Raw genomic sequence first — 57,671 nt, 5'->3', positions numbered from 1 at the left:
AAAGAGGATCTGCTGCGTGAATATGAGCGCTATTCTTTTATCTGTAACAGATTGAAGGAACGTCAAGTTAGAAAATACCAAAGAATGATAAATATTTTTGATAATGAAAAAGAGTCTTTACGCAATGTTAATGACGCCATTTCTTTTTTAGTCTCTTGTCTGGAAGACTATTACCAAAGAAAAGTAATGATCTTTATAGATGAGTATGACACCCCTTTTATTGAAGCACATATGAATGGCTTTTATAATACCTTACATGTAGATTTAGCATCCTTATTGAGGACTGTTCTAAAAGGGAACGATTCCTTACAGTATGGTTTTCTCACCGGTATTCAAAGAGTTGCTAAAGAAAATGTCTTTTCTGACTTAAATAATCTCAAGGTATTTACAATAAAAGACAAAGAGTATGCACAGTATTTTGGTTTCACAGTTGATGAAACAAAAGAATTATTAAGTTATTATCATTTAGAATATACGCATGCTGTAAAAGATATGTATAATGGCTATAACATCGGAGGTTTAGAAATCTTCAATCCCTGGTCTATAATAAATTATGCGGATGAAAAAGAACTCAAACCTTATTGGGTTAATACAGGCTCCAACATAATGATAAAAAAGGCAATGGAACACTCTGGAAATATTTTCAGGGAAGAATTTGAAGCTTTAATACAGGAGAATATGCTTGTCACTCAAATAACTATGGAGACAAGTTTCTATGAACAATCAAATACAAGCAGTCTTTGGGGATTGTTTGTGAATGCAGGATATTTAACAATAAATTCTGTTATTGATTTAGAAAATAATGAGTATTCTGTACGTATACCAAATAAGGAAGTAGAAAAAGAATTTAAAGATCTTACTGCATTTTATTTACATTTAGAAACAAATGAATTATCCAATTTATATAGAGCAATTAAAACATCCAATCCGAATCTTTTCCTAGAGTGTTATAAAAAATTACTTATGTCCCCTGTTAGCTATCATGACCTTATAAATGAAAACAGTTATCACATGTTCCTACTGGGTATCTGTCTATACATTAAAAATGATTATGAAATCATTAGTAATCGTGAAGAAGGAAATGGTAGATGTGACATTATCTTAAAAGCTAAAACGAAGGAATTACTTTCTTATGTCATTGAATTCAAATATATAAATAGAAAAGAATATGAAAAGCATCCTAATATCTTAAAAAGCCTAGCAATACAAGCTATACAGCAAATCGAAGAACATCAATACGATATCGAGTTAACAGATGAGATTATATACATTGGCTTAGCACATTGCAGGAAGCATGTAGAAATGTTTTGGAAACAAGGAGATAATACGTTGCCTGTTCTCGTATAACGCAATAAGTATAAGAGTTAAAATTATATATCGGTATGTATGAAATAACAACTCGCGTACAAAACAGTTGTTCATACTATTAAAAGCGGAGGCACCTGCTTCCCTTTTTATTATTCAATATTGTTAAGACTTTTAAACACCATCCTATATTTACATTTAATTTTCATAAATTGAAATTATTTTCAGAAATTTGTGTTTTTTTCTTGTAATTATGCATAAAGTATATTATCATATTGGTAATTGGAGTGATTTAACCATGATACAGAAAGCATACTTTTATTACTTTGAATAGTTCGTTATAAAGCCATTGGAAGATCATGGTTATTTTCACTTTATAACGATAACACAAAAGCATCTGCGATAAACACAGGATGCTTTTTTTTCATAAAAGGGAGGAAATTGTTATGAAATTACACGTTGATTTAAAGGAGAACGGTTACGATATTATTATGGAACACGGCATTTTGTATCGGTTGAATGATCATATTGATCTTAACCGCAAGGTTATGATCGTTACAGACAGCGGGGTTCCGGAGGCTTATGCGAATATTGTCCGGGAACAGTGCAAAAAAGGGTATATTCATGTGATTGAACAGGGCGAAGATTCTAAGGATCTTTCTATATTTAAAGAAATCAATGAAAATCTGCTCGCACATAAATTTTCAAGAAAGGATTGTGTTATCGCTCTTGGAGGCGGTGTTGTCGGCGATCTTGCAGGATATGTGGCAGCCTCCTATATGCGTGGTATTGATTTTATTCAGATACCAACAACAACACTATCTCAAATCGACTCCAGCATCGGCGGCAAGGTTGCAATCAATCTGGATGAGGTCAAGAACATCGTCGGAGCCTTTTATCAGCCGAAAATTGTTTTTATCGATCCGGAAACATTACAGACGCTTCCCAAAAGACATTATATTAACGGACTGATTGAAGCCTTAAAAGCCGGACTGATCTATGATGCCTCCCTGTTTGAATTATTTGAACAAGGGGATATCAATGAAGACTTAGATACTATTATAGTAAAGGCTTTAAAGGTCAAAAAGGATGTTGTGGAACAGGATGAGCGTGAGCAGGGACTGCGTAAGATTTTAAACTTTGGACATACAATCGGACATGCCATTGAAAGCTATTACCACCTCAGTGAGTATCTGCATGGTGAATGTGTGGCATTGGGGATGTTATATTTTATTGATAATGAACAGCTGAAACAGCGAGTATTGCATGTTTATAAGCGTCTTGGCATTCGCACACAGGTTGACTTTGATCCGGAAGCTGTATATCAGCTTTTATGCAGGGATAAGAAAGCAGACGGCGACTATGTAACGATTGTCCGTGTAAGAGAACTGGGAGCAGCAGAGCTGGTGGAAACACCGCTTAGTGAAGTACATGATATATTGAAAGGAACAGCAGTATGAAAAACACATTCGGACATAATTTTACAGTAACGATTTTTGGAGAAAGTCATGGAGAAGCTATTGGCTGTGTCATAGACGGTCTTGCGCCGGGAATCAAGCTTGATATGGATTTTATTTCCTCCGTCATGGAAAAGCGGAAAGCGAAGGGAAGAATTTCCACACAGCGAAAGGAAGCAGATGAATTGCATATCGTCAGCGGATATTTCAATGGCTGTACAACAGGTACACCTTTAACGATACTGATTGATAATACAAATACCAGAAGCAACGACTATGAAAAGACAAAATACCGCTTACGGCCATCCCATGCGGATTATACGGCAAATGAGAAATATATGGGCTACCAGGACTATCGTGGCGGCGGTCACTTCAGCGGCAGGATTACAGCTCCACTGGTTGCGGCAGGGGCAATCGCATTGCAGGTGTTAAAGGAAAAAGGTATCTTGATCGGAAGTCACATTCAGAAAAGCAGAACCATACAGGATATACCGTTTTCTGAAAATATAGAGGAATTGCAGAAACAGATTGAACGCGTTAACAGCATGGACTTTGCTGTGTTGGATGAAACAGCTGCTTCGGATATGAAAGCGATGATAGAGGAAGCTGCTTCTCAGGGAGACAGTGTGGGCGGCATCCTGGAAAGCTGCATATGGAATCTTCCTGCAGGACTTGGTGAACCGTTCTTTGATTCTCTGGAAAGTACACTCAGTCATCTATTATTCAGTGTCCCTGCGGTTAAGGGAGTTGAATTTGGCCTGGGCTTTGGCTTTGCGGATTTATATGGAAGTGAAGCAAATGATGCTATTCTTTATGATCACGGTTTCCGAACTGCGACAAATCATAACGGGGGTATTAACGGAGGCATTTCAAACGGTATGCCTATCCGACTGCGTACAGTAATCAAACCAACGCCTTCTATCTATAAGGAACAGGATACTGTGGATTTAAAAACACATGAGCCGGTGAAGCTACAGATACAGGGCCGTCATGATCCGGCAATCATTCATCGTGCAAGAATCGTTGTAGACAGCGTGCTTGCGATCGGTGTTCTTGATCAGCTAATGGAGCGCAAGGCTACACTGGCTATGAAACAAGAATAAAGAATACAAAGGAAATTAAGAAAGCGGAGGGAACAGATATGATTATCACAATGAAAAAGAGTGCAACAAAAGCAGATATAGAGCATGTAATGAAGCAGCTGAAGGATAAGGGATTACAGATTCATGAAAGTATCGGAGAGAATCTAAATGTCTTTGGTGTTGTTGGTGATACCTCACAGGTTGATCCAAAGCGTATTGAGGCAAACAAGCATGTGGAAAGCGTAGTCCGCGTATCTTCCCCATATAAAAAAGCAAGCCGAATGTTTCATCCTGAGGATACCATCGTAGAGGTCAATGGCATTAAAATCGGCGGTAAGGAAAAAATCGTTGTAATTGGCGGTCCTTGCTCCGTTGAAGGAAAGGATATGATATGTCATCTGGCTCATGAGGTAAAGGGAGCCGGAGGTGAAATGCTGCGCGGAGGAGCCTATAAACCAAGAACCAGTCCATATGCATTCCAGGGTATGGGCACAGAAGGAATCCTTGCTCTGGCTGAAGCACGGAAGCAGACCGGACTGCCTGTTGTAACAGAACTCATGAGTACAGACAAGCTGGATGAATTTGTTGAGCATGTCGATGTTATTCAAATCGGTGCTAGAAATATGCAAAACTTTGATCTGTTAAAGGCAGTGGGAAAAACAAATAAGCCGGTATTACTGAAACGCGGTCTTGCCAATACGATAGAAGAATGGATCATGTCCGCAGAATACATTCTTTCAGAAGGAAACACCAATGTTATGCTGTGTGAGCGTGGAATCCGTACCTTTGAGCCTTATACCAGAAATACCTTGGATCTGAGTGTAGTTCCTATTATCAAAAAGAAAACACATCTTCCTATCATCATTGATCCAAGTCATGCGACCGGTGACTGGGAGCTGGTGGAGGCTGCTTCACTGGCCGCTATCGCCGCAGGTGCCGATGGTCTGATCGTTGAGGTGCATGATCATCCAGAATGTGCATGGAGTGACGGTGCACAGTCTTTAAAACCGGATAACTTCAGGGAACTGATTCGCAAAGGGAAAGCAATCGCCAGTGTGATCGGGAGGGCGATGTAATGAAGGCCCGCGTTGCACCCACAGCATGCAGTGGACATGTGGCAATACCTCCCAGCAAAAGCATGGCGCATCGTGCCATTATCTGTGCTGCACTAGCACAGGGAACAAGCGTCATAAAAAATGTCGCCTATTCACAGGATATCAAAACCACAATTGCCGGTATGCAGCAGCTGGGTGCCGATATCCGAATGGATGAGGATCAGGTGACAATTACCGGGATTCAGGATTTCTCAATCCAGAAGAAAGAGGTGTTCTGTTGTGAATCCGGTTCCACACTGCGCTTTTTCATACCGATCTTTTCACTCTGTAATCAGGAAATCACCTTTACCGGACAGGGTCGTCTGATGCAGCGTCCGCAAAAGGTGTATGAGGACTTATTTCATTCTCAATCGCTCTTTTTTGAACAGGATGCTTCCGGTATTACTATCCGGGAATGTCTGCGTCCGGGAGACATTACGCTGAAGGGCGATGTCAGCTCACAGTTTATCAGTGGTCTGCTGTTCACTCTTCCTATGCTAAAGGAGGATTCCACTATTCATATCCTTCCTCCATTTGAATCGAGAAGCTACGTTGATCTGACTCTGCAAATGCTGGAAACATTTGGTGTGCATGCATCGTTTACGGATGAGCTCACCATTCATATTCCGGGAAATCAGAAATATAAAGCAGCCGATTATTCAATTGAAGGTGATTATTCCCAGCTTGCCTTTTTTGCAGTGCTTGCGGCTATAAACAATGATCTCACAATCACCGGAGTACATCATAACTCGCGCCAGGGTGATAAGAAAATACTCAGCATTTTAAAAGACTTCGGTGTTCGTATGGAAGAAGTGGAAAACGGCTATCATATATATAAAAGCAGGCTTCACGGCAATGCTGTCGATCTTGCGGATTGTCCGGATCTCGGGCCAATTCTGACAGTGCTTGCCATGTATTCCCCGGGAAATACACATATTTATAATGCCGGACGTCTGCGTATAAAGGAAAGTGACCGTATTGAAGCAATGGAACAGGAATTGCGAAAATTTCATGTAGATATACATTCTACTGAAAATGAAATTTTCATATCCGGCGGTACTGATTATACGTGTGACACTGAACTATCTGCACACAACGATCATCGTATTGTCATGGCACTCAGTGTTGCGGCTTCCTGCAGCAATTCCATATGTACAATCGAAGGTGCACAGGCAATCAACAAAAGCTACCCAACATTTTTTGATGATTTAAAAGCTATTGGTGGAAAGGTGGAGCTGCTATGATACAGGAAAATACACGGTTTCTAATTGTTGGCCTTGGATTGATTGGCGGCAGCTATGCTATGGGCCTGAAAAAAAACGGCTATCATGTAGATGCAATAGAAATTAACCAGCTCAGCATTGATTATGCTTTAAAGCATGATATTATTGACCGGGGCTCTACATTTGATATTGACTATATAAAGGAAGCTGATATTATAATAAGTGGACTATATCCAAACATGACAGTAGACTGGATTACAACCTATCAGAAATATTTCAAACCGGGTGCTTTAATTACCGATGTGAGCTCTGTGAAAACAGGCGTGGTGAAGCCGATACAAAATATTATTCGCAAGGATGTGGAGTTTATCAGTTCCCATCCAATGGCAGGTAAAGAGGTCAGTGGCGTAAAGTTTGCGGATGACTCCATTTTCCACATTGCAAACTTTATCATCCTTCCAACAGATAACAATTCCCGGGAAGCGGTAGACACCATGCGTCAGTTTGCGGATATTCTTGGCTTTCGTAACATCTCTGAGCTTACGGTGGAACAGCATGACGAGATGGTTGGCTTTGTTTCCCATCTGACACATGCGATTGCGGTATCCCTTATGAATACGAATGATAATACACATCTTGTGGAATATACAGGTGACTCCTTTCGTGATCTGACGCGAATTGCAAAGATCAATGAGAATCTGTGGAGCGAGGTATTCTTTCTGAATAAAGAGAATCTGATTCGTGAAATTGATGATTTTATACAGGAGGTCAATCATTTAAAATCCAAGCTGGAGGAAAATGACAAGGACGGTCTGAAGGAATTGTTTATTCAATCTACTGCTCGAAGGAAGCTGTTCGACCGATAGGAGGTAGCTATATGGATCAAGAGCCTTATCTGGAAGAAGAATCAAAAGATGTGGCATGTAAAAAGGATTGCAAAAGCATTGCGGCTTCACTGCTAGTTTATAACCTGCTTCTGATAGCTGCCGGATTGATCATTGGTATGGTGAGTGGAGCCTTTATGATAAAGGGAGCCTCTGCAACAGATATAGAAATTATTATCAATATCCTCAGCATGATCTGCAGCAGCCTGATGATTTTGTTTACCGTAGGAATGTTCAAAAAAAGACTGAAGGTAAAGCTACCATTCACCATGAGCAATGATTGGAATTTTCTGACCATTCTGTATTATACAATCATCGGTATGGGATTATCCTGCGCAGCCGGGTTTGTAATACAGCTTGTGAACCAATTTCTAACGGATTTTGGTGTGACCATGACAACACCTGATTTCTCAATGACAACGGATTTTACATATAATCTGATTATCGTATTGTCTGCGTGTGTCATTGCCCCAATCTTTGAAGAGCTTCTGTTTCGCGGTTTGATTTTGCAGACATTAAAACGCCATGGGAATGTTTTCGCCATTGTTGTGACAAGTCTGTTATTCGCAATGATGCACGGGAATCTTCCTCAGGCTGTTCCCGTGTTTGCATTAAGCCTTGTTATCTCCTATGCAGTTATAAAAACAGGAAGTATTCTGCCGGGTATTGCAATCCATTTTCTGAATAATTCCTTTGCGATGATAGAAGGCTCCTTCCTGGTGGATGATCAGATATCCACTGTATTCATAATTATTGAAGTGCTGTGTATGCTGTATGCGTTCTTTATGCTGTACCAAAAACGAATTGCGATTCGCAATTATATCATACACAACAGAGGCTATAGGATACGTGTATTCTTTGGAAACTGGATGTCAATTCTCTTCCTCATATTCTGTATCGTAGCCATTATCAGCAGCTTTAAAATTCTGTAAGGATATAAAAAGGCTATATACAGCCGCCTCTTACAAAATTGTATCTGAAAAAAATGAAGGAAAGAAAGCTCCTAACCTCTTGTATTTATTACGCCTCACAGGAGCCTTCCTTCTTTTTTCGTTCTTAGTATCAAAAGCAGACAAGAACCATGACTTGCAAAGTTTCTCTTTTTCCTATTGCAGTTTCCGAGAAAGGTGTCCATACTAAAAGCAGGAGATGGTACCATGGAAAACCTTTTAAACGCCACAGCCTGGGAAATGACACAGCCACAGCCATATGGCACATTTCATATAATCATGCTGGTGATGGGCATACCGCTGACGATACTACTCGCCTGGAAACTGCGCAATGTATCGGAAACAATCTATCGCCGCATCCTGTTTGGTATTGCTGTATTTCTCATAATCTCTGAGCTGTACAAGCAACTGTTTCATTATTACATCATGGATAACCATACCTATGACTGGTGGATCTTCCCGTTTCAGCTTTGCAGTCTTCCCATGTACGTGTGTGCAATACTTCCGTTTATGAAAAAAAGCAGATGGCTCATTCCATTGGAAACATTCCTGATGGATTTCAATCTGCTTGGTGCTTTCATGGCATTGCTTGTGCCGAATGGTCTTATGCACCCCTATGTCACAATGACAATACACGCCTTTCTCTGGCATTTTATTTTATTATTTGTTAGCTTTCTTATCGGTTTTTCCAAACATGGTGATACTTCAATACAAGGCTTTCTAAAAACATTCCCCATCCTTATCATAAGTGTACTGATAGCAACCGTTCTTAATATTTTATTTCATTCCTATGGAGATATCAATATGTTTTACATCAGTCCCTATGAAATTACAACACAGCCGGTTTTTTCACAAATTATGCGGCATACTAGCATACCGATTGGAAATTTAATATATGTTTCCGCAATGTCTCTGGGTGCGTTTCTTATTCACCTGCTGTTCGCAAGGCTTCGTCAGCGGATTTTGAAATGATGCGATAGCCTCCATCCTCACAAAGCTCCCATACCTCATTACTGTTCAAATACTTATTTAACACACGATGTACATTCGCCCGATCACTTGCTTCATAAAAGGCTTCTGCCCTTTGCCTGGATATACCGCCCATACTTTTTCTGGTAATCAGACGCTCCTTCAGAAATTCTTCCTTTGCCTGTAAAAAAACGCTGTAATCACAGTGATTTACGAGACTGCGATATGGTTCTTCATCCAAAAGCAGGTAATTTCCTTCCACGAGAAGGATTTTTTTATTCACCAGCAGCTGATGTTTCACCGGATCATGAAGCTTGCGATTATAAACGGGCCACCAGGTATCCTGTTGCCTTGTTTCAAGAAGCAGCTTATCCAAAGCCTCTACATCGAAGGTTTCCGGAGCACCTTTTATCTCTTTTAGTTTTCTTCCATTGAGCATATGGGTATTCAGCCATGCATTCGTATGGTGAAACCCATCCATACCAGCATATTGGATATGTGAATATCCCTGTTCCTGTGCCAGTTTACATAATGCCATGACAAGTGTACTTTTCCCTGTGGCAGGAGGAGCAGCCAGAAATACGATCAATCGTCTGTTTTTTTCTTTCTGAAGCTGAATGAGATGTTGAAGAAAGGGAACAAATATCTCACGGATATCCCTTTCCCGAAACACAGCCTGTAACTGATATCCGTTAACCTCCAGCTCGAGTATTCTATTTTTCATATTATCACCCTTTCTTAAATTATAAGATATTTAACAAGCTTTTTCTATCATGAAGTATACATATATAAAGCCAGTAATCACCAATCATATGGTATTCCTTCTTACGTCCTTTTACTGAATAGGAATTAGGTGTATTAAGCCTTTACAATGAAAAAAGAGATTAAGAAAAATTCAGACAAATACCTACTGTTTATCCTGCCTTTAACATAGCAATACTTTTCTTATATTTATTTCTTTTATATGAACAAGCACATGATATGAAACACCATTATCATAACCATGCAGTTTATTTTCATAAAGCGTATGTCTGTAACAGGTTCACATTATTGATTGATATAATAGCTTACTTTTATAATCAGTGGATATGATTTGTAAGCAACTTTCAAATCGTGTATAATAATGCAGTATGTGAAACGGAGGAATAACAATGGAAGTCATGAAGAAATTCATTAGCTATTATAAGCCATATAAGACCGTATTTTTTCTTGATATGTTCTGTGCACTGGTGATCAGTGCCGTGGATCTGGCATTTCCACAGATTCTGAACTATTTGAACAGTACGTTTTATATAAAACCAAAGGATATGATTATGGACAGTCTGCTTCTTCTGGGAGCCGGGCTGCTAGTCATGTATATCGTTCGTGCTTTATGCCGGTATTATGTTACCGCACAGGGACACATTATGGGAGCACGTATGGAAAGTGATATGCGTCAGGATCTGTTTGATCAGTTTGAGCGTTTATCCTTCTCCTACTATGACCGTAATAATACAGGAGAAATGATGAGCAAGCTGGTTTCTGATTTATTTGATATTTCTGAATTCGCGCATCATGGACCGGAAAATGTATTCATATCCCTGTTAAAAATTATTGGTTCATTTTTACTATTGCTGTATATCCATGTACCGCTGACTCTGATTCTGATTGCAGTTACCCTTATCATGCTTTTATTCAGTATGTTTCAGAATAAGAAAATGCAGGCTACCTTTATGGATAACCGTCGTAAAATTGCAGGAGTAAATGCAAGCCTGCAGGATTCTCTTGCCGGCATCCGTGTAGTGAAATCCTTTGCCAACGAAGACATTGAACGTGATAAATTCTCACATAGCAATCAGCTGTTTTTACAGTCGAAAACAAATAATTACTATCGTATGGGTTTGTTTCATGCAGGAAATAACTTCTTTCAGGGAATGCTCTATCTGACAATTCTGGTTGCGGGCGGTTATTTCATTGCGAACGGAACACTGGATCCTATTTCTCTTGCGACCTATGCGCTATATATCAACATCTTTGTGGCACCGATTGAGGTACTGGTCGAGTTTACGGAGATGTTTCAGAAAGGCTATTCCGGCTTTAAAAGATTTCTGGAGGTCATTGAAACGGAACCGGATATTCAGAATGCGGAAAATGCACAGGATTTGAAAAATGTAAAGGGTGTCATTGATTACGATCATGTTACCTTTTCCTATAACGATGAGGAACATGTTTTAGATGATGTTTCCATTCATATAGAAGCAGGTCGTTCCATTGCCTTGGTTGGCCCAAGCGGCGGCGGTAAAACCACCATCTGTTCTTTGCTGCCTAGATTTTATGATGTTAAGAGCGGTGCTGTTAAGGTTGACGGACAGGATATCCGTTCCCTGACTCTGGAGAGTCTGCGCAAGGCGATTGGTATCGTACAGCAGGATGTCTATTTGTTTACCGGAAGTGTAAAAGAAAATATCGCATACGGGAAGCCGGGATGCAGTGATGAGGAAATCATTGAAGCTGCAAAGAAGGCTAATATTCATGATTTCATTATGAGTCTGCCGGATGCCTATGATACATATGTCGGTGAGCGTGGTACACGTTTATCGGGAGGACAGAAACAGCGTATCAGTATTGCGCGTGTATTTTTGAAAGACCCAAAAATTCTGATTCTTGATGAAGCGACAAGTGCACTGGACAATGAGAGTGAGCGTCATATTCAGAAAAGTCTGGAAGAACTGGCAAAAAACAGAACCTGCATCACAATTGCACATCGACTTTCAACCATTCGCAATGCTGATGAAATCATTGTTATATCGGAAAACGGTATGGAAGAACGCGGAACACATGATGAGCTGCTTGCGAAGGGCGGTACATATGCAAAGTATTATCATATGCAGTTTGAAGGCTTGGATTTTGATGAACAGACAAGAGAAACACTGCATTCCAAGCAATAAAACGTTAAAAAGCACGGTTTGATTTACGTGCTTTTTTCATATAGCATATTCTAAATATTTATGGGCTGTTTCAGGGTAACCTTGAATAATGCACATGTATCAGCTTTTTCCCGGTCGGATAAGAACGATAGACTTGCGTCTCTCTCCCCTTATTTATAATATGTTCCCCACTATCACGCATAATTGCATATAGTGTCCAGTAAAAGCGCACAATCGTGATATCACCAAATTCCTGAATTTTCACAGCATCCTGCTGAAGCTTTCGTTTTTCATACTGTGCCATCGCCCCGTGGTAAAAGGAGTCGATGATTGCCTGTAAGCCCTCTATTTCACCCTTTGGGAATATCATGGAGCATATATCCTGTGCACTCCAGACCTCACGAATTAGTGCTTCCTCACATGTATTTACGGAAAGGATATAGTTTTCCAGCTCCTTCATAAGAACATCACCTCAGTATAATCATACATATACGGAATGTATTTACAAGTCCGATTATCAGAAATTCACGTTTTCTGTTCGGTATCAAACAGAAATTTTCGTATTTCTTCCAGACTGTTACAGCTTTTCAGCATTTATTATAATACTATCATTATTTTTATTTAACTCACATGACAATATGGGAATTTATTTTTTAATACAAAACTAAACAATAATTTCTACAATGTAAGCTGAACAATTTCTCCATCTGCCGTCTTTATATCAACAATCATGACTCCCTTGTATTCTTTACTGAAATGCTTCAAAAGTCTCATACTCTTTTCTAACAGCTCCTTATCCAGTATCCATTGGATATCCGTCTTATCCTGAATCAACCTCTCAATCAACATATGTGTAAACACATTGTAAAGCATACAATTCGGAATACGAAGATTCAAATGACACGACTTCGCATGAATTCGTATTTTCATTCAACGATCACTTCAACATGATCCCCATTTGCGGAATCAACCTCTACCAGCTTACCAATTACACCACTTTCAATCATACGCATAATCATTTGAAGGTCGATATTTTTCATAGCTGGATTATCTGTCATTTGCGGAATATCCAAGCCCATATCTCTTGCCATCTTGACCAGAGCCAGCGGCAGATTGACACGCACCCGGTCTCCATGCTCTGTATCCACATAAACTCTTAAAAACATCTGTTCAATGCTCTTCCTCTTATCCTCCGGTATCAGCTCTACCACCGGTTCCTTTTCCTTTAACAAATCATCCAATGAAACATGAAAGTAATCTGACAGCTCAATCAAAATCGGAAGATCTGGCATGGAGAGATCATTTTCCCATTTTGATACTGCCTGTGGAGATACACCCATTTTGACTGCGAGTTCATCCTGTGTCATGCTTCTTGCTTTCCTAAGCTCACTTATTTTGGTTCCTAAAGATTTCATATAGCTTTCCGCCTTTCTTTACACTTCTTATTATAGAAACAATGCATGCATAAAGTAAGATACTGTTCGTTGAATCGCTCAACCACATGTTTCGTTTTTATCAACTGTAAGTAGAATACCCGCTTTTCTGCCAGCTATCACCAATATCTGCTATGATCGAACAACGTTTTTAGAAGATATTCACCCTTTTATGTATAGGCTAATTTCTACCTTCTATGCAAGCATTGAATACCTACCGCTGTCATGAATTACAAATATGGTGACATTGCGTATAAGAAAAGGATACAGCTAAGCATTCGCCATATCCTCTTTATTCAGCTTCTGATTCTGTTCATCCTTTTCTGAAAGAATTACTTTACCGCTTTTTAAAGACTTCTGTACATCTATAATCCTTTGATTGCGGCTTCCCTTAAAAACAAGACGGTAATCCTTTAACTCATTCACAAACCTTCCGTCAACCAATACATCAATTTGCATTAACAGCTCTTTTTTAAGTTGATCTGCAAGCAGCTCCTCAAAGGTAAACCCACTGTATGCCCAGATATTCAGCTTTTTTTCCTTTGCCGCCTTTATGATTTCCAGCAGCGGCTCTACCTGCAGAAACGGTTCGCCTCCGGAAAGAGTCAGTCCGGTTTGCAAGTGCGAAGCAAGTATCTGCTTTTGCAGCTGCTCAACAGAATAAACACTTCCTCCCTGCATATCCCAGGTCTGCGGATTATGGCAGTTAAAGCAGTGATGTATACAGCCCTGAGTCCATAAAACCATGCGCACTCCAGGGCCATCCACAAAGCTGTCCTCCTGCATAGGAGAAGCAAGCCGTATGGTTGTATTATCCATGCTTTACACGATCCCGTTCTTCAGATGCCTTTGCATCATTGAAGCGGTCTACCGTTCCTACCAGATAACCGGTGATTCGCCGGATCTTTTCAAATTTATATTCTTCTTCGCGCTCATCTCTGCCGCATTTCGGGCAGATATGTCCTTCAATAACACCGCTGTATCCGCAGCAAGGATCGCGATCGACCGGATGATTGATGCTTCCATAACCAATACCTGCATCCTTCATACAGCGCACGATAGATTCAAATGCCTCCAGATTATTGGTAGGATCACCATCCACTTCCACATAGGAAATATGTCCGCCATTCGTAAATTCATGGTAAGGAGCTTCCTTCTGAATTTTTTTGAATGCTGTTATATGATAATATACCGGAATATGGAAAGAGTTTGTATAATAATCTCTATCTGTAACACCCGGAATAATTCCGTAAACCTTTTTATCAATTCGTGTAAATCTTCCGGACAGACCTTCTGCCGGAGTGGCGATCAGAGAAAAGTTCAGACCGTATTTTTCTGTTGCTTCATCGCAGACCTCACGCATATGGCCGATGATTTTCAAGCCGAGCTTCTGAGCAGCTTCACTTTCTCCGTGATGCTCTCCGATCAATGCCTTTAAGCATTCCGCAAGTCCGATGAATCCAATCGTCAGAGTTCCCTGCTTGATAATTTCCTCCAGCGTATCCTCCCAGCTCAGATTTTCACTGCCGATCCATACACCCTGTCCCATCAGGAATGGGAAGTTCTTAACCTTCTTTTTCCCCTGAATTTCCAGTCGCTCCAGCAGCTGCTGAATCACAATTTCCATCTTCTCATCCAGTTCATTGAAGAAGGCAGCTTCGTTAAATTCACCGTTTACGGCAACACCGTGCTTGATACCCAGACGCGGCAAATTGATTGAGGTAAAGGAATTATTTCCTCGTCCTGTCGCAATTTCCGGCCCGTTGATATTGCCCATAACACGGGTACGGCAGCCCATGTATGTCGTTTCTGTTTCCGGATGACCTTCTTTATAATACTGTTTATTGAAGGGAGCGTCCATAAAGCTGAAGTTTGGAAACAGACGCTTTGCAGATACGCGCATTGCCAGCTTAAACAAATCATAGTTTGGATCTTCCGGATTGTAATTGATGCCTTCCTTTACCTTGAAAATCAGAATTGGGAAAATCGGGGTTTCTCCGTTTCCAAGACCTGCTTCCTGTGCGAGCATCAGGTTTTCACTGATCAGTCTACCCTCCGGTGTCATGTCCGTACCAAAGTTGATACTGGAGAATGGTACCTGTGCCCCTGCACGGGAATGCATTGTATTCAGGTTGTGTACAAAGGCTTCCATTGCCTGATATGTTTTTCTTCTCGTTGCTACATTTGCTTCCTTGTATGCAAACTTATTGATCAATTCAATCTGATCCTCACCAAGTCCAAAGTTTTCCTTCAGCATATTGTTCAGACAATGCAGGAAGGTATCGTCCATGATCATTGCTGCTGTTTTTCCTGTTTCCTTTTCGACAGCCTTGAATGGCTCTCTTACATCGGCATCCAGATTGATAAACAGCTCCAGAGCTTTATTCAGATTGCTGATATATTCCTTACGGAATGTCTTTGCAACACCCTTTGCAAGATAGAAGTCAAATGCTGGAATACTCTGTCCGCCGTGCTGGTCATTCTGGTTACTCTGAATAGCGATTGCTGCAAGAGCTGCATAGCTTGTGATATCCTGAGGCTCACGCAAATGTCCGTGTCCGGTAGAAAAACCACCGGTAAACAGCTTTTCCAGATCAATCTGACAGCAGGTCAGCGTACCCATGTTCATGAAATCCATATCATGGATGTGAATATCCCCGTTTTCGTGTAAAGCCGCATGCTGTGGATTCATCAGCTGACTCATACAGAATTCCTTGGATACCGCACTACCGTACTGCAGCATAGTTCCCATAGCTGTATTACCGTCGATATTGGCATTCTCACGTTTGATATCCGCATCATTGCTGTCCGCAAATGTGATTTCCTCAATGGATTTCATCAGTCTTGTTTTCATACTGCGGATTCTTGTACGTTCTGCACGATACAGAATATATGCCTCACTCGTTTTGGCATGACCTGTTTCAATCAGTACCTTGATAACTGCATCCTGTACGTTTTCCACGGTTGGTGTTGTACCCTGGTATGTATTATTCAGAAGATTTACGACTTTCTCCGTCAGTATTTCCGCTGTTTCATAATCTGCCTTGCTGCCTTCCTCCTGTGCCACTCTGCTTGCTGCCAGGAAAATAGCTCTTGTGATTTTTTCCGGAGAGAAATGTATTTCACGTCCGTCCCTTTTCTTAATGCTAGTGATCATAGAATCCTCCTTAACCTAGAACAATGACAATAGAAAATACACGCGGTATTTACGTGTATTCAAATTGTTTATGTTATAGATGAACCTTCATCTCTATTTGCTCTGCCATTTATTATACCTCAATTTCAGCGTTTGTGGGACTGTAAATGCTTTTTTTTATTTACATGAAAATGTGTAAGCTTTTTTCTTGTGATTTTTCTTTTATTTAAACTGGGTTAAATAGAAATATCTGTGATTTTCAGACTATCTTTAACCGCTATTTTCATAATAGTAAGATGCTAAACACAGCTATTTTGTTTCTTCTATATACTCCCTTTCCTAAAAAATCTAAGGGCATGTAAAATCGTATGACTCGCTAAAGATTGTTATTTAAAAAATAAATACAGTCTCATGATAAGCTGTGAAATAGTATTTGCATAAAAAGAACGTTTATTTGTTTGTTTCCTGCATTGTGAATCGTGAACAGGAGCACATCCCACTATATTTTTCCTTTTTTACGTTACCAAAAAATATTATTGACAACGTTTTCATCGGGTGCTAAGATATAGATGCAAATAAAAATATTGGATTGTAACTCTTCGGGAGGCATTACCTTAAACAGAATCAAATCTGTTTTTTTGTGTAAGCTGCTGAGGAGTTTTTTTATTTGTCAGAAAGGAGGGTATCCTATGTTTGGTGTATTTAAAAAGAAAGAAAATATCACATTATATGCTCCGGTTACAGGAAAAACAATTGCCATCACACAGGTTCCTGATAAAGTGTTCGCTGAAAAGATGATGGGTGATGGCATTGGCTTCCAATTTGAAGATTCAGTCGTTTATGCGCCTTGTGATGGCATCATCGCACTGGTTGCACACACCTCCCATGCAGTGGGGATTACAGCGAAAAACGGTGCGGAAATACTTATTCATATTGGGCTGGATACAGTGAATCTGAATGGTCAGGGACTGCATGCATTAGTTCAAACAGGGGACAAGGTAAAAAAAGGAACACCGTTGATAGAAATTGATCGAGCATTTATGAAAGAACAAGGCATTGATCTAACAACACCAATGGTTGTAACGAATACCAGTGAATACAAAATGACTATCGAAGACGCTGGAGGTCATGTTATAATGGGGGAGGATAAAGTTATTTCATTTGATTAGGAGCAGAAGGGAGAAATATTCATGAAGGTCATTAAGAAAATCAATAACAATGTAGCAGTTTGTATCGATAATGATGGACATGAATTGATCGCTTTTGGAAAAGGAATCGGATTTCCTAAAATCCCATATGAGCTTACAGATTTGAATAAAATCTGGAGGACCTATTATGGCATCAATCCAAGCTATTTAGGATTATTGAATGAGATTTCAGAAGATGTATTTGCATTAAGCATAAAAATTATAGATCAGGCAAAAATGCGAATTATGAATGAAATAAATTCAAATATTGTATTTACACTTGCGGATCATATCAATTTCGCGATTGACCGATATAAAAAAAATATGGATATTAAAATGCCATTTGTATATGATATCCAGTATTTATATGAAAATGAAATGTATATCGGCGAGTTCGCTGTTAGACTTATCAATAAAGAAATGAATGTTCATTTATCAAAAGATGAGGCTGTCAGTATTGCTTTGCATTTCATCAATGCTGAGAATATGCAGAGAAATGAAACAGATGAAGTTAATGAAAAGCAGATTATAAACGATCTTACCAATATGATTGAAGAGAACTTTGCTATTCATATTGATAAGGAGGGCTTTAATTACTCCAGATTCGTATCACATTTACAGTATTTGCTAAAGCGCAGAGAACAGGATACAGCGATAGCAAGTGAGAATAAAAAAATGTACGATTATATGAAAGAAACATATGAAAACACATTTCATTGTGTCCTTCATATCAGGGAATATTTGATAGAAGCATTGGCTTGGACTCTTAGTGAAGAAGAGTTATTATATCTGATGTTACATATCAATCGCTTATGTAGTAGAGAGGATTGTAACCATTAAGTTGGGCATTACCTCAACATAAGAGCACAGTATTTTTATGTGTTTTTGTGTTGAGGTTTTATTTTAGGCAAATTCAGTGTATTATCGCGCGAAATACATTGTTTGCATATATATATTCATAAAAAAATAAAAGGAGAAAGATTTATGGCGAAGAAAGAAAAATACGAAGATTTAGCAAATAGTGTTATTGATCTGGTCGGTGGAAAAGAAAATATAACATTTTTCACGCATTGCATTACACGTTTACGTTTTAATGTGAAGGATAAAAGCTTAGTGGAAAAAGAAGCTATAGAGCAAGTACAGGGGGTTATGGGTTGTCAGTGGTCTGGTGAGCAATTACAAATCATCATTGGTCAAGCTGTAGGTGATGCTTATCAGCTGATTTGTAAAAAAACAGGGCTTGCACAGCAGGACGCCGTTAATGAAAATCTGGATAGTGAGAAAAAGAAATTCAGCTTTGCGGCAATATTAGAAGGTATCACAGGTTCCATCATACCTTTGATTCCGATTTTCATGGCAACGGGATTGATTAAGGTTTTAATGGTTCTGGCGAATCTTGTAGGTATTCTTCCGGCAGAATCCTCCACCTATCTTGTTTTAGGATATGCAAGTGATGCTCCATTGTATTTTATGCCGATTTTTGTAGCGTATACAGCTGCTAAAAAGTTTAAGACTGATCCCAGCTTGGCGATGGGCTTATGCTGTTTATTAGTATTTCCTTCTCTAATGAATTCATTTACAGAAGGCACATCTGTTACACTGTTTGGATTGCCTATTTATGCAGCTACATATACAAATATGATATTCCCATCTATTATGGTTGTATTTGTAATGAGTTATGTGGAACGGTTCTTTAAAAAAGTGATGCCGGAAATCATTAGAATTATGATGGTTCCTCTGTGTACTGTTATTGTTATGCTGCCTCTTACGCTTTGCCTGATAGCTCCTGCAGGAATTGTTTTAGGCGATGGAATCACATGGATCGTGGAAGAAATCTATAACAATGTTGGATTTTTAGGTGTAGGTATTTTATCAGGAATATATCCTATTCTAATCGTAACAGGAATGCATTCTACATTGGCTCCGGTCTGCATGTCATTCTTTACTAAATTTGGCTATGATCCATTGATAATTCCAGCTTGTTATATTGCGAACTTTACACAATCTGCTGCAGCGTTTGCGGTAACCGTTAAATCCAAAAACAGGAATACAAAAGGTGTTGCCAGTTCAGCATCCTTAACTGCCTTTCTGGCCGGTGTTACAGAGCCTGCACTTTTCGGGGTCAATTTCAGATTTAAAACACCACTTATCGCATCTGTTATCGGCGGCTTTGTTGGTGGCTGTTATGCAGGAATTATGGGTTCAAAATTAGTCGCAATGAGTGGTTTGGGTGTATTTGCCTTAGCTGGATTCATGTCAACAGATATTATGAACTTTGTAAATTATATAATCGGTGTTGTGATTGCTATGGTTGTAACATTCGTTTTAACCTTGCTTTTATTTAAAGAAAAAGAAAACTAGTAGTTAGGAGATAGAGAACATGAGAAAAAACTTTTTATGGGGTGGTTCTACTGCCGCTAATCAATTTGAAGGAGGATGGAATGAAGGAGGAAAAGGTCCAAGTATCTGTGATATGATGACGAATGGCTCGTTGAAGGAGCCTAGATATATCACGAAAACGATCGATGAAAATTTGTTCTATCCAAATCATAAAGCAAGTGACTTCTATCATCATTATAAGGAAGATATTGCATTGATGAAGGAGATGGGGTTCAAGGCGTTTCGTATGAGCATCTCATGGAGCAGAATATTTCCAAAGGGAATCGAAGAAACTCCAAATGAAGAAGGCTTACAGTTTTATGACAACGTATTCGATGAACTGCTTGCGGCTTCCATAGAGCCAATCGTGACCATATCACATTATGAAAATCCGTTTTATTTAACAGAAACGTATAATGGATGGGCAGATAGAAGATTAGTTGATTTATATATTAAGTTTTGTGATACTATATTTAAAAGATATCAGCATAAAGTTAAATTTTGGCTGACATTTAATGAAATCAATGCGGGAGTATATTCCTTTGGTGGATATCTGGGATTAGGTATTCTTAATGAAGGAACAACCTCTAATTATGATCAGGTAGACATTCCACAGCAGAGGTTTCAGGCTTTACATCATCAATTTATCGCATCAGCAAAAGCTGTTCAATTAGGACATAAAATCAATCCAGACTTTAAGATTGGATGTATGGTTGCTTTAACAGCGAATTATGCTTATTCATGTAATCCTGAAGATCAATTAGCAAATCAAAAATCATGGGAATACTGCAATTATTATTGTGGGGATGTACAGGTAAAGGGTGAATATCCTTATTTTGCAAAACGAATATGGCAAGAACATAATATAGAAATCAAAATGGAGGAAGGAGATAACGAAATTTTAAAGGCTGGTACAGTAGATTTCTTTTCCTTCTCCTATTATATGAGTAACTGTATTTCAACGGATAATTCCCTTTTAAAAACAAAGGGAAATCTATTTGGCGGTGTTAAAAATCCTTATTTAAAGGCAAATGATTGGGGTTGGCAAATTGATCCTTTAGGGCTGCGTTATACACTAAATGAACTTTATGCAAGATATCAAATACCACTTATGATTGTGGAGAATGGTTTAGGTGCCATCGATGTAGTAGAGGATGGTAAAATTCATGACAGCTATCGTATAGAATATTTAAGAGAACATATCAAAGCGCTGAAGGATGCCGTTGATATTGACAATGTTGATTTAATTGGTTTTTGTCCATGGGGATGTATTGATCTTGTCAGTGCCGGTACAGGAGAAATGAAAAAGCGTTATGGTTTTGTTTATGTGGATGCTGATGATAAAGGAAACGGAACCTATAATCGCAGCAGAAAGGACTCCTTTTATTGGTATAAAAAAGTAATTGCGTCCAATGGTGAAGATTTAGATTAACAGAAGATGAAAATTAGAGGATACAGGGTGCTGCCTTTAGGCGTTGCCATTGTATTCTTTTTTTCTAAATAAGAAAGCGTACAATATTCATACGAATATCATACGCTTTTCTATATTATAATCTGTTACATATTTTTATTGTGATTTTCCATTACCATCAGACTTCGGAAACAGGATATCATTACAGTAAAAAGCTGCTATTTCATTATATCTGCTTCTTCAGTTTTGCAGTAAGGCAAAGAGAACCAGAAAATGCTTCCCTTTCCTTCCTCACTATGTACCCCATACGCTGCCTTATGCAGCTCCAGGACTGCCTTTACTATACTCAGACCAAGTCCACTGCCAACCTTGGAGCGTACATGTGTCTTATCCACCTTATAATAACGTTCCCAAATATACGGAAGCTTATCTTTTTCGATACCGGGACCATGGTCGATGATTTCAATACGTACGCTGTCCTCATGCAGCCGTTGCCGCACAATGACCTGATGATCCTCCCCGCTATAATTGATTGCGTTATTGATTAAATTATAAATAACCTGATCCAGCTTAATGATATCTCCCAGAACCGTAACATCCTCTGTATATTCAAAGCGGATATCATATTCATTCTGTTTCAATAAGGTTTCATACCGTTTGATAATGCTTTGTATTTCCTTTGTGAGATTCACCTGTACAGCATTCAGCTCCTGTACCCCTGCCTGCAGCTTGGAAAGATCCAGCATATCATTTACCAGATTGGTTAGCCGCTTAGTTTCATCTATGATAATCTGTACATTCTCCGGTGTATTTTCACCAGGAATATCACGCATTACCTCTCCATATCCGCTGATCATCGTCAATGGTGTGCGCAGATCATGGCTCATATTCGCAATCAGCTCACGCCGCAGATTTTCCACCTTGCTAAGCTCCTTTGCGGCATAATTTAAGGTATTGCTCAACTCCTCTATTTCCAGATATCCCTTGCCGTTAAATGCCACATCATATTGTCCTGTCGCAAGTGTCTTCGCACCGCTGTTAATAGAAATGATCGGACGTGCAATCTTTCTTGAAAGATAAAAGGCAAGAAGGAGCGCAACGATCGTCAATATTGCCGCAATGATGATAAACTGTGTTTTGATTGTTTCAATCGTCGCATTTACAGGCGTCAGCTGTGCATTGATTACACTGATTTTCATATGGGAATTACTTCCTCTGACTACACTGATGTAGGTCATGTTTTGTACTCCCTTGGAAATTTTCATATTTTCTTTATTGCGACCATCATTTTTTATATCTGATGTGATTCTTGTTGGAAAGGCTTCGGGACGCGGTATCATAAGACCTTCCTTTGTTAAAGAAAAACGAAAGGATTCAAAAGGAACCTCTACCTTGGCATTGTCTTCAATCAATTTAGAAGCAATGCCTGTATCCTTTGTCATCGCCTCCTGTTTCAGCTTCGTTATAACATCCGCATGAGCAGCATAGCTGGTTGACTTGCTGAGCATGCATTTACCATCCCCCTCATTTCCCATGATTGGATCCTTACTGGTATCCTCATCATAGACAATGACACAGAAATCACCATTACGCGCAATGCTGGAAATTTTCGTTTTATAGGTATCAGCATCCATGGTACCATCCAGCTTCTGTGTAATTACCTCATTTACCTCATTTGCTGCATTCTTTACAGAATTGGATTTGATAAACATATAGAATTTTTCCAGGAAGAAGACCTGAAAAAACCAGAGAACGGCGATGATAATGATAATAAAGAATACCAGTGTGACAAAAATTTTCCATTTGACGCTGATTGGCTTTTTAGCTTTTGGAAGAAAGTCTGGTTTCTGTTTATTTTTCTGTTTCAAACCGGTAACCTACACCGCGCAGGGTTACTATTAAGCGGCTGTAATCCTGCAGACTTTTTCTCAGCAGCTTAATATGCGTATCCAGCGTCCTGTCGTCACCATAAAAATCATAGCCCCAGACATCATGTATCAGCTGCTCTCTTGTCAAAGCTATTCCTTCATTACGTACCAGATAAAATAAAAGTACGTATTCCTTTGGTGACATTTCCTGTTCTTTATCATCAATAAAAACCTTACGCGCAGTAAAATCAATTTTCAATCCTTCATATGTATAGATATCCTTCTTTTTTGTATTCTGATCACCATGATAACGCTTCAATATCGCACTAACGCGCATCATCAGCTCCTTTGGTGAGAACGGCTTTACCACATAATCATCAATACCGATTTCAAAGCCATGAATCCTGTCATATTCCTCTCCTCTTGCGGACAGCATAATAACAGGTGTTGAAGCATCCTTCCTGATTTCCTTTACAGCAGAAAAGCCATCCAGATTCGGCATCATAATATCCATTATAATCAAATCATATGCTGCCTGCTTACACTTCTCGATAGCATCCATACCATCAACTGCTTCCTCAATTTCATGTCCCTCAAATTCGCCGTACTTGCGAATCATGCTTCTGATTCGTTCCTCATCATCTACTATTAACAGCCTGCTCATGTTATCACCTCTATCTGTATTATAACTTGAAATACATACCCTTGTGTGATGATTTTATGAATATTCAGGGAAAATACCAGTAGGTTAGCTTTTCATTTGTGATCATACCTGCTTTTCTTTGAAGCTGGATGCTGGCTGTATTATCAGATACAATTTCACCATAGGGTAATCTTCCCCGCTCCAGCTGCTTAGCTATCATCACCTGCTCCAAAGCGACTGCCAGTCCCTTTCTTCTCCAATTTGGATGCACCTCCAGCAAACCGATGCTTTCCTGATCGTGAACACCGATAAAGCCGCACAGCTCATCACCATGAAAAGCTCCATACATACCATCCTTCAGACATTCTCCGATATAGCTCTCATTCGCAAGAGATTCCATGGAATGACGATACAGTGAAATTATCATCTGCATATGTCTAGTATCCAGCCTTTGTATTGTAAAGCCATCCGGAAGCTGTATCTCAGGTGGTGCAGTCTTCGTATAGACACAATGTACACATTCCAGTTCACAGGTCAGATTACGCATAGTATTCAGCCAGGGCTCTGTATATTTATCATGAGCAACCAGTATATCAAAATGTACAGGAAGATGCTCGATGATCCTTTTGCCGGCTTCTAACGAACTGGCAGCACTATATAAAATTTTTGATACTCTCCCCTGTAATAGCAATGCATCCTCTGTTTCATATAAAACCGTTCCTCCTGACCTTTTGCACTGCAGCATATCAGCATACAGACAGACATCCTGTGTTATTTCCATATTCATCACCCTCTCTTTTGAAAAAGAGCCCTTTCCAGGCTCTTTCAGCATAATCCATGGTACTGCTTGTAAATCTCATTTTTACTGAGTCCGCGCTCTCTTGCCACCCGCTTAATTGCTTCATTGGTTGACAAGCCTTCCTTTATATAGGAATTGATTTGTTCATGCACCAGCGGCATGGCAGAATCCTCCCCCGGCTCCTTTGTTTCTCTGGAACCTTCCATGACGATGACCATTTCACCCTTCAGCTCATCTGCTGTTTCCAGAATTTCCTCAATCGTACCGCGGAGAAATTCCTCATGCTTTTTGGTAAGCTCCCGGGCCAGGCAGATTTGCCGGTTTCCTAAAACCTCCAGACAGGAAAAAAGCATCTTTTTTATGCGATGCGGCGCTTCATAGAAAACCATAGTGAACGGATAATATTTCAGCTCATACAGCTCCCGTATGCGTTCCTTCTCCCCCGATTTTAAAAATCCATAGAACAGAAAGTGTCTGGTATCCATACCGCTTGATACAAGTGCATTTAGCATGGCATTGCTTCCGGAAATCGGCACGACATTAAAGCCCTCTTCAATAACCTTTTGTGTCACCACACAGCCCGGATCACTGATCAGCGGATATCCTGCATCGCTCACAAGGGCAATATCCTGTCCCTGACGCAAAAGCTCCAGCAGTCCGTTTGCACTCTGTGCCTCGTTGTGCTGATGATGGGATATCAGTCTTGTATGTATACCGAAATGTGTCAGCAGCTTTAATGTGTTTCTGGTATCCTCTGCCGCTATTACATCTACAGACTCCAGTACCGTCAATGCTCTTGGTGTCATTTCCTGCAGATTTCCAATAGGAGTAGCCACCACATACAGTGTTGCTTTTTCATTTTCAAAACTTTTCTGACGATTCATTCTGTTCACCTACCGATCGGAGAAATCAATATCAGGCCACAATTCCTTAAAGGAAAGGAATTGTACATCCTCTTTATTTTCTATCTTAACCTGCTGAAGTAAAACGTTCATGCTGGTGATACGATAGCGGCTTCCCTTATATTCAATCTGGGAATTCATCTTCGGCAGTCCCTCACGCAGTCTCTTGTACTGGCTGTCCTCAAATTTCAGACAGCACATCAGCTTACCGCACTGTCCGCTCAGCTTTTGAATATTTAAAGCCAGCAGCTGGTTCTTTGCCATGTTGATGGATACCACGTCGAAATCATTCATGAAACGGGAACAGCAGGTTTCCATTCCACAGGTTCCCAATCCACCGATAATTTTTGATTTATTGCGCGGCCCTATCTGACGTAGCTCAATGCGGCATTTGAATATACTTGCCAGCTCCTTTAACAATTCACGGAAGTCTACACGTTCATCCGCCACATATACAAATATAATCTTACTGCAATCGAGCGTATATTCTGCTTCAATCAGATTCATATCCAGATTGAGCTTACGGATACATTCCGCGCAGATATCCATAGCCTTCTTTGCCTTTTCTGCATTTTCCTGTACCTGTTTTAAATCACGGGTGCTTGCTTTGCGGATAATCGGCTTTATTTCCATTCCATTTGATAGAAATGCTTCTGTTTCCTTTACGATTTTTCCAAGCTCCAGACCCCGTATTGTTTCCACGACAACATCATCGCCAACACGGTATTCATCAACATCTGTGCCAAAGGTATAGATTTTTTTTGAATCCTTAAAGGAAACAAATGCTATGTACTTATAAACACGGCCCTCCGGCTTATGTTCATTGTGATTCTGCTTTTTATGCTCCTGCTTCTGCATTGGACGCTGTTCCTGTTTCTGTTCCTTTTTCGTATCCGTGCGCACTTCCTTTGTCTCTGGCTTTACAGCAGGTCTGCCATCGTGTTTTGGATTGTGCTTCATATCTTTTTTCTGTTCGAAATTTCTGTCGTGATGCTTTCTTCTATCCTGCTTCTGATTCGTATTTCCTTTTCCATTTCCGTTTTTTTCTTCCGGCTGATTCTGTGTCATTTTGTCACCTCTTTCATTCTAAACAGCATTTGATCAACAAGCAGCTGCAGGTTGACCGAACGCAGCAATGTATCCTTGGTCTGCATGAGAATCTGCAGAATTGCAACCATATCCATGTTTTTTTTCTGATACTGCTCCAGCATATTCCGATACCAGGCATCTGGTTGTTTGCGGCTATTTCTCAGGCTGTCTTTAAAAAATATAGACAGCATATCAATCAGATACAGCATAGCCTGTTTTCCATATTTTTTCTGCTTTGCCGGAAATCCTTCCACCTGCAGAAAGAGCAGTGCATCATAGGGAGAAGAAAGATAACGCTCCAGCATCCCTTTCATTAAGAAACGGGCATGCTGGTAATCTTCACTTTCCGCAGCTTCCATAATCTCTGATTTCTGCCGGATCATATTACTGAGCAGATAGGCATCCATCGCTTCCAGCTCTTCCTGAACTGCTTCATAGCATTGCGCAGCACTCAGCGCTGTAAAGGGAATATTCTGACATCGCGATATAATTGTTGGCAGCACTCTGTCCAGCTGTTCCACAATCAAAATCGCGATCATATCACTGCCCGGCTCCTCCAGAAATTTCAAGAGTGAATTCAATGCATCGGGTGTTGCGTTTTCCGCATGATCCAATACATATATTTTCTTTCCCGTTTTCTCCAATCCAGTTTTCGCAAAGGTATGCTGAAGCTTTAAAATATCATCCTTTTTGATTGATACGCTTGTCCCATCCAGATAGATCATATCCGCATATTCGTTATGTATGATCCTTTCACAGGTATCGCAGGTTTCACAAGCAAAGCCCGGCTGTCCACATACCAGACTCTGCGCAAGAAGATATGCCGTTTCCTTTTTCGGTGTACCGCTCGGTCCACTAAACATATAGGCATGCGCCAGGCGGTCATTCTCCAGTGCATTGCGAAGGGTATGATATACAACCGGCTGCTGTTCTCTCAAAATATCTTTAAACATGGTTTTTTATAATCTCCATAATACAGGACACTGTGTTATTCAGAACTGTATCCACATCTGCATTGGCATCCACAATATGCATACGGTCTTTGAATTTCTCTTTAATGAGCTCATAGCCCTGTGCTACCAGTTTATGGAACTCCATACTTTCGTTATCCAGTCGGTCTTTGTTGCCGCGGCTTGTGACACGGGATAAGCCTGTTTCAAAATCAACAGACAGGAAGACGGTGGCATCCGGAAGATGACCTTCAATAGCAAACTGATTGATTGCATATACTTCTTCCATACCGATTCCTCTTGCAATACCCTGATATACAAGTGAGCTATCCACAAAACGATCACATAATACAATGCTTCCCTCGTTCAGTGCAGGCAGTACCTTTTCCACAAGATGCTGCCGCCGGCTAGCCGCATACAGCAATGCCTCACAGCGTTCATCCATTGCAGTGTTTGCAGGATCCAGAATGACCTTGCGTATCTGTTCCGCAATATCAATTCCTCCCGGTTCTCTTGTATATATGACAGGATATCCCATTTCCTTCAGTCTTTCATATGCAAGCTTGCTGATGGTGGTTTTCCCGCTTCCGTCATTTCCTTCAAATGTGATAAACAATCCCTTGTTCATAGCCCGACACTCCTTTAACTAGACCCTATCATTATAGCATATTCAGCTATTGCACTACAAAGAGATTTACCATGCTTCCTTTGTTTTCATTCACAGACGCCTGTATTCTTTTCTTATAAATAAATTTGATAAAGACTTTTTATCCCTGTTGTGTGATTCAGCAGGTCGTATGAGCATGCCCGTATGCCGGGTTATCCTGAATTTTATATATCATATGATATTTTGCATTATAAACAAAATTCCTGTATAAAATAGCAGGGTCTGCATAAGATAGTGATAGGGAAATTCATTCATTCCCTTCAACATACAGGCAGCATACCTGCCAGATCGGGGCTGTAGCAAATAGTCAAAGCATATTGACTATAAGAGCTACAGCTCCCTTTTCTATATCTGAATATGCAAGCAATGTTCACGTTTACTGCACTCACACGCAAAATCTGATCTGACGATATCACATAAACATATAAGAGATAATGAATTGCTTCATTATATATGTTCCCTTTAGATGTCGCATATCTGATATTAGAAGCAGACATTCCGTAATGTGTGAATTGCGGAAATCTTTTTTACTATTTTCATCCCTTAATGTATAAACGGTTTCATAGCTATAAGATATGCATTACTGTAACATGCTAATGGAAACTTGTATTCCTTTATACCGATAGTTTACTGGTATTCTTTTCACCGGTATTTTTTGAAAAATAGCATTATATGATTTTTTGAAAGCGTAAAGGCATGCGACATATTGATATTACTTCAAATTCAAATTTTATTCGATTGATACAAAATAGTGTTATAATAGGATACAGGTGATGCAATATGGATAAAAAGAAGCTTCAGGAAATACAAAAGAATCTGCCTGACAATGTTACATTGATTGCGGTAAGTAAAACACATACAAAGGAAGAAATTGACGAAGCCTATGCCTGTGGCTGCCGTGTATTTGGTGAAAACAAGGTACAGGAGCTAAAAGAAAAATACGATGCACGCTATCAGTGGCATATGATTGGTCATTTGCAGCGTAATAAGGTTAAAGATGTAGTTCCTCTGGCAGATATGATTCAAAGCCTGGACAGTTTGCGTCTTGCGGAAGAAATAGAAAAGCAATGTGCAAAGATCGATAAGATTATGCCTGTTCTGATTGAAGTAAATATTTCCAGAGAAGCAAATAAAACCGGCGTCTATATGGAGGAATGCTCTGCTTTTGTGAAGCAGTGTATGCAATTCAAGCATTTAGATGTACAGGGACTGATGTGTGTAGGGCCGCTGGATGCAGATGATGAACGTATTGAGGAATGCTTTGAACGAATGAATGTACTTTATCATAAGCTGCAAGGTGAATACGGTGCTGAGCAAATTCGTTATCTTTCCATGGGTATGAGCAGTGATTATCAGCTTGCTTTAAAACACGGCTCTAATACGATACGGCTGGGTACCGTTATATTCGGCAAACGAAATTACAATATATAACTTATATCAGCGGCAAAAAAGCCGTGTGAATAACGGCTTCATTTCGCTTTCGTAATATGAAAAATGATACAAGTTACCTTTTAGATTCTGATATGATCCCTCTAAAGTAGACAACAGAAATAAATAAAACGTTGTTTATGAAAGGAGGGATCTTTTCTTATGAACACAAGCATTTTTAGACTAATGCTATGCACTTTCCTGTTTCTTCTTCGCATTATATAATTTCAATGTACAGCGAATTAGAAATATAAGCTCAAATAACATAATGCCGGAAATAATTAAAAAGACAATAAGAAACCAAGGCTCTCTGTCAAACATACGGATTGCCTTCCACAGATTCGGCACCATAATTATTAGAAAAAAGACTGCACAAAACAGAGTAAGGTATATACTTCGTTTATAAATGGATGCACAGTATTCCTGCCGTGTTTCCCGATCGCTGAAGATTTCTGTATTGTTATCTTCTCCAGCTTCTTTCTTGCGGAAGTAGTAAAAGGAATTAAACATCATCACATATTCCCAGCCGCAATCCTTAAACAGCTGCAGATAGGAGTTTACATCCTCAACTTCATCACGATAATCCAGTTGATAGATCCATTTCTCAGGCGTGCATTTCTCAAAAATATATCCTTTTATAATACTATAGCTTTTCAGCTTCCAGCCCTTCTGATGCATCTCTTCCAGAAAATTCTGTTCTTCTCCGTATTCTGCAAGTGAAAAGAACTTAAATACCCTTTTCATTTCCATAATAGTATTCTCCTTTGCTGTTGATAAACAGTCTGTTGATTCGTTGCAGCTCCAGCTTCAGCACTTCTCTGCCCAGCTCAGTTATTTTATAATACTTTCTTTTTTCTTCTTCTCTTGTAAAGGTAATCAACTGATCCTTTTCCATTTTTGACAGACTTCCATACAAGGTTCCTGCACTGATGACAACCTCGTTATTCGTTAACCTTTTTACATACTGTATTACATGATAGCCGTGACATTCCTCCTGCAATGAAAACAATATATAAAAACCGGTCTCTGTCATTGGAACGTAGATTCTTTTTATTTTTTCATCCATGTCCATATCCTCTTTCTATATTGTAATGCTATATATCGTATCTCTATATATATTATATAGCACCTCGATATAGTTGTCAATGCTAACAAAGACTTGCATCCCCCTAGAGATGGATTACACATAAGCAATAAGAAAAGACCATGTACCACTACATGATCGTTTATTGATATCATTTACATACATTACAACAGCTTTTTGTATGTTCAGCTGTTTGATTTATATATGGAAGGAGAGTACATATTCTTTATATATTCACCCTCTTCATTTATAAAATTGAAAGAGATACTTACAGCTATACGTTCCCTGTCCATTCCTTTAATGCTTCCTTCACGCTTCTTGTCATTTCCTTACTGAAGGACGCACCGGTTTTTCGGGCATAAAATTGCTGTGCATAATTTTTGGCAGCATATTTATTCTGTGTCAGAAACTCCCTTTCCGCACGTTCTGCGAACATTTTTTCGTAATCGTCCTCTTGTAGCTGACGATACGTGTCTTCAAACACGATATACTTTCTATCGAAGCGTTTACTGAAAACCTTTTTATACTCCTGCTTATAATGTCCATAGCAAAGCATGGCAATCGGGAAGGTCTCCTTTGGCAGCTCTAACAATTCCTTTACTGTTTCATAATTTTCCAGAATATCACCAATGTAACAGGAACCGATTCCAATGGATTCCGCTGCAATGACACTGTTTTGTGCAGCCGCCATCGCATCCTCAACTGCCAGCATCAGATCACCCTCTGCAGGCGGTGTGAAATCCAGATTATGCTTTTGCGCAAATTTTTCAACACCATTCATTCGATAATAATCAAACCAGCGGTGATGATCAGCCACAAAGATAATTATAAAGGGTGCAGACTGGATAAACATCTGATAATCACACAGCTTACTCAATCTCTTTTTCTTTTCTGCATCACGGATAATAATCATGGAATACAGCATCTGATTCCCTGCTGTTGGTGCAAGCAGCGCACTCTCAATAATCGTATTTTCCTCATCCTCAGTAAGAGGAGCAGAATCGTATGCACGTAAGGAGGTTCGGTTTCTAATAAGCTTCAGGGTTTCATTTTCCATGTTTTTCTCCTTTCTCCAGTAGGATTCGCATCGCATAGGAAGCTGCTGCAAGTCCTGCGGCGGATGGAACAAAAGGAGAACTTGCCGGCGGCATTTTCTGTTTTCTGGTAACACCGTTTTCATTGACGATTTTTGTCTGAATCGTTGGCTGTTCCCTGGAAAAAACAACCTGTATCTTCCCTTTTATATGATGTTTTCTTACCAGATTGCGCATGATTTTTGCGACTGGATCATAGCTTGTTTTCATAAGATCACAGCACTCCACCTGTGTCGGATCAAGGCGGTTTGCCATTCCCATACTACTGATAAACGGAATCCTATTTTCTATACAGTAACGTATCAGAGACAGCTTACTGCTCATAGTATCAATTGCATCAATGACGAAATCCACCGATGTATCAAACAGCTCTGCATTGTTTTCTTCCTTATAGAACATATCCTTACGTATCACTGTACAATCCTCACGATAGCTTTCAATACGTTCCTTCATGACCTCTGTCTTTGATCTGCCAATAGTTGCATATACCGCATGTATCTGACGATTAAGATTGCTGGGGGCAACTGTATCTCCATCAACCAGAATCAGTGTTCCGATACCACTTCGTGCCAGCGCCTCCGCAGCATAAGAGCCAACGCCCCCGACACCGACAATCATAACAGAGGAATGCTTCAGCTGTTCCAGCTTCTGTTCGCCAATGAGAAGCTCCATTCTTTGTAAAGGTGTTTCCATATCAGCTCTCCATCCATGCTTTTACATCGTTTAAAATTTGCTCTTTATAATTTTCTGCTTCCACATCATACCAGTGTACCTGCATCTGGTTACGGAACCATGTATATTGGCGCTTCGCAAAATTACGTGAATTTTTCTTAATACTCTCCACACAGGTATTAACATCATCACTACCTTGAAAATAATTTTTCCATTCCTTGTAGCCAATTCCCTGGAAGCTTTGAAGCTCCCATACATCCGCATACCGGTTATGCAGCTGTTCGATTTCCTGCAGCAGACCCTGTTTCATCATTTGATCCACTCTTGCATTGATTCTTTCATATAAGCGCTGACGATCCATAGTCAAACCGATAATATAAGCATCATATACCGGCTGATGCTCCTGCGCCTCAACAATCTCACTTTTCTTTTCTCCCGCATGTGCCATAGCTAACGCACGTACGATTCTCTGGCGGTTATGCGGGTGCAGATTTTCACATGCTTTTGGATCAATCACCGACAGCATTCCCCAAAGCTCGTCCTCACTTCGCTCTGTTAGAAATTTCATAAAATCACTGTCTTCCTTCTGATCCACAAACTTATAGTCATACAAACAGGATTTAATATATAAGCCGGTTCCTCCGCAAATAATGGGAAGCTTCCCAGATTTTGTTATTTTCTGAATATACTCTCTCGCCTTTTCCTGAAATATTTTGACATTATATTCTTCTGTAAAGGAGCACAGATCAATCAGATAATGCGGGATATCCTGCATTTCCTCTTTTGTTATCTTCGCTGTTCCGATACTCATTTCCTTATATACCTGCATGGAATCACCACTGATAACTTCTCCCTTGCAGGCTTTTGCCAGCTCCACACTGAGGCTTGTTTTACCTACTCCTGTCGGCCCTGCAATAACCAATACTTTTTCCATATCTTATCCTCGCTCAAATTCCTTTATCAATGATTTATCTTCCATACAGATCATCGTCGGTCTGCCATGCGGACAATGAAACGGCTGCTCACAACGTCCTAAATCATCAACGACTCTTTTCATTTCCTCCAGTGTCAGACTGCGGTTAAATCGTATAGAGCTGTGACATGCCATGGTCGCGATTGCGTGCTTCCTCAGCTTATCAAGACTGATTTCCTTATCCTTTTCCCATATATCTATCATATCGCAGAGGAATGCTTCTTCCTCCACATCCTTCATCCATAACGGCAGCTGGCGGCACACAAAGGTATGATCACCAAAAACCTCAAGATGTATCCCTATCTGTTCCAGCAGTCCATTCAGCTCCTCAGCCTGGGATACTGCAGAAATTGTGGATTCTATAGTGATTGGCAAAAGAAGCGGCTGTGTATCCGTATTGCCGGATAAGATCTGGTTTCTTATAATCTCATAATGATAACGTTCCTGAGCCGCGTGCTGGTCTATGATATATAACCCTTTTTCTCCTTCTGCCAGAATATAGCAGTTATGAAACTGCCCGATCACACGCAGCTGTGGGAGGCTAGGATTTAATGGTTGATGAGGCTTTTGTACTGTTTTCTCATATTGCAGCTCCTGTGTCTGTTTGATTTCCTTAAATGCAATTTCTGTATTTTCAGCAGAGACCTTCTCTATTTCCTCTGTTAAATATTCTTCATCCTGCCTGGCATCGAAATGGGATATTGGGGCTTCTGTTGTTTTCTCCAGACCGGAATCTAAAGAATTTATTGGTGAATCTACTGTTTTTTCCTCAATAGATACTTTCTTGTCTGCCGCTATCTGCGATAAGGAAATTTCTTCTTCCGCAGGATAAGGCTTTGTCTCCTCCTGAACTTCTGAAACAATTTCCCTGGTTATAGGCTGAACCGGAATATTAACCTCTTTTTTCTGCGTTATGTCTATCTCGATTTGTTTTCGTAATTCTTCCATATCAAGTGCAGGCTTTTCTATTTTTTCTGGATGCGTAAAGCTGTTATTTACTTCCTCATGCAGCTTTTTTATATTATCATCACGTTCATAGGTGAATTGTAATTCCTGCTCCTCGACCTTTTCCTTAACAGTCTCCTTTGCAATATTTACACTGGGAACCTCCAACTGTTCCTGCAGAGCTTTGCGAATGGTTTCATACAACAGCTTTTCTAACTGTTTTTCCTTGGAAAGGCGAATTTCCCACTTGGATGGATGTACATTGACATCTACCAGTTGTGCATCCATAATCAGATCAATCACAACGATCGGATAGCGTTCCTTTGGCATATAGGGAGAATAGGCATCCAGAATAGCCTTTTGCAAATGATAATTGCGAATCATTCTGCCATTGATATACAATAGCATGTAATATTTTGTTGCACGGTTAAACTGCGGCTGCATGATATAGCCTTTGATTTTATAATCCTGATCACTTCCATCCAGTGCGATTGCGCTTTTCGCACTGTCCCGTCCGTAAATCTGCATCAATACCTCCAGCAGATTACCGCTTCCTTTTGTCTTGAAAACGGTTCTGCCGTCATGTGACAGACAGAAGCCTATATCAGGATGTGATAAAGCGAATTTCTGAACAACATCGGAAATCAATGAAAATTCATACTGCGGACTCTTTAAATGCTTAAAGCGTGCCGGTGTTTTCTGGAACAGATTCTGAATTTCAATCATCGTACCCTTAGGTGTTCCGCATGGTCTTGCACTTACCAGTTTACCATAGCTGATTTCTACTTCAGTGGATGTATTCCCGTCATTTGTCCGCAGTAGGACATGGGATACAGAGGCGATGGAAGGCAATGCCTCTCCACGAAATCCCATTGTATGAATATTCCACAAATCATTTACTTCCTTTAATTTACTTGTCGCATGACGTTCAAATGCCAGGGTGGCATCCTCTGCATCCATTCCATCACCATCATCAATAATGGTGATCGATGCAATCCCCCCCTGTGAAATCTGTATTTCAACAGTTTCAGCATGGGCGTCAATGCAGTTTTCTACAAGCTCCTTTACAATTCCCTGCGGCCGTTCTACTACCTCTCCAGCCGCTATCATATTGCTGAGATGCTCATCCAGCCGGTTAATTCTTCCCATTTGTACACCTTCTTTCTTTATAAAACAGAAAACCTGTAATCATAAAATACTCCCCGTATACAGGTGAAGATAGAATACCTGCGGCTGTCCTTATACATACAGCTACAGCTTTTTGTATCCCTATATCATCCAATACAAAATAGTATCTTATTGATTACAGAATTTTTATGACAATTTTCCTTTTAACTCATATAGAAGCTGCATAGCCTCCATAGGTGTCATTTTATTTACATCCACCTGCTTAACCTGGTCAATGATCTGTGTATGCTGTGGATTTTCCTTCTCAATGACAACCGGTGCCTGTACTTCACCAACCATATTAGGCTGCAGCTCCAGATTATCCAGTATCTGCTTTGCACGATCCAGCACTGAGGTTGGAAGATGTGCCAGTCTTGCGACATTGATACCGTAGGATTTATCAGCTTTTCCATCTATCACCCTATACAGAAAGGTCACCTTGTCATCCTCTTCATGTACATCTACATGCACATTGCGGATGCTTGGATTTTGTTCTGCCATCTCTGTTAGCTCATGATAGTGTGTGGAGAATAATGTTTTTGCTTTGATATTTCTCATAATATATTCAATCATTGCCTGTGCCAAAGCCATGCCATCATAAGTGGATGTCCCGCGCCCGATTTCATCAAACAGAATCAGTGAATTTGCCGTAGCATTCTGTAAAGCATTGTTAGCCTCAATCATTTCCACCATGAAGGTTGACTGACCGGACATGATATCATCGCTTGCCCCGATTCGTGTAAATATCTGATCAAAAACAGGCATCTCTGCTTTCTTTGCAGGGACAAAGCAGCCAATTTGTGCCATAATGACTAGCAGTACTGTCTGTCGCATATACGTGGATTTACCACCCATGTTCGGCCCGGTGATCATAAGTATATCGTTATGCTCATCCATATGCAGATCATTGGAAACATAACGCTTTGTTTTCATCATGCAATCCAGTATCGGATGTCTTGCCTCGCTCATGGAAAGGGAATGTCCGGTATGAAACTGCGGTCTTGTATAGCCGTTTTCACTGGATACCTCAGCTAGTGCATACAAAGCGTCAATCGTTGATAACGCATTGGAAAGATCATGCAGCTTGGGCAGGTATACCTTGATTTGATTCAGAAGATTTTGAAACAGCTCTGCTTCCAGACGGATACTTCTCTCCTGCGCATGTACAATAGCATCCTCTTTTTCCTTCAATTCCTGCGTCACATAGCGCTCTGCGTTTGTCAGCGTTTGTTTTCTCACATATCCAAATTCTTCCTTTATGGATGATACATTTGTTTTTGTGACTTCAATATAATAACCGAATACCCGATTATATCCGATTTTCAATGATTTAACTCCAGTGCGCTCCCGTTCCTTATTTTCCAGTTCGAGAATCCAGTTTTTGCCATTCTTTCCAATTTCACGTACATGATCCAGCTCTTCATTATAGCCTTCTACAAATACACCGCCATCCTTCATTGTTAAAGGGGGATTGTCAACAATAGCACCGTCAATCATATCATACAGCTCGCGGCATGGATCAACCTTCTGAAATTCACTATATGCGCTGCAGTCTTTGAATAATTCAAAAATCTGAGGAGTATGCTCCAGCGTTTTTACGAGCCGTAAGACGTCTCTTGGATTGGCAGAACCATATGCGACACGGGCACTCAGCCGCTCCATATCATATACAAAGCCCAGATGCTCACGCAATTCATCCTTCGTTATGAAGTTATCATTCAGATATTCAATGGCATCCAATCGTCTGTTAATCATCCCTGTATCTACGAGCGGATATTCAATCCATTTTTTTAGTAGACGCGATCCCATGGAGCTGCGGCATTTATCAAGAAAGCTCCATAAGGTCTGTGAACGGGAATTACTGCGAATACTGGAGGTCAGCTCCAGATTCTGCTTCGTCGAAAAATCCATCTGAAGAAATTCATTTTCATATACCATTTCAACGGAGTTCAAATGCGCCATACTACGTTTCTGCGTTTCATCGAGGTAGTTTGTCAGCACGCCGAAAGCAGTTTCCACACGGTCATCCTCTATCCCGTTTAACAGATGGCGGTATTCTTCCTTCAGATTACTGTCATTATGATATGATACAGTGATTGTTTCCATTTCCTCAATCATACGAATGATTTTCTTATCAAATTTTTCCTGCACAACGATTTCCCTGACATTGTTGCCAAGCAGCACCTTCTGTATTGCCATGACATGCTTATCAATCAGCTGTGCCCGCAATTCCCCGGTTGTCATTTCACATAATATGACAGCAAGGCCAAATTGATAATCATGCAGAGACGCTATATATACGGTTGCCTTTTCATCACTGACTTCATCCATGATTGTTCCAGGGGTAACAATTTTTATAACATCACGCTTTACGAGGCCCTTTGCCAAAGCAGGATCCTCCAGCTGCTCTACAATAGCGACCTTATATCCCTTTTGTATAAGACGTTGTATATAACCCTTGGCGGCATGATGAGGAATTCCACACATTGGCACACGTTCCTCAACTCCGGCATTTCTTCCGGTAAGTACTAAATCCAGCTCACTGGAAGCCGTTCTTGCATCTTCAAAAAACATCTCATAAAAATCACCGAGACGGTAAAATATGATAGCATCTTCATGCTGTTTCTTCAATTCCAGATAATGATTCATCATTGGTGTATAAGTAGCTTTTTTTGCCATTTTATCAACTCCACTCACTGCTTATTATTATATCATGCCCTTTTGGTATATCAAAGATGCTTTTGTTTTTTCATGTTAACATTTCTTCCTTCTCCTTAATTTCTACATTCACACAGCATGGTCTTTTTCGTGTAGAAAGCTTGAGACAATCAAGCGTTTATAAAGCATTTTTCATCCGTCAGGATATATACGGGTATGCATGACATTTTATATCTGTATATATATCTATAATTTAATTCTTAATAGAAATTCAGAAAATATTTGACTGTGCTGCAACATAAGGTTTATAAACCGTGTTATAATAAGAACAACCTTGTTTCATAAGAGGTTTTTGTCTGGAGTGATGCAAATGAAAGTAGGATTATCCAGGGCGAAGAGTCCGGATAAGTTCGATTTTGTTTTAGTTACATATTTAGTTTTAATGATTGGAATGAGTCTTTTATCCATTTATTCAGCATTTGGAATTATTGGTCAGAGTGCAGGAATTGATTATATGATGAAACAGGCAATGTGGTTTATTATCGGTTCCATTGCAATCGGTGTTATCATGTATCTCGGTAATGACTCCATGCTGCAATTCGCAAAAATAGGATACTGGTTTCTGATGGCATGTCTTGTGGTGTTGCTGATTGGTAAGGTATATAACATGTTTACCGGAGGCAGTCTGCTGGGGATGATCATAACAACAAATGGTGCTACATCCTGGTTTAAGCTTGGGCCGTTTGGTTCTTTCCAGCCCAGTGAATTTATGAAAATCGTTTTGATTTTGATTACTGCTGGAGTTATTGATGAACATAACAATAACAAGATTACAGAGTCGTATGAGATGGATTTCTCTTTGTTTATGAATGTGGCCAAGTGGGCGATTCCACCTATGATACTGATTCTGGCACAGCCGGATACCGGTGTTGTATTGATTATAGCAATCTCTCTGGTCGCAATGATTGTCTGCTCAGGTATAAAAAAACAGTGGTTTGTTATTATCGGTGTATTATTGCTTGTTGTTGTAATTCTGTTTTTCTATATGTACTATTATCATTTCAATGTATTAAATGAATTGATTGGTGGAGAAGGCGGATATCGTTTGAAACGTATTACTGCCTGGCTGAATCCGGAAACAGATATCAATGGAGAAGGACATCAGCTTTATATGGCATTGCTGGCTCTGGGTTCTGCAGGTCTTACAGGTCATGGTATGGGAATCGAGCTGGTTTCTATTCCGGAAGCACAGACTGACTTTATTTTTGCGGTCATCGGACAGAGCTGGGGATTGATTGGAACAATCTTTATCGTCGTGTTGTGCCTGGGACTGGATATACATTTATGCCGTATTGCAAGTATGTCAAAGAATATGTTTGAGAAATATTTCATACTTGGTATTCTCGGTATGCTATTGTATCAGCAAATACAAAATATCGGTATGATTATTGGTTTGCTTCCAATAACCGGTATAACCTTGCCGATGATATCGTATGGTGGTTCCTCTCTACTGTCTTATCTGATTGCCTTTGGTATCATTATGAATGCAAGTGCGAAAGCAAAAAAGTTATCAGATTATGTATATGAATAAAATCAGACAGCATCCTGATTCTTTCTTATTTAAGAATAGCAATGAAAAGATTTCTTATCGTATTGATTGTTCGATATGATAGAAATCTTTTTATTTTGTTTTTACTATTTTTATGATGAGCCATGATTTAAGCATACAATATTGTTTACTGTTTGGGGCAAGCTCTTTTATTTATTTACTTTTTTTTTACATTTAAAACTAAAAACAGACGCCTTGGTCTGTTTATTTAATATAGATTTTTTAGTCTTTTTAGATAGCTGTAATGACGATAGCGTGCAAATCTCACCTTTCGATCTGACATCTGACAATATATCTCTTTTGTTTTTTCTAAGGGAACATTCAAATGATCATAACATAAAATTGCAGTATCAAAGGTTTCACTTTTCATCGTGACATGGCGATTCTCCATCATAATATACGGATTTCCTAATGAGCGATGCTTGGAGTGCTGAATGGCTGTTATCTCAGCTAACTGCATCAATGAAAGACCGCAATCAATGACTGCACCTCCAAGAGAACGGTTATAGGCAGTTGATCCAGCCTGCGTGGAAAGGCATATACCGGAACCCCTGCAAGTTTCAAAAAACTCTCCATCTACGTATATATCCATAATCTGTGATTTAACTATATTTTCTACCCGCATCTCATTTAATGCATAATATGGAATAGGATTGTTATCCAATTTAATTTTTAGTAAGCCAGATTCAAAAATGACCGGCTCCTTTTCAAGGATATCATGCAGACATTCCTCTAGTTCTTCTTCTGTATAATCCGTAAAGAAACCAAGAGTTCCTGTATGAATACCAAGGAAGTTTACTTTATTGATCCGGTGCAGATACTGATGGACACCATATAATAAGGTTCCATCTCCACCTACGCAAATAACAAGCTGAGGTTCTGCTTTATCATAAATCCAGTCTGTAGCTTGCAGCCGTCTTTTTATTTTTTCCTCTACAGCATGTGATTTCTCATCTTTTTTTGCAACAATTGCATATTTCATCACAAATCACTTCCTTTTGTTATGGTACTATTGTATCATATCCTATAAGGTGATGAAAGATGAATAAACATGTTGAAAAAGAATATAAAATTTTAATAAGTAAGGAGCAGTTCGAAAAGCTATGTAGCTTATATGAGAATCTTGAATTTGTAACACAGATCAATACCTATTACGATACGGTGAATAGAGATATAGAAAAACATAAGGGTGCTATGCGTATTCGTGAACGTAATAATAGATTTTTATTTACGTTAAAAATGATACAGGAGGATCTTGACGGTTTGTGTGAATGTGAATGTGAGGTATCTGAAAACAGCTCTGCTGTTTTTCAGTCAAATGATATACAGCAATTACTTGGGGAGTATCATATCCATGGAACAATTATCCCTGTAACAACATTAACCACAAAGCGCGCTGTTATTGAAAGTGAGAATGCCGAGCTTTGCTTTGATATCAGCACTTATGGATCCCATACAGATTATGAAATTGAATATGAGTATAAACAACCTCATGATGGTCTAGCAGTATTCCAAAAGCTCCTTGCTTGTATTGGTCTTGTATATGAGAAGAATTGTACTTCAAAAATACAACGTGCTATGCAGGCAGTAAATGAATAATGCTTCTCATTTTCTTGTGGAATGCTTTTACCTTCTGTATGATGGGTATAGATAAATGGAAGGCGATTCATAGGCATTATCGAATTTCTGAGCGTTTTCTCATTTTTTGCTCTATTACATTTGGAGCTTTGGGTACAGCATTTGGGATGATTATATTCCATCATAAGATTAAGAAGCTGAAATTTGTATGCACCATACCTGTTCTTTGTTTACTTCAGCTCATACTTTACTGGCTAGTCTTCATTGACTAGCCTTTCTTCATACGCAATATCCAGACGATGTAGTATCTGTTTCCATTCTTGTTTTATATGATGATTAAACAGGAGCTTAACTGCAATATGATTTGAATACTCACTATCATTTATATACGCTTTAAATAGTTGATGATGCCCTATACTATATTGCAATTTACCTTCAAAATCATTGAAATTTACTAAGCATGGAAGGAGTAGAAGTATTTTATCTTTATTTCTAACCCAATATTCTGTTTTACTATTCCGTATGGGATGTATTTCTTCATCATGCAGACATTGTATATAATGACGGATTTTAGCTTGCTCATATTCTGTATAAAAACTTGTCTTAATACGGGCACTTAGATTTTCCAATAGCTGAATCATTGCATCTTCACGCATGTCCTTTATATTCTCATAACCTGTACTATTTACCCATAGGTCTGTTCCAACAGAATCGGCAAGCCGCAGCAACCGTCCGGTATTTTGTATATCTTCTTTATCAATGTAAAAGAAGCTTTCAATACTATTGGATATGTTCATGCCTATTTCACTAAGATAGATAGGATAACGAAAATAAACAACCTGTTCCAATTCCATACAGGATAGCTGATCAGGGACCTCCTCTTGCTTTGTTATTTTGCAGATAGCCTGTCTTAGCGCTTTCTTATCCGGATAGCCGCTTTTTGTTTTATAGGTATTCCACATCTGTGTAAAGCTCATATTCTGTTGTTTACGAAGATGTCCATAGCCAAGGATTCCCTTTTCTCTTTTTATTCCCCGCTCTGTACCTTTTGTTAAAAAGAAAAGTAAATCCCCCTTATGAAAGTCTGTTATACTCTTAATGCTTGGTTTCCAGAAATTGATTACTGAATTACCGTGAAGTCTATGATATTCCATCATATTTTTATCTGTAATATAAGCAATAGATCCCATTCGCTCACCTTCTTCCTATATATATTCTATCATGATAGCGCTTGCATAAATATAATAATTTGTTTTTTTCATGCTCTTTTATGATAGCATTATTGCTATATTGGAAAAGGTTATAAAACTTAATATATTGGATTCTTCTATTGTTTTCTAATCCTATAGAATTTCTTATTTTAAAATTACTCGCACTACTTTTTTTAACTTTTCAAATAGCCTTGTGATTTTCTATAAAAGTATTAAATATAGATAAATATAAAAGATATGATTTTCATTTGATAAGTTATATATATATGAATCATTTTATTTTAAATGAAGATAATGCTAAAAGGAAAGTCGTTAGGTTATTCGAAAACAGAAAAAGAGCCATGGCATTATGGCTCCATTTTTTTTCTTCCTTCAATCGCTTTGATCAGTGTTAACTCATCCGCATAATCAAGATGGCCTCCCATAGGAAGTCCATGGGCGATTCTAGTTACTGTTACCGGATATTTTTCAAGCAGCTTTGATAAATATAAGGCTGTTGTTTCACCTTCTACCGTAGGATTCGTTGCAATAATAATTTCCTGGGTTTCATCCGTAATACGTGATAATAGAGAATCAATATTGATATCCTCAGGTAGAATACCCTTTGAAGTTGATATAACTCCATTCAGAACATGATAAACACCTGCATACTCTTTTGTCTTTTCCATTGCGATAACATCTTTTGGACTCTGCACGACACAAATAATTTGACTATTTCTGGAATGATCATCACAGATATCACATTTATCGTTTTCCGAAAGGTTTCCGCATACTTCACATTTTTTCAAACCCTCTTTAACATTTTCAAAGGCGCTGATCCAGGCATTCATTGTTTCTTCATCCCATTCCAGTGTTTGAAATGCATAACGTTCTGCAGTCTTAATTCCAACACCTGGAAGTCTGCGATAACACTCAACAAGCGCTTCAAATTTTTTTGGATACATTAGAAGCCTCCTGGCATTTTCACTCCGCCGGTAATCTGATTCATATTTTTTTCTTTATCTTCAACAGCTTTTGCAAACGCATCATTTAATGCAGCTTTTAACATTTCTTCCAAATCTTCTTTATTGTCTTTCTCTAACAGACTTTCATCAATAGTTATACTTTCAACTGACATATTACCTTTTACCTCAGCTTTTATAACTCCTCCGCCCATGGTTGACTCATATACCTTTTCATTTAATTCGTCTTCCAGCTTTGTTAACTCTTTCTGCATTTTCTGTGCCTGTTTTAATAATCCCTGCATATTCATAATATCATTCCTCCGTTATAATTATGTTTTCCTGACCGAATAAATCAAGTACTGCTTCTTCCTGTGTTAATTCTCTTATCTCTGTTTTATCAACTGTCACGGCTTCTATTTGTATTGGTTCTGGCAATGTACCTGCAATCATACGGTCTTTGAATTCTTTAATAACATATTTCTGCTGTTCTGCAGAAATAGCAAAAATCTTTTTATTCATTTTCAGCAGCTCTGTTATGAAATCATGAAATTCATTTTTACTGTCCATCTCATTTATTTCATTCGCTACTGCCTGATTATCTACACTTACTACTATATAGGTTTTACCACTACCAACAATCAATGCATTTTTTAACAAGCTTCCATATTTCGCGTATTTAAAATCAAGCATAAATTCCGGTATTCTTTTAAACTGCTCACTATCCTTTGCCTTTTCCGGTTTATTTGCGCCTGCAAGCAGACCTAAAACAAATTCATTGTCCAGTGGCTTTAAAGGCTTTGCATTATGTACAGTGTCATTCCTTGTAACAGTACTTTCTTTGCTGTTTTCTATGCTTGACTGCTGTACTATCTGAGAAGCTTCATATACAGGAGTTTCATATGCCTCATATGGCTCATCATCCATAGGAATGTCAAGAACAGGTTTTTTCTTAGATGTTTCACGTGAAACATTTTTATTTATATCCTGTACCGGACTCTCTTTTATTGATACAGTATTTTTTTGTAGCAATGGCTGTGCTTCTTCTTTAACAACCGTAGCAGCTTGAACATCCAGCATCTGCAGCATACAAACTTCAAAATAGGATCCAACATTTGCAGCACTTCTATACTTATCGTATGTTTCCATAAGCAAATGTATCATCTGAAACCTTTCAGCAATACGTTTTCCATCAATCAGCTTCAAAACTTCATCACTATTAAGGTTATGAAGCAGTGTTGAATCCTTTGTATATTCAAAGATAATACTTTCCTTCAGTATTTCTATTAGATCGACAGTTAGTCTTTTGATATCAATACCCTTTTCTATTAAAGCATCAATCTTGTTTAATAGAGCAACTGCATTTTTCTCATAAATAAAAGCAAATAATTCCAGCTTCTCCTGTATGGTAGTAATGCCATAAATTTCATTTATATGATGAACCTGAATATTATTTTGTGCATACGCAATACACTGATCAAGAATAGAAAGTGCATCACGCAATCCACCATCGGCAAGCTGTGCAATGATTCGAATGACCTCTTCATCGCAATTTATATTTTCTTTTTCAAGAATCGTATGTATTCTTTGAATTATTTCTTCACGTGGTACCTTAGTAAAATCAAATCGCTGACATCTGGATATGATTGTTGGTAATACCTTATGTGGCTCTGTTGTCGCAAGAATAAATATAACATGCTCCGGTGGTTCTTCAATTGTCTTTAAAAGAGCATTGAATGCACCAGTAGACATCATATGAACCTCATCAATAATATAGATTTTATATTTTCCCTTCAAGGGTGCATACTTTACTTTTTCAATAAGTGTCCGTACTTCTTCAACACCGTTATTACTGGCAGCATCTATTTCAATAATATCTGGATGACTGCCATCCTGGACAGCTCTGCAATTCTCACATTTCAAACAAGGCTTATGATCAGGATCTTCGCAATTTATCGTTTTTGCAAATATCTTTGCAATTGAGGTTTTTCCTGTTCCACGAGGGCCACAGAATAGATATGCATGTGCAATTTTATGCTGACTCACTGCATGCTGCAGTGTTTGTACAACATGTTTTTGTCCAGCAACTTCATCAAAGCTGTTTGGACGATACGTACGATATAACGCTTTATATGCCATACTTCACCTGCTTTCTCCACTGTCAATTATATCATGCTAACAATGAATTTTACATAAGAAAAGCAAATACTTTTTACTCAAAACAGTATTTGCTCCTATTTGTTTTTCAGTCTTTTCTCTTTAAAAAAATCCTTTAACAGCTGTGAGCATTCTTCCTGCAAAACCCCGGAATAAACGCATGGATAATGATTGAATCCAGGCTGTTCATACATATGTATCGTACTGTCAATGCTTCCACCCTTTGGATCAGAAGCACCATATATCACTGTTCTTATTCTTGACTGTAATATAGCTCCAGCACACATACAGCATGGTTCCAATGTTACATAAAGATCACAATCCTCAAGACGCCAGCTACCAATTTTTTTACAGGCTTTTTGAATCGCTATAATTTCAGCATGATTGATAGACTGCTGCTTTGACTCTCTCAAATTATGTCCTCTGGCTATAATTTTATCATCCTTAACGATAACGCAGCCAATAGGAACTTCATCCTTCATATTGGCTTTTACTGCCTCTCTAATAGCAGCCCGCATATAATCTTCTTTCATATGAATACCTCGGATATAAAAAAGGGCTACCACACATGATAGAGCTCCCTTAAGGCTGCTTTGTTCCCAATCTGACCTAATTCAGTAGATACCATTGTAGTAGCTTATATATTATAGCATATCCTATGCATTTTTCAACACTTTATTTCCTTTCACATAATTTTTTTAGTGTAATGTTATTTATAATTTTCAATATGATACAAATAAACTATTAGTATTTTAATTGCTTAAACAGCTTATAATTCGATTATACATACATCCTATTACTTGTTTTATAATTCGTTTATGATAAATACTATCCCGCATACAACCTACTATGATGAATTAGAATATGTTATTTAAATCTTCATCACATGCTGTATAGATAATAGCGGAACACATCTATATAAACTCGATTTTGATTCTCACTATTTTGTGTATTGGTTTTCCTCTTATCATCATACATCATAATAAAGTATATCATATGAATATTTTTATAGACATCAAAAAATATATACTCTAGCTTTTATTGTAATCTCCATACTTAAATATAATTTTATGTGAGCTTACCAATATACTATATACTTTACCAATATATTCATGCATCTTTATGAGTATATTTAATTTAAATGAAATTATTGCAGAGTTATGATACTGTGTCACAATACTTTGGTATATCTGCAAATTGCATCTTAATGCTCATTATGCAATAGCTACATTGCATATGAAAAAACATTCATATGATTATAGCTCCGTACCTGACTTTATTTACGTTTTCTGTTTTTATGAAATAAATGTTATAGCTTATAAAAAAATCAATACTTATCTTTATCATATGAAGATTGACATTCATTTTCAGATTATCACATTTTTTGTATTCATATTTTTTCTCCGCTGGATTAAATTGTTTCACGTGAAACATAATAATAGCTAAAATATAGTGTTGTCATTTGTAATGAGTCAACCAGTTCTCCATCATTATTGATTACGATGCAAATCATAGCACTTGAATTATATAAAAGATGTTTGAAAAACACGATAAATAAGGGCTTATTTCATAATTTTAGCCAGAATATATGAAGGCGTTTTTAGCAATAAAAAAAGCGAGATTTCATTAAAAACTCACTTTTTATAAAATTTTATCTTTTAGGCATTAAAATTTTTGTTCCACCCATATATGGCTGCAATTTTTCAGGAATGTTAACACTGCCATCCTTATTCAAATTATTTTCTAAGAAAGCAATCAGCATACGTGGAGGTGCAACAACTGTATTATTCAAAGTATGTGCGAAATATTTTCCATTCTCACCTTTCACTCGAATGCCTAAGCGTCTAGCCTGTGCATCAGTTAAATTTGAACAGCTACCTACCTCAAAATATTTTTTCTGACGTGGACTCCATGCTTCAACATCAACTGACTTGTTTTTCAAATCTGCAAGATCACCGGAGCAGCACTCTAATGTTCTAACAGGAATATCCAGACTTCTAAATAAATCAACTGTATTTGTATACAACTTAACAAACCATTCTGCACTTTCCTCTGGTTTACATACCACAATCATTTCCTGTTTTTCGAACTGGTGTATACGGTAAACTCCGCGTTCTTCAATACCGTGTGCGCCCTTCTCCTTACGGAAGCAAGGAGAATAGCTTGTATACGTATAAGGCAGCTTCTTTTCATCCAGTATGGTATCTATGAACTTACCAATCATAGAATGCTCACTAGTGCCTATTAGATACAAATCTTCACCTTCGATTTTATACATCATGCCTTCCATCTCAGCAAAGCTCATTACACCGGTAACCACATTACTGCGAATCATAAACGGAGGAACCACATAAGTAAACCCCCGGTCAATCATAAAGTCACGGGCATAAGAAATAACAGCAGAATGCAGTCGGGCGATATCTCCCATCAGATAATAAAATCCGTTTCCTGCAACCTTTCTTGCACTATCCAAATCAATACCGTCAAAGCTCTCCATAATTTCCGTGTGATATGGAATTTCAAAATCAGGAACAGCAGGTTCACCATATTTCTGAAGCTCCACATTTTCAGTATCGTCCTTACCGATCGGCACAGTTGCGTGTATAATATTAGGAATCTGCATCATCATCTCTTTTATTTTTTCTGCAAGCTCAGACTCTTTGATTTCTGTTTCCTTCATTTCATCTGCCATAGCCTGAACCTTTGCCTTTATCGCATTTGCTTCATCCTTCAGACCCTTTGCCATTAACCCGCCAATTTCCTTACTCATAGCATTTCGTTTGCTGCGAAGCTCATCGCCTCTTTGCTTCAGAGAACGATTTTCCTTATCCATAGCAATTACTTTATCTACAAGCTCAATCTTGTGATCCTGGAACTTCTTTTTAATATTTTCCTTTACAAGTTCAGGATTTTCACGCAAAAATTTCATATCAAGCATAACCATAACCTCCTATAATATAAAAAAGAGGCATGTCCATAAAGGGACGATACCTCGTGTTGCCACCCTTTTTGATATATCTTTCATAAAATATATCCTCTCAAAGCTATAACGGCGCTACCGGAATCAACTACTTATAGTTCATAGATTCACTCAAAGGCGGATTTCATAAGCAGCTATTATAACTCGCACCATCCGTTATATCTCTGAAAGTAGCATACTCTATTACTTGACCTTATCAACGTTTTATTATTTTATATCATTCTTCTGCAGGATTGTCAATTCCCTCAGCTGCAGTTTCATTACTATTTTCTGATACTGCTTCCTGATCAGATGCCTCTTCTACATCCTCTTCCTTTTCCACGATAGCTACCTTAGCTACGGATTCATCACCGGAGACATTGATAAGCTTCACACCCTGTGTATTACGACTGTAAATACCAATATCACCAACAGATATACGAATGATAATACCGGAATCTGTAACAATCATCGCATCTTCATCACCGTTAACAGCACGCACTGACACAAGCTCACCTGTTTTATTTGTGACATTGATCGTCTTAACACCCTTTGCCCCGCGCGTCGTCAAACGATATTCCTCAATAGCCGTACGTTTACCATAGCCGTTCTCACTGACAGCCAGCAAATGTGTACCTTCCTTTGAAGTTGCAGCACCCACAACAATGGAGCCATCAACATTAAAGCCCTTCACACCGCTTGCAGTACGTCCCATAGCACGGATATCATCCTCATGGAATCGAACAGCCTTACCATTGGATCCGGCAATAATAATTTCATCATCACCAGTGGTTTCTTTGACGCCAACCAGCTCATCAAATTCACGAAGTGTTATTGCAATCTTACCATTCTGACGAATAGAATCAAATTCACTCATCGGTGTACGCTTTACAAGACCGTTCTTTGTGACAAACAGCAGGAAGCTTGATTCACTATCCGGACGGACAGGAACAAGTGCACGCACCTTTTCTTCCTTATCCAGATTCAACAGATTTACAACCGGAAGTCCCTTTGCAGTTCTTCCTGAATTAGGTACCTTATAGCCCTTGATTCGATATACCTTACCAAGGTTCGTGAAAAGCATCAAATAATCATGCGTAGACATTGTAATCAGCAGATCAACAATATCATCCTCATTCACTGACATTCCCTTCACACCTCGTCCGCCTCGATTCTGCGTACGGTATGTATCTGTCGGCATCCGCTTAATATAGCCGTTGGTCGTCATTGTGATAACAACATCCTCAACAGGAATCAAATCCTCATCCTGCATATCATAATCAGCCTCACTGATTTCTGTACGGCGTTCATCACCAAAACGGTTTTTAACCTCCGTCAGTTCATCACGAATGATAGAGAGAACACGGTCATGATTTGCAAGAATATCACGTAAATCTGCTATAGTAGCCATCAATTCACGATATTCATTCTCAATTTTATCCCGTTCCAATCCAGTCAGCCGGCGCAGACGCATTTCCAGAATGGCATTAGCCTGAATTTCAGTCAGTTTAAACTGCTCCATTAAACCTGCTCTTGCTTCAGCGTCATTTTGACTGGAACGAATTAAATGAATAATCTCATCAATATGATCCAGTGCAATACGCAGACCCTCTAAAATATGAGCTCGATCCTCTGCCTTTTTCAACTCAAACTTTGTACGGCGTACCGTTACATCAATCTGATGATCGACATAATGCTGCAACGCTTCCCGGATTCCCATCTGCTTCGGTGTCTTATCCACCAAAGCCAGCATATTGACACCAAAGGATGTCTGCAGCTGTGTCATACGGTACAGCTGATTCAATATAACATCCGGCTGTGCATCCTTACGAAGCTCGATAACAATTCGTATCCCCTCACGATTTGATTCATCGTTCAGGTAGGTAATTCCTTCGATCTGTTTTTCTCTTACCAGATCAGCAATTTTTGTTATCAGATTTGCCTTGTTTACCTGATATGGTACTTCTGTAACAACAATTCTAGTCTTACCGTTTCCCATATCCTCCAAATGATGCTTACTGCGTACCAAGATAGATCCGCGACCTGTTTCAAACGCCTGTCGGATACCGGCTCTTCCCAGAATGATACCTCCAGTAGGAAAATCAGGACCCTTGATATAATTATCCATCAGCTCCACTACGGAGATATCCGGATTATCCATAATAGCAAATGTTGCATCTATTGTTTCTGTAAGATTATGCGGAGGTATATTGGTTGCCATACCTACGGCGATTCCAACGGAACCGTTCACAAGAAGATTTGGAAATCTGGCCGGTAATACAGATGGCTCAGTTTCCTCATTATCGTAGTTTGGTATAAAATCAACTGTATTTTTATTGATATCCTTCATCATTTCCATTGCGATTTTAGACATTCTTGCTTCGGTATAACGCATTGCCGCAGCACCATCACCATCCATGGAACCAAAGTTACCATGCCCCTGTACAAGCATATAGCGGTAACTGAAATCCTGTGCCATACGCACCATCGCATCATATACAGCGATATCACCGTGCGGATGATACTTACCAATTACTTCTCCGACGATACGGGCAGACTTCTTAAAAGGCTTGCTGGCGACAATTCCCAGCTCATTCATCGCATGAAGAATACGGCGATGAACAGGCTTCATCCCGTCTCGCACATCCGGTAATGCACGATCTACAATAACAGACATTGAATAGTCCAGAAAGGAGGTTCGCATTTCTTTAGAAATATCTACCTGAATTAGTTTTTCCTTATTTAAATCCATGTTCCTTTACACCTCCTCTTAGATATCCAGATTCGCATAAATTGCATTTTCCTGAATAAAGTCCCTTCTAGGCTCTACTTCCTCACCCATCAGCATCTCAAACACACTGTCCGCTTCCATCGCATCATCAATATTGACCTGCTTCAGCGTACGGAATGCCGGATCCATGGTTGTCTCCCACAACTGCTCCGGATTCATTTCCCCCAAACCTTTGTAACGCTGCACATTGACATTCTCACCCATGGATGCACGTACCTCCTCCATGGCTTCTTCCTTATACACATATTCTACCCGGTTACCCTTCGCTACCTTAAACAGCGGAGGCATGGCAATATATACATATCCACCCTCGATGATTGGGCGCAGATAACGGTAGAAGAACGTCAGCATTAGGGTACAGATATGTGCACCGTCGACATCGGCATCGGTCATGATAATGATTTTATGATAACGCAGCTTACTTACATCCATTTCCTCTCCAATTCCACAGCCGAATGCTGTAATCATGGAGCGAATTTCGTTATTCTCAAAAATTCTCTGCAAACGTGCTTTCTCTACATTCAGAATTTTACCTCGCAGTGGAAGGATTGCCTGGAATTTGGAATTTCTTCCCTGCTTTGCACTTCCTCCGGCTGAATCACCCTCGACAATGTAAATTTCACATTCGGAGGCATCCTTGCTGGAACAGTCCGCAAGCTTTCCTGGTAGAGATGTGATTTCCAAAGCACTTTTTCTTCTCGTCAGCTCTCTTGCCTTTTTAGCCGCAAGACGTGCCTTGCTTGCAAGAATTGCCTTATCTACAATAATTTTTGCCGTATCCGGGTTTTCCATAAAGAAGCGGTCCAGCTGCTCTCCCAAAATACTCGAAACAATTTTACGTACCTCGGAATTTCCCAGCTTCGTTTTGGTCTGTCCTTCGTATTGAGGATCCGGATGCTTAACAGAAATAATCGCAGTCAGACCCTCTCTGACATCATCTCCTGCCAGTGTTTCATCCTTTTTAATCATTCCCTGCTCTCTTGCATAGGCATTGATAATTCGCGTCAGAGCAAGCCGGAAGCCGTCCTCATGCGTTCCTCCCTCCATCGTATTGATATTGTTACAGAAGGAGTAAATGCTTGGAATATAGCCGTCATTGTACTGCATGGCGATTTCAGCCAGAATACCGTCCTCTATTCCCTCAACATAAACGACCTCTTCATGTAAAGGAGTCTTGTTCTTGTTCAGATATTCCACATACTGACGAATACCACCGTCATACTTATACTCTATACGTTTTGGTTCCTCATCGCGTTCATCGCAAAGCACCAGGCGAATACTCTTATTCAGAAAAGCAAGCTGACGAACACGGGCATTCAGTGTATCAAAATCATATTCCTGCGTCTCCTGGAATATTTCAGGATCTGCCTTGAAGCGTACGATAGACCCGTGCTTCTCACTGTCATTGATAATTTTTAAAGGATTGGTAGCCTTGCCGCCATCCTCAAAGCGCAGATAATATTCATGACCGTTTTGATGTACATTAACCTCCAGCCATTCACTCAACGCATTTACAACACTGGCACCTACACCATGCAGACCTCCGGATACCTTATACGCACCGCCTCCGAATTTACCTCCGGCATGCAGCACTGTGAATATTGTTTCCACTCCGGAGATTCCGGTTTTCTCAACGATTCCTGTCGGCATTCCGCGGCCGTTATCCTCCACACGGATGATATTGTTCTTCTCAATCGTTATTTCTATATCGGTAGCGAATCCGGCCAGAGCCTCATCGATCGAGTTATCAACGATTTCCCAGACAAGGTGATGAAGACCTCTCTCACTCGTAGAACCGATATACATACCAGGTCGCTTCCGAACAGCTTCCAGTCCTTCCAGGACTTGAATATCATCAGCCGTATAAGAATGATCAACCTTATCTTCCATTTCTTCGATTTCTTTCATCTGATTCTCATCCATAGTTCATCCTCCTAACATCGTTCGATTGTTCCGTTGTTTACGTACCACAACGTAACTCTGCGATTACTGTTTATATCTTCCATATCCACCGTATCTGTCGTGGATATAAAAATCTGTACCTCTTGCGGCAGGGATTTCAGCAATTCTGCCTGACGGTAGCTATCCAGCTCCGAAAATACATCATCCAGCAATAAAACCGGATATTCCTGCGTGATTTCGTGAATCATGTGGATCATCCCGATTTTTAATGCCAGCAACACACTTCGCTTTTGTCCTTGGGAAGCATAGCTGACAAGCTCCTTGTTATTCATTTCAAAGATAAAATCTTCTTTATGAATACCTGCTGTTGTCTGCTTTAAAAGCAAATCGCGATCCAGATGCTTCTGATATTTTTTCAGCAATGCATCCTTCAGCTCTTGTTCCTTTTCTGAAAATGGAACACAGCTCAAATATCTGACCGTGATATCCGTATCATCATTGGAAAGCTGCCGGTAAAAGGCTCTGCATTTTTCTAAAAGCTCCTCAAGAAAGAAATGCCGTTGCTTTATAATAATTACAGAAGCATCCACCAGCTGTGCTGTTAATACCTCCAGATAAGAGCGATCTACTCTCTCCTGCTTCAGATATGCATTGCGCTCTTTTAAAAGCCGTGTGGCGACATAAAGAGTAGAAACATACTTCTTACTGATTTTACTCAGTTCCATGTCCACAAAGCGTCTTCTGACGCGTGGAGAGGCCTGAAACAGATTCATATCATCCGGACAGAACATAACAGAGTTAAATTCACCAATAAAATCACTGACGCGATTTACAGGATTCTGATAAATAAAAAGATTTTTCCCTTTTTCATTTACCGTCACACGGATATCCTCCGTTTTCTGTTCCTTTGCAATCGAGGCTTTAATAAAGAAGGCTTCTTCACCTTCTTTGATTAGATCTTTATCTTCACTTGTTCGATGGGATCTGGTCGTGGACAGATAGAGAATAGATTCCAGTAAATTGGTTTTTCCCTGTGCATTCTTTCCTGTCAGTATATGGATGCCGTCAGAAAAGCTGACATTTATATCTGCATAGTTGCGAAAATCATGTAGACGCAGTGTTTCCAGTCTCATGACAAAGTAAATACACTGCCCTCAATTTCGATGACATCGCCTGCATACAGCTTGCGTCCTCTGCGGTTTTCCTGTTCCTGGTTCACTTTGATTGCAAGTGATTTCACCGCAAATTTTGCTTCACCGCCGCTCTGGATAAAATCTGTCATTTTCAGCAGTTGACCTAAAGTTATGTATTCACTGGTTATCTTTATATCCATTATAAAACCTCTTTCACATTCTTATATATTATATCATATTTAAAGGTTTTTTGTTAGTTTTTCCAATGGTTTTCAAACTTTTCTACATCAATTTTCATATGTAATTTTTTTATTTTTTCAAACAGGATGATCCGGCAGTTAAAAAGGACTACTTTTATAAATAAAGCATAGAAAAAGCAGCTGGGTATTAACCGAGCTGCCTGACTATTAAGCGTAGGTTCTTACTGGAAGAACAAGCTGTAAAACATTATCATCATCGACAGATTTGATAATAAACGGCTTCATTTCTCCGCATAAACGGAATGTCACAAGACTGCCGCTCAATGCTTTGATCGCATCAAATACATAGCGTCCGTTACAGCTGATTTCCAGAGAATTTCCATGGAAGCTTGCACTGCTTAAAACCTCTGTGGAGGATCCAACCTCTACTGATTTACTGGACAGCACACATTCCTGTTCACTCAAACTGAATTTGATAACAGATACACCGTCATTTTTAATAAAGCTTGCACGGTCAATCGCATTTAATAAATCTCTGGAATCAATCGTCAGCTCATAATCAAACTGCAATGGAATCAGACGGCTCGTTTCCGGGTATACGCCATCAATCAGTCTTGTCTGTACGATTGTATCGTGAATAATAAACTGTGCTTTTTTATCATTCACTGCTATTTCAACCTCTCCTTCACCTTCCAGTGTTTTTACAACCTCTGAAAGGGATTTTGCAGGAATGGTGATATTGAAGTTTAAAGCTTCAGCAATATCGATGGTTTTCTTAGCCAGTCGATAGGAGTCTGTGGCAACACAATGCAACGTATTTCCTTCACAGTGAAAATTCACACCGGTCAGTACCGGACGCGTTTCCTTATCACTTGTCGCAAAGCTGGTCTGCAAAATAACCTTTTTCAATGTTTCCTCTTTCAAGGCAAAGCATTCCTTCGGCTTTGAAAAATCAATGGCCGGATATTCATTGGCACGCATTCCGTTAATTCTGAATTCTGCTGTATTTCCACTGATCTTAGTGAGAGAACCGTCTATCATTTCAAATTCAATTTCTTCTGCATCGATTTTACGAACGATTTCAAGGATATATTTTGCTTCTATAACAATAGAACCCATATCACGAATTTCAAGAACACATTCTTCGGATTTTGTCAGCTTTGTCTGGATGGATACATCGGAATCACTTCCGGTCAGAATCAGACAATCCTCCTTTGCGTCGATTTTAATACCGGAAAAAGCCGGAAGAGGAGAAAATGTAGAGATGGCACGTGATGCCACAGATAATGCATTGTAGAATTCTTTTTTAGACACCTTAAAGTACATGGGTGATGCTCCCTTCTTTTATGTTTTATAAGTAAATATATAACAATAAGTATGTGGAAAGTGTGGAAAAATTCAAAAAACACTTTGAACATAGGCTTATTTTAACAAATTTCGCTGTGGATGGAAAGTTGAAACATGTGGATATCTTTGCTATTTTATCCCCAGACTGCTTTCAATCTGCATAACAGCCTGTTGAAAGGTTTCCTTTTCCTTTAACAGCTTCATCATCTTTTCATAGGATGACATGATGGTTGAATGATCGCGGTTTCCAAATTCAAAACCGATTTTCGCAAATGGCATTTCCAGATGCGTTCTGCACAGATATATAGCAATATGTCGTGCATTTGCTATATTTTTTGTTCTGGATTTTGATTCGATCTGTGTTCTGGTCAGGCCATAATATTCGCATACCGCATTTTTGATCTGCTTTGGTGTTAGCTCATCCTCTTGCTTTACAACAATAGGATTTTCCTTAAATATTTCCTTGGCGAATGTGATATCAATGCGCTCCGGATTATATAATATTGCTTTAAAAAACAGCTCATTGAGAGTTCCCTCCAGTTTTCTGACATCGCTTGCGAAACGGGTTGCCAGAAAATCAAGAACCTCGTCATCAATCATAATCTCGTCGCTGCGGCCTTCCATTTTTTTCTGTAAAATAGCTTTTGCAGTTTCAAATTCCGGAGAGCCTACCGATACGGACAAGCCGCTGGAAAAACGGGAAATCAGCCTGTTTTCAATACCTTTAAGCTCAGTAGGATGGATATCACTGGTAATGACGATCTGCTTGTTGTCGGAAATCAGCTTGTTATACATATTGAAGAAAATTTCCTGCGAGGTACTCTGTTTCAGACGCTGGATATCATCAATCAACAGATAATCAACGGAGCAGATCATTTCCTTGACATCCTCAACCGTCTTATTTTTCATTGCTTCAATCAGCAGTGTGACAAAATCCTCACTGTAGATGTATAAAACCTTTTCCTCCGGTCTGTTTGCCTTGACATAGTTGCCGATGGCATGCAGAAGGTGGGTTTTTCCCAGACCTGAATTACCAAAGATAAACAGCGGATTGTTGAATTTTCCGGGATAATAGCATACAGAGAGTGCCGCTGCATGAGCTTCCCGGTTGTTTTTCCCAACGACAAAGCTGTCGAAGGTATACTCTTTTTTTACTTTGTCTTCAAATAAAATCTCATTTCTTCTTTTCACGACAGATGATGGCTGAAGCATATCCACTTCGCTCTTTAACAGGATTTGACAGGAGACTTTCATATCCAGTACATCGGACAGCTTTTGCTGAATCAAATCAATGGAATCCATCATGATTTGTTTGTTGATCTTATAAGGAACAACAATGGTCGCAAAATCATCCTCTATATCAAAGAGATGAGAATCTTCTTTATACCATGCATTGAATACGGCATCATCGAAATGTGCACTTTCATTTATGAGCTGAAGTGTTTTCTGCCAGATCTGCTCAAGTTGAACCTTTGCAAAATTAGACAT

Annotated in this window: 50 protein-coding genes, 1 other RNA gene and 1 other annotated feature (1 of these 52 running past the window's edge); of the genes, 17 read left to right on the top strand and 34 right to left on the bottom strand. The window is 39.2% G+C overall.

The window, feature by feature from the left end; genetic code table 11:
• The 8 genes from GKZ87_00255 to GKZ87_00220 all read left to right on the top strand — a co-directional run.
• Positions 1-1,347, top strand: the 3' portion of a protein-coding gene (locus GKZ87_00255; protein ID QSI27840.1) for an AAA family ATPase. 300 nt of this gene lie to the left of the window's left edge; 1,347 of the gene's 1,647 nt are visible here — the last part of the coding sequence; the start codon falls outside the window, past its left edge; the stop codon is at positions 1,345-1,347.
• Between the two features lie 404 nt (positions 1,348-1,751).
• Positions 1,752-2,765 carry a 3-dehydroquinate synthase gene (aroB, locus tag GKZ87_00250; GenBank protein QSI24030.1) on the top strand — a complete coding sequence of 338 codons (1,014 nt, stop codon included), beginning with the start codon at positions 1,752-1,754 and terminating at the stop codon, positions 2,763-2,765.
• A complete protein-coding gene (gene aroC, locus GKZ87_00245) occupies positions 2,762-3,865 on the top strand; it encodes a chorismate synthase (GenBank protein ID QSI24029.1) in 1,104 nt (367 codons plus the stop codon). Before aroB ends, aroC begins: the two co-directional genes overlap by 4 nt.
• 38 nt (positions 3,866-3,903) lie before the next feature.
• Positions 3,904-4,920: a 3-deoxy-7-phosphoheptulonate synthase gene (aroF, locus tag GKZ87_00240; GenBank protein QSI24028.1), complete on the top strand. Its 1,017-nt coding sequence runs from the start codon at positions 3,904-3,906 to the stop codon at positions 4,918-4,920.
• Complete coding sequence (gene aroA, locus GKZ87_00235) at positions 4,920-6,182, top strand: 3-phosphoshikimate 1-carboxyvinyltransferase (protein ID QSI24027.1); 1,263 nt, start codon at positions 4,920-4,922, stop codon at positions 6,180-6,182. The genes aroF and aroA overlap by 1 nt, the downstream gene beginning before the upstream one ends.
• The gene (locus GKZ87_00230; GenBank protein QSI24026.1) at positions 6,179-7,027 is read left to right on the top strand and encodes a prephenate dehydrogenase/arogenate dehydrogenase family protein; all 849 of its coding nucleotides are present in this window, start codon (positions 6,179-6,181) and stop codon (positions 7,025-7,027) included. The genes aroA and GKZ87_00230 overlap by 4 nt, the downstream gene beginning before the upstream one ends.
• An 11-nt stretch (positions 7,028-7,038) precedes the next feature.
• Positions 7,039-7,977, top strand: coding sequence for a CPBP family intramembrane metalloprotease (locus tag GKZ87_00225; GenBank protein QSI24025.1), 939 nt, complete (start codon positions 7,039-7,041; stop codon positions 7,975-7,977).
• A 225-nt stretch (positions 7,978-8,202) separates the two neighbouring features.
• Entirely contained in the window at positions 8,203-8,967 is a 765-nt protein-coding gene (locus GKZ87_00220; GenBank protein ID QSI24024.1) for a hypothetical protein, read from the top strand.
• Here the strand turns inward: GKZ87_00220 and GKZ87_00215 are convergent.
• A complete protein-coding gene (locus GKZ87_00215) occupies positions 8,921-9,688 on the bottom strand; it encodes a nucleoside/nucleotide kinase family protein (protein QSI24023.1) in 768 nt (255 codons plus the stop codon). The two genes, GKZ87_00220 and GKZ87_00215, sit on opposite strands and share 47 nt — an antisense overlap.
• 427 nt (positions 9,689-10,115) lie before the next feature.
• Between GKZ87_00215 and GKZ87_00210 the strand changes: the two genes are divergently transcribed.
• Positions 10,116-11,891: an ATP-binding cassette domain-containing protein gene (locus GKZ87_00210; protein ID QSI24022.1), complete on the top strand. Its 1,776-nt coding sequence runs from the start codon at positions 10,116-10,118 to the stop codon at positions 11,889-11,891.
• Between the two features lie 70 nt (positions 11,892-11,961).
• Here GKZ87_00210 and GKZ87_00205 read toward each other — a convergent pair whose 3' ends face one another.
• The 5 genes from GKZ87_00205 to GKZ87_00185 form a co-directional block, all read right to left on the bottom strand.
• Positions 11,962-12,330: a nuclear transport factor 2 family protein gene (locus GKZ87_00205; protein QSI24021.1), complete on the bottom strand. Its 369-nt coding sequence runs from the start codon at positions 12,328-12,330 to the stop codon at positions 11,962-11,964.
• A 218-nt stretch (positions 12,331-12,548) separates the two neighbouring features.
• Positions 12,549-12,800 carry a hypothetical protein gene (locus GKZ87_00200; protein ID QSI24020.1) on the bottom strand — a complete coding sequence of 84 codons (252 nt, stop codon included), beginning with the start codon at positions 12,798-12,800 and terminating at the stop codon, positions 12,549-12,551.
• Complete coding sequence (locus GKZ87_00195) at positions 12,797-13,285, bottom strand: helix-turn-helix domain-containing protein (GenBank protein ID QSI24019.1); 489 nt, start codon at positions 13,283-13,285, stop codon at positions 12,797-12,799. The genes GKZ87_00200 and GKZ87_00195 overlap by 4 nt, the downstream gene beginning before the upstream one ends.
• A gap of 288 nt (positions 13,286-13,573) precedes the next feature.
• The gene (nrdG, locus tag GKZ87_00190) at positions 13,574-14,122 is read right to left on the bottom strand and encodes an anaerobic ribonucleoside-triphosphate reductase activating protein (GenBank protein QSI24018.1); all 549 of its coding nucleotides are present in this window, start codon (positions 14,120-14,122) and stop codon (positions 13,574-13,576) included.
• The gene (locus GKZ87_00185; protein ID QSI24017.1) at positions 14,115-16,460 is read right to left on the bottom strand and encodes an anaerobic ribonucleoside triphosphate reductase; all 2,346 of its coding nucleotides are present in this window, start codon (positions 16,458-16,460) and stop codon (positions 14,115-14,117) included. Before GKZ87_00185 ends, nrdG begins: the two co-directional genes overlap by 8 nt.
• 668 nt (positions 16,461-17,128) lie before the next feature.
• On the opposite strand from GKZ87_00185, the gene GKZ87_00180 reads away from it, so the two are divergent.
• The 4 genes from GKZ87_00180 (at position 17,129) to GKZ87_00165 (ending at position 21,437) form a co-directional block, all read left to right on the top strand.
• Positions 17,129-17,608 carry a PTS glucose transporter subunit IIA gene (locus GKZ87_00180; protein ID QSI24016.1) on the top strand — a complete coding sequence of 160 codons (480 nt, stop codon included), beginning with the start codon at positions 17,129-17,131 and terminating at the stop codon, positions 17,606-17,608.
• Positions 17,609-17,629: 21 nt separating this feature from the next.
• Positions 17,630-18,466, top strand: coding sequence for a PRD domain-containing protein (locus GKZ87_00175; protein ID QSI24015.1), 837 nt, complete (start codon positions 17,630-17,632; stop codon positions 18,464-18,466).
• 144 nt (positions 18,467-18,610) lie between these two features.
• Positions 18,611-19,987 carry a PTS glucose transporter subunit IIC gene (locus GKZ87_00170; GenBank protein QSI24014.1) on the top strand — a complete coding sequence of 459 codons (1,377 nt, stop codon included), beginning with the start codon at positions 18,611-18,613 and terminating at the stop codon, positions 19,985-19,987.
• A gap of 19 nt (positions 19,988-20,006) precedes the next feature.
• Positions 20,007-21,437 (top strand): family 1 glycosylhydrolase, encoded by a 1,431-nt coding sequence (locus tag GKZ87_00165; GenBank protein ID QSI24013.1) that lies wholly within the window; start codon positions 20,007-20,009, stop codon positions 21,435-21,437.
• Between the two features lie 197 nt (positions 21,438-21,634).
• Here the strand turns inward: GKZ87_00165 and GKZ87_00160 are convergent, their stop codons facing one another.
• From GKZ87_00160 to GKZ87_00130, 7 genes are all read right to left on the bottom strand, one after another.
• A complete protein-coding gene (locus GKZ87_00160) occupies positions 21,635-23,284 on the bottom strand; it encodes a HAMP domain-containing protein (protein QSI24012.1) in 1,650 nt (549 codons plus the stop codon).
• Positions 23,268-23,948: a response regulator gene (locus GKZ87_00155; protein ID QSI24011.1), complete on the bottom strand. Its 681-nt coding sequence runs from the start codon at positions 23,946-23,948 to the stop codon at positions 23,268-23,270. Before GKZ87_00155 ends, GKZ87_00160 begins: the two co-directional genes overlap by 17 nt.
• A gap of 64 nt (positions 23,949-24,012) precedes the next feature.
• Positions 24,013-24,708, bottom strand: coding sequence for a GNAT family N-acetyltransferase (locus GKZ87_00150; GenBank protein QSI24010.1), 696 nt, complete (start codon positions 24,706-24,708; stop codon positions 24,013-24,015).
• A gap of 44 nt (positions 24,709-24,752) precedes the next feature.
• Positions 24,753-25,610, bottom strand: a complete 858-nt coding sequence (rsmI, locus tag GKZ87_00145) for a 16S rRNA (cytidine(1402)-2'-O)-methyltransferase (GenBank protein QSI24009.1) — start codon at positions 25,608-25,610, stop codon at positions 24,753-24,755.
• A gap of 9 nt (positions 25,611-25,619) precedes the next feature.
• Positions 25,620-26,696 carry a stage 0 sporulation protein gene (locus GKZ87_00140; GenBank protein ID QSI24008.1) on the bottom strand — a complete coding sequence of 359 codons (1,077 nt, stop codon included), beginning with the start codon at positions 26,694-26,696 and terminating at the stop codon, positions 25,620-25,622.
• Positions 26,693-27,670 (bottom strand): DNA polymerase III subunit delta, encoded by a 978-nt coding sequence (locus GKZ87_00135; GenBank protein ID QSI24007.1) that lies wholly within the window; start codon positions 27,668-27,670, stop codon positions 26,693-26,695. Before GKZ87_00135 ends, GKZ87_00140 begins: the two co-directional genes overlap by 4 nt.
• Positions 27,663-28,295 carry a dTMP kinase gene (locus tag GKZ87_00130; GenBank protein ID QSI24006.1) on the bottom strand — a complete coding sequence of 211 codons (633 nt, stop codon included), beginning with the start codon at positions 28,293-28,295 and terminating at the stop codon, positions 27,663-27,665. The genes GKZ87_00135 and GKZ87_00130 overlap by 8 nt, the downstream gene beginning before the upstream one ends.
• Positions 28,296-29,114: 819 nt before the next feature.
• On the opposite strand from GKZ87_00130, the gene GKZ87_00125 reads away from it, so the two are divergent.
• On the top strand, positions 29,115-29,765 hold the full coding sequence (locus GKZ87_00125; protein QSI24005.1) for a YggS family pyridoxal phosphate-dependent enzyme: 651 nt from the start codon (positions 29,115-29,117) through the stop codon (positions 29,763-29,765).
• 186 nt (positions 29,766-29,951) lie between these two features.
• On the opposite strand, the gene GKZ87_00120 is transcribed toward GKZ87_00125, so the two are convergent.
• The 7 genes from GKZ87_00120 to mutS all read right to left on the bottom strand — a co-directional run bounded on the left by GKZ87_00120 (position 29,952) and on the right by mutS (position 38,376).
• The gene (locus GKZ87_00120; GenBank protein ID QSI24004.1) at positions 29,952-30,512 is read right to left on the bottom strand and encodes a DUF2812 domain-containing protein; all 561 of its coding nucleotides are present in this window, start codon (positions 30,510-30,512) and stop codon (positions 29,952-29,954) included.
• Entirely contained in the window at positions 30,490-30,828 is a 339-nt protein-coding gene (locus tag GKZ87_00115; GenBank protein QSI24003.1) for a PadR family transcriptional regulator, read from the bottom strand. Before GKZ87_00115 ends, GKZ87_00120 begins: the two co-directional genes overlap by 23 nt.
• Positions 30,829-31,120: 292 nt before the next feature.
• Entirely contained in the window at positions 31,121-31,903 is a 783-nt protein-coding gene (locus GKZ87_00110) for a nitroreductase (protein QSI24002.1), read from the bottom strand.
• Positions 31,893-32,633, bottom strand: coding sequence for a tRNA threonylcarbamoyladenosine dehydratase (locus tag GKZ87_00105; GenBank protein ID QSI24001.1), 741 nt, complete (start codon positions 32,631-32,633; stop codon positions 31,893-31,895). The genes GKZ87_00110 and GKZ87_00105 overlap by 11 nt, the downstream gene beginning before the upstream one ends.
• Position 32,634: 1 nt before the next feature.
• On the bottom strand, positions 32,635-33,546 hold the full coding sequence (miaA, locus tag GKZ87_00100) for a tRNA (adenosine(37)-N6)-dimethylallyltransferase MiaA (GenBank protein QSI24000.1): 912 nt from the start codon (positions 33,544-33,546) through the stop codon (positions 32,635-32,637).
• A gap of 3 nt (positions 33,547-33,549) precedes the next feature.
• Positions 33,550-35,679, bottom strand: a complete 2,130-nt coding sequence (gene mutL, locus GKZ87_00095) for a DNA mismatch repair endonuclease MutL (protein ID QSI23999.1) — start codon at positions 35,677-35,679, stop codon at positions 33,550-33,552.
• A 165-nt stretch (positions 35,680-35,844) separates the two neighbouring features.
• Positions 35,845-38,376, bottom strand: a complete 2,532-nt coding sequence (gene mutS, locus GKZ87_00090) for a DNA mismatch repair protein MutS (GenBank protein ID QSI23998.1) — start codon at positions 38,374-38,376, stop codon at positions 35,845-35,847.
• Positions 38,377-38,725: 349 nt separating this feature from the next.
• On the opposite strand from mutS, the gene GKZ87_00085 reads away from it, so the two are divergent.
• On the top strand, positions 38,726-39,946 hold the full coding sequence (locus GKZ87_00085; protein QSI23997.1) for an FtsW/RodA/SpoVE family cell cycle protein: 1,221 nt from the start codon (positions 38,726-38,728) through the stop codon (positions 39,944-39,946).
• A gap of 226 nt (positions 39,947-40,172) precedes the next feature.
• On the opposite strand, the gene GKZ87_00080 is transcribed toward GKZ87_00085, so the two are convergent.
• On the bottom strand, positions 40,173-40,946 hold the full coding sequence (locus GKZ87_00080; protein QSI23996.1) for an NAD kinase: 774 nt from the start codon (positions 40,944-40,946) through the stop codon (positions 40,173-40,175).
• A gap of 59 nt (positions 40,947-41,005) precedes the next feature.
• Between GKZ87_00080 and GKZ87_00075 the strand changes: the two genes are divergently transcribed.
• Both GKZ87_00075 and GKZ87_00070 read left to right on the top strand, forming a co-directional pair.
• Positions 41,006-41,563 carry a CYTH domain-containing protein gene (locus tag GKZ87_00075; protein ID QSI23995.1) on the top strand — a complete coding sequence of 186 codons (558 nt, stop codon included), beginning with the start codon at positions 41,006-41,008 and terminating at the stop codon, positions 41,561-41,563.
• Complete coding sequence (locus tag GKZ87_00070; protein QSI23994.1) at positions 41,563-41,814, top strand: DUF1294 domain-containing protein; 252 nt, start codon at positions 41,563-41,565, stop codon at positions 41,812-41,814. Before GKZ87_00075 ends, GKZ87_00070 begins: the two co-directional genes overlap by 1 nt.
• On the opposite strand, the gene GKZ87_00065 is transcribed toward GKZ87_00070, so the two are convergent.
• The 13 genes from GKZ87_00065 to dnaA all read right to left on the bottom strand — a co-directional run bounded on the left by GKZ87_00065 (position 41,797) and on the right by dnaA (position 57,671).
• Positions 41,797-42,732: a hypothetical protein gene (locus GKZ87_00065; protein QSI23993.1), complete on the bottom strand. Its 936-nt coding sequence runs from the start codon at positions 42,730-42,732 to the stop codon at positions 41,797-41,799. The genes GKZ87_00070 and GKZ87_00065 overlap by 18 nt on opposite strands.
• Positions 42,733-43,100: 368 nt before the next feature.
• On the bottom strand, positions 43,101-43,697 hold the full coding sequence (recR, locus tag GKZ87_00060; protein ID QSI23992.1) for a recombination protein RecR: 597 nt from the start codon (positions 43,695-43,697) through the stop codon (positions 43,101-43,103).
• Positions 43,697-44,005, bottom strand: coding sequence for a YbaB/EbfC family nucleoid-associated protein (locus GKZ87_00055; protein QSI23991.1), 309 nt, complete (start codon positions 44,003-44,005; stop codon positions 43,697-43,699). The genes recR and GKZ87_00055 overlap by 1 nt, the downstream gene beginning before the upstream one ends.
• A 4-nt stretch (positions 44,006-44,009) precedes the next feature.
• Positions 44,010-45,833 carry a DNA polymerase III subunit gamma/tau gene (dnaX, locus tag GKZ87_00050; GenBank protein ID QSI23990.1) on the bottom strand — a complete coding sequence of 608 codons (1,824 nt, stop codon included), beginning with the start codon at positions 45,831-45,833 and terminating at the stop codon, positions 44,010-44,012.
• A gap of 95 nt (positions 45,834-45,928) precedes the next feature.
• Positions 45,929-46,384 carry a nucleoside deaminase gene (locus tag GKZ87_00045; GenBank protein QSI23989.1) on the bottom strand — a complete coding sequence of 152 codons (456 nt, stop codon included), beginning with the start codon at positions 46,382-46,384 and terminating at the stop codon, positions 45,929-45,931.
• A 13-nt stretch (positions 46,385-46,397) separates the two neighbouring features.
• Positions 46,398-46,495: signal recognition particle sRNA small type (gene ffs / locus GKZ87_00040), an RNA gene on the bottom strand.
• A gap of 1,007 nt (positions 46,496-47,502) precedes the next feature.
• Positions 47,503-48,789 carry a serine--tRNA ligase gene (gene serS, locus GKZ87_00035; GenBank protein QSI23988.1) on the bottom strand — a complete coding sequence of 429 codons (1,287 nt, stop codon included), beginning with the start codon at positions 48,787-48,789 and terminating at the stop codon, positions 47,503-47,505.
• 39 nt (positions 48,790-48,828) lie between these two features.
• Positions 48,829-49,040: a binding site (T-box leader), on the bottom strand.
• An 8-nt stretch (positions 49,041-49,048) separates the two neighbouring features.
• Positions 49,049-51,562 (bottom strand): DNA gyrase subunit A, encoded by a 2,514-nt coding sequence (gyrA, locus tag GKZ87_00030; protein QSI23987.1) that lies wholly within the window; start codon positions 51,560-51,562, stop codon positions 49,049-49,051.
• An 18-nt stretch (positions 51,563-51,580) separates the two neighbouring features.
• The gene (gyrB, locus tag GKZ87_00025) at positions 51,581-53,524 is read right to left on the bottom strand and encodes a DNA topoisomerase (ATP-hydrolyzing) subunit B (GenBank protein ID QSI23986.1); all 1,944 of its coding nucleotides are present in this window, start codon (positions 53,522-53,524) and stop codon (positions 51,581-51,583) included.
• An 11-nt stretch (positions 53,525-53,535) separates the two neighbouring features.
• Positions 53,536-54,636, bottom strand: coding sequence for a DNA replication/repair protein RecF (gene recF, locus GKZ87_00020; GenBank protein ID QSI23985.1), 1,101 nt, complete (start codon positions 54,634-54,636; stop codon positions 53,536-53,538).
• Positions 54,633-54,836: a S4 domain-containing protein YaaA gene (yaaA, locus tag GKZ87_00015; protein QSI23984.1), complete on the bottom strand. Its 204-nt coding sequence runs from the start codon at positions 54,834-54,836 to the stop codon at positions 54,633-54,635. Before yaaA ends, recF begins: the two co-directional genes overlap by 4 nt.
• A 207-nt stretch (positions 54,837-55,043) precedes the next feature.
• A complete protein-coding gene (dnaN, locus tag GKZ87_00010) occupies positions 55,044-56,162 on the bottom strand; it encodes a DNA polymerase III subunit beta (protein QSI23983.1) in 1,119 nt (372 codons plus the stop codon).
• A 150-nt stretch (positions 56,163-56,312) separates the two neighbouring features.
• Complete coding sequence (dnaA, locus tag GKZ87_00005) at positions 56,313-57,671, bottom strand: chromosomal replication initiator protein DnaA (protein QSI23982.1); 1,359 nt, start codon at positions 57,669-57,671, stop codon at positions 56,313-56,315.

The organism is Erysipelotrichaceae bacterium 66202529, from assembly GCA_017161075.1.
Taxonomy (GTDB): domain Bacteria; phylum Bacillota_I; class Bacilli_A; order Erysipelotrichales; family Erysipelotrichaceae; genus Clostridium_AQ.
This window is presented reverse-complemented; position numbering and strand designations above follow the sequence as displayed.

What these genes read in the sequence shown, in the direction of transcription:
- GKZ87_00045 (QSI23989.1), bottom strand. Translation starts at nt 46,384, where the DNA reads ATGAAAGAAGATTATATGCGGGCTGCTATTAGAGAGGCAGTAAAAGCC.
- GKZ87_00225 (QSI24025.1), top strand. Translation starts at nt 7,039, where the DNA reads ATGGATCAAGAGCCTTATCTGGAAGAAGAATCAAAAGATGTGGCATGT.
- GKZ87_00215 (QSI24023.1), bottom strand. Translation starts at nt 9,688, where the DNA reads ATGAAAAATAGAATACTCGAGCTGGAGGTTAACGGATATCAGTTACAG.
- GKZ87_00080 (QSI23996.1), bottom strand. Translation starts at nt 40,946, where the DNA reads ATGAAATATGCAATTGTTGCAAAAAAAGATGAGAAATCACATGCTGTA.
- aroC (QSI24029.1), top strand. Translation starts at nt 2,762, where the DNA reads ATGAAAAACACATTCGGACATAATTTTACAGTAACGATTTTTGGAGAA.
- aroB (QSI24030.1), top strand. Translation starts at nt 1,752, where the DNA reads ATGAAATTACACGTTGATTTAAAGGAGAACGGTTACGATATTATTATG.
- GKZ87_00230 (QSI24026.1), top strand. Translation starts at nt 6,179, where the DNA reads ATGATACAGGAAAATACACGGTTTCTAATTGTTGGCCTTGGATTGATT.
- rsmI (QSI24009.1), bottom strand. Translation starts at nt 25,610, where the DNA reads ATGAATCGTCAGAAAAGTTTTGAAAATGAAAAAGCAACACTGTATGTG.
- GKZ87_00125 (QSI24005.1), top strand. Translation starts at nt 29,115, where the DNA reads ATGGATAAAAAGAAGCTTCAGGAAATACAAAAGAATCTGCCTGACAAT.
- GKZ87_00055 (QSI23991.1), bottom strand. Translation starts at nt 44,005, where the DNA reads ATGAATATGCAGGGATTATTAAAACAGGCACAGAAAATGCAGAAAGAG.
- recR (QSI23992.1), bottom strand. Translation starts at nt 43,697, where the DNA reads ATGTATCCAAAAAAATTTGAAGCGCTTGTTGAGTGTTATCGCAGACTT.
- recF (QSI23985.1), bottom strand. Translation starts at nt 54,636, where the DNA reads ATGAGACTGGAAACACTGCGTCTACATGATTTTCGCAACTATGCAGAT.
- GKZ87_00135 (QSI24007.1), bottom strand. Translation starts at nt 27,670, where the DNA reads ATGTTTAAAGATATTTTGAGAGAACAGCAGCCGGTTGTATATCATACC.
- GKZ87_00185 (QSI24017.1), bottom strand. Translation starts at nt 16,460, where the DNA reads ATGATCACTAGCATTAAGAAAAGGGACGGACGTGAAATACATTTCTCT.
- GKZ87_00120 (QSI24004.1), bottom strand. Translation starts at nt 30,512, where the DNA reads ATGGAAATGAAAAGGGTATTTAAGTTCTTTTCACTTGCAGAATACGGA.
- GKZ87_00195 (QSI24019.1), bottom strand. Translation starts at nt 13,285, where the DNA reads ATGAAATCTTTAGGAACCAAAATAAGTGAGCTTAGGAAAGCAAGAAGC.
- aroF (QSI24028.1), top strand. Translation starts at nt 3,904, where the DNA reads ATGATTATCACAATGAAAAAGAGTGCAACAAAAGCAGATATAGAGCAT.
- GKZ87_00170 (QSI24014.1), top strand. Translation starts at nt 18,611, where the DNA reads ATGGCGAAGAAAGAAAAATACGAAGATTTAGCAAATAGTGTTATTGAT.
- GKZ87_00130 (QSI24006.1), bottom strand. Translation starts at nt 28,295, where the DNA reads ATGAACAAGGGATTGTTTATCACATTTGAAGGAAATGACGGAAGCGGG.
- GKZ87_00205 (QSI24021.1), bottom strand. Translation starts at nt 12,330, where the DNA reads ATGAAGGAGCTGGAAAACTATATCCTTTCCGTAAATACATGTGAGGAA.
- miaA (QSI24000.1), bottom strand. Translation starts at nt 33,546, where the DNA reads ATGGAAAAAGTATTGGTTATTGCAGGGCCGACAGGAGTAGGTAAAACA.
- dnaX (QSI23990.1), bottom strand. Translation starts at nt 45,833, where the DNA reads ATGGCATATAAAGCGTTATATCGTACGTATCGTCCAAACAGCTTTGAT.
- GKZ87_00115 (QSI24003.1), bottom strand. Translation starts at nt 30,828, where the DNA reads ATGGATGAAAAAATAAAAAGAATCTACGTTCCAATGACAGAGACCGGT.
- GKZ87_00085 (QSI23997.1), top strand. Translation starts at nt 38,726, where the DNA reads ATGAAAGTAGGATTATCCAGGGCGAAGAGTCCGGATAAGTTCGATTTT.
- GKZ87_00070 (QSI23994.1), top strand. Translation starts at nt 41,563, where the DNA reads ATGCTTCTCATTTTCTTGTGGAATGCTTTTACCTTCTGTATGATGGGT.
- serS (QSI23988.1), bottom strand. Translation starts at nt 48,789, where the DNA reads ATGCTTGATATGAAATTTTTGCGTGAAAATCCTGAACTTGTAAAGGAA.
- mutL (QSI23999.1), bottom strand. Translation starts at nt 35,679, where the DNA reads ATGGGAAGAATTAACCGGCTGGATGAGCATCTCAGCAATATGATAGCG.
- dnaN (QSI23983.1), bottom strand. Translation starts at nt 56,162, where the DNA reads ATGTACTTTAAGGTGTCTAAAAAAGAATTCTACAATGCATTATCTGTG.
- gyrA (QSI23987.1), bottom strand. Translation starts at nt 51,562, where the DNA reads ATGGATTTAAATAAGGAAAAACTAATTCAGGTAGATATTTCTAAAGAA.
- GKZ87_00175 (QSI24015.1), top strand. Translation starts at nt 17,630, where the DNA reads ATGAAGGTCATTAAGAAAATCAATAACAATGTAGCAGTTTGTATCGAT.
- GKZ87_00165 (QSI24013.1), top strand. Translation starts at nt 20,007, where the DNA reads ATGAGAAAAAACTTTTTATGGGGTGGTTCTACTGCCGCTAATCAATTT.
- GKZ87_00110 (QSI24002.1), bottom strand. Translation starts at nt 31,903, where the DNA reads ATGGAAAATGAAACCCTGAAGCTTATTAGAAACCGAACCTCCTTACGT.
- yaaA (QSI23984.1), bottom strand. Translation starts at nt 54,836, where the DNA reads ATGGATATAAAGATAACCAGTGAATACATAACTTTAGGTCAACTGCTG.
- GKZ87_00180 (QSI24016.1), top strand. Translation starts at nt 17,129, where the DNA reads ATGTTTGGTGTATTTAAAAAGAAAGAAAATATCACATTATATGCTCCG.
- GKZ87_00075 (QSI23995.1), top strand. Translation starts at nt 41,006, where the DNA reads ATGAATAAACATGTTGAAAAAGAATATAAAATTTTAATAAGTAAGGAG.
- nrdG (QSI24018.1), bottom strand. Translation starts at nt 14,122, where the DNA reads ATGGATAATACAACCATACGGCTTGCTTCTCCTATGCAGGAGGACAGC.
- GKZ87_00200 (QSI24020.1), bottom strand. Translation starts at nt 12,800, where the DNA reads ATGAAAATACGAATTCATGCGAAGTCGTGTCATTTGAATCTTCGTATT.
- GKZ87_00065 (QSI23993.1), bottom strand. Translation starts at nt 42,732, where the DNA reads ATGGGATCTATTGCTTATATTACAGATAAAAATATGATGGAATATCAT.
- dnaA (QSI23982.1), bottom strand. Translation starts at nt 57,671, where the DNA reads ATGTCTAATTTTGCAAAGGTTCAACTTGAGCAGATCTGGCAGAAAACA.
- GKZ87_00210 (QSI24022.1), top strand. Translation starts at nt 10,116, where the DNA reads ATGGAAGTCATGAAGAAATTCATTAGCTATTATAAGCCATATAAGACC.
- gyrB (QSI23986.1), bottom strand. Translation starts at nt 53,524, where the DNA reads ATGGATGAGAATCAGATGAAAGAAATCGAAGAAATGGAAGATAAGGTT.
- GKZ87_00155 (QSI24011.1), bottom strand. Translation starts at nt 23,948, where the DNA reads ATGAGCAGGCTGTTAATAGTAGATGATGAGGAACGAATCAGAAGCATG.
- GKZ87_00150 (QSI24010.1), bottom strand. Translation starts at nt 24,708, where the DNA reads ATGGAAATAACACAGGATGTCTGTCTGTATGCTGATATGCTGCAGTGC.
- GKZ87_00140 (QSI24008.1), bottom strand. Translation starts at nt 26,696, where the DNA reads ATGACACAGAATCAGCCGGAAGAAAAAAACGGAAATGGAAAAGGAAAT.
- aroA (QSI24027.1), top strand. Translation starts at nt 4,920, where the DNA reads ATGAAGGCCCGCGTTGCACCCACAGCATGCAGTGGACATGTGGCAATA.
- mutS (QSI23998.1), bottom strand. Translation starts at nt 38,376, where the DNA reads ATGGCAAAAAAAGCTACTTATACACCAATGATGAATCATTATCTGGAA.
- GKZ87_00220 (QSI24024.1), top strand. Translation starts at nt 8,203, where the DNA reads ATGGAAAACCTTTTAAACGCCACAGCCTGGGAAATGACACAGCCACAG.
- GKZ87_00105 (QSI24001.1), bottom strand. Translation starts at nt 32,633, where the DNA reads ATGGAAACACCTTTACAAAGAATGGAGCTTCTCATTGGCGAACAGAAG.